A 57,671-nucleotide genomic window follows, 5' to 3' on the forward strand; every position below is an offset into this window, starting at 1 on the left:
CTGTGAAAGTGTTATGGCAAGGATGGCTTAAGTTACAAGCCATCCTGGAAGGCTACGATTTAGCAAAATCTCTTGAGTCAGACTTGTGATCAAGAGACAGCTTTTTAAGTGGCTTTATTGTTTTTAATTTTTGTGAATTTACGAATAAGGAAGGCTCACTTGTACGTTTAAGCCGCCCTCTATTTTGTTATGTAAACTTATATGCCCCTGGTGCGCTTCTGCTATTTCTCTGCATAAGGCTAGCCCTAAACCACTCCCCGTACTTTTTGTAGAATAAAAGGGCACTAAAGCATTTGCCATTACTTGCTCGCTCATTCCTTTGCCGCAGTCGCTCACATTTATAACACAAGCTTGGGGTACAAATTCGACCTGAATATGTATTTCATTGGAGTTGGAGCCTGACTCGTGTGAATTTTTTAATAGGTTTATGAGCAGCTGCTCGAGTTGGGCTTGATCAGCTTGTAATTCATTGTGTGAATTTTTTATTTCGTAGCTAAATTGCCAGTGATTTTTTAAATTATTGAGTGTGTTTTGCCAGTTAATCCGTGTTTTTTGTGGCTGAGGTAATTTAGCAAACTTGCCATAGCCTTGTACAAATTCAGTTAAATGACTAATTCGCTCATCAATAGTTGCAAATACACGGGCAAGGCGGGGCTCATCAACTTTATTTGCGAGCAATTGTGCGCTGTGTAACATGGACGACATAGGGCCGAGTGAATTATTCAATTCGTGGCTGATAATGCGTATTACCTTTTTCCACACGGCAACTTCTTGGCGACTAAGCTCACGGGTTAATTGTTTAAATATATATAAATGATGCTTTTGGTTATTGAGTAAAAACTCCCCGGTGGCTAAATGCCAAGTTTGCGAGTCTTGATTCTCTATTTCTATATTAAAGAGGCCATCAACACCGTGCTCTATAGCTGCTATTAATTGCAGGGGCGAATTTTCGAGCAATTTACTTAGCTGCATACCTTCAAGGCGGGTTGCGCTATTAAATAAACTACGGCTAATTAAATTACTAAATACCACCGTATTATTATCATTGACCAGTAATAACGCTTGCGGCGAGCTTTGCAATACTTTATCAAGCATTAACTCGCGCTGGTAAATCCATTGTTTTTCTTGGCGAAGCTGTTTAGCGGTTTGATTATAAAGTCGGCATAGTTTTCCAAGTTCATCATTACTTTTATACGCTAGTAAGCTGGAGAGATCACCATCTTTAAAATTAAGCAACCCGGTTTCGAGCGATTGCATGCCAAGCTTTATTGGTTTGGTGAGAGCTCTTGAAAGCAAGGTGCTAAATGCAAGCGTTAGTAATATTAAAAACAGAGTGTAGTACATATCAAAACCACTAAGTGCGGCAATAATAAAAACAGGCAGCGCGCTACAAAGTGCGCAAATTAACACAACCTTTTGGCTTAGGGTAAAGTGGCTAATAATGTTTGGCATTAATAATCAATACCCATTTTTTGTAATCGACGATAAAGAGCTTGTCGGCTTAAACCAAATTCACGGGCCACTTTGGCTATAACACCTTGATGAGCGCGCATTGCGTGTTCTATTTCCTGTTTGGTCGGTTCTGCTTTTGCTTCTTGTTGAGCAGTAACCGATGACGAAAGTGCAAAGTCATCGACTGTAAGCGCACCTGTTGGTTTTAGCACCGCTACACGTTTACAAGCATTTTCTAGCTCTCGAACGTTACCTGGCCATTTATAATGTTGAAGTGCTTGCTCTGTGTTTATAGTCAGCTCTCGGTGAGGTAAAAAATGGCTAATAAGTGCTAAAACATCATCTTGCCTTTCGCTAAGGGCAGGCACATTGAGTTCAATTACATTAAGGCGATAATATAAGTCTTCCCTAAATCGACCTTGTTCAATTGCTTGTAGTAAGTTTTCGTTAGTAGCCGATATTACTCGCACATTTACTTTTTGTGTTTGTGTTGAGCCTAAACGTTCAAACTCGCCGGTTTGTACTACGCGTAGTAATTTTATTTGTCCTGAGAGTGGTAAATTACCAATTTCATCTAAAAATAACGTACCGCCATCAGCTGCTTCAAATCGACCAATACGTTGTTTAGTTATCCCCGTGTATGCGCCAGCTTCAGCGCCAAAAAGTTCGGCTTCTATAAGTTCTTGTGGTAGTGCGCCTGCGTTTACCTTAATAAAAGGTTGCGATACAAGTGGGGAGTTTTTTTGAATGATATGCGCAATGCACTCTTTACCACTTCCATTAGGGCCTGTAATTAATGCAGATATATCAGATTTAGCTACTTGTAGCGCCATAGTGACCAGTCGTTCCATAGCCGTGCTTTTAAATATTAGCCCGGCAAGGTCTGCGCTTTTAAATGCACCTTCACGCTCTTGTTGATGGCGATTATGTGTCGCCACTATTTTTTTAGCACTGCCTAGCTCTATTAAGTTACTGATACAAACTAGTAGTTTTGCATCATCCCAGGGTTTTGGTAAGTAATCGGCAGCACCGGCTTTTACAAGCTCAATAGCGGTAGCAAGTTCGGTCCAGGCTGTAATAAGTATAATAGGGAGGTGTGGGTTTATTTCTCGTAGTTCATAAAACAACGTTTTACCTTCTTCGCCAGAGGTTGTGTCGCTGGTAAAGTTCATGTCTTGAATTACAAGCTCAATTCGCTGATAGCGAACTATTTGCAGAGCATCAAACGGGTTTGTTGCAGTCACTACCGAAAAGTCGTGGATCTCGAGCAACAATGAAAGTGCATCGAGTACTGCTTGGTTATCATCAACAATGAGTATTTTATGAGTCATAGGTTATTTTTATAATTTTTTAATGGCTACACTGCCTTACTAATCAGTGTAGCATAGTGATTTTTACATGATTTAGTAACCTAAACTCTGGATAATAAATCTACCTCAAGCGGATTCTAGGTTAAATTGTGCGAGTTGCGATACTGGGCGAAATATTAGCAGCGCGTTTAGCCGGCCCTAATACCGCAAGTAAGCTCATTAATAATACGACAATGGCGGTAACGGCTATATAGCTTGGCGGTAGTGCGGCTACAGAAAAATACTGCATTAACATTTTCCCAAGTAGTATTGCTGTTACCACACCTAAGGCTAAACCTAGGCTACAAATTAATGCATTTTCTACTAAAAAGTAGCTAACAATAGCTGACTTTCTTGCACCAAGTGCTCTGCGTGTGCCAATTTGCTTAGTACGTTTGCTAATATTAAATAAGGTTAAGCCAAAAATACCGAGAGCGGTTATAAGCACTAAAATAGTGATTAATACTATGAGCATGCGCATCATGAGGCGGTCTTTAGCGGTATACTCATTTTTTAACTCATCAAGTCCTTTAATGTTATTAATAACGCGTTTGCTGTAATTTTCGAGCATGGCATTTTCTATTTCTTTCATTACAGCTGCTCGCTGACCAGGCTCTGTACGAACGGCAACTTGTGCATAACTTGCTGCTTTAATATAAGGAATAAACGCAAGATTATCGGGTTTACTGTCTTTGAGCCACGGGCCTTTCATGTTTCCGATCACGCCAATAACTTTAAGTGGTAGGTCACCAAAATAAACTATTTTTCCTAAACCATCTCCATCAGGGTAGAGCTCATCAAGTAAGGCTTTAGTGACTATAGTGACGTTGGTGCGCTTTTGTGTAATTTCGTTTGTAACTAGCACTTCATCTTCGGTAAAGTTTCGCCCTGCAATTAAGTTAACGCCGTAGGTATTAATTGCGTGGTCATCTATAAAAAAATAAGCAGTTCTTACACTTAGGCCTTCTTGTGGAGCGGGTTGTAAATTAAAGCTCGAAGCGCTGCCACTGCCTGATAGCGGGATACTACTGCTTAATGCGGCATCAACTACGCCTGGCATTTTTCTAAGCATGCTTTCATCAAGCTCAAACTGCTGGCTTAAGTTAATATCAGTACCAAAGGTCATTACATTAAACTTAAATATATCTTGCTCAGGGTAGCCCGTTTCTTGATTTAAATAGCTAATTCTGTCTTGAATGATAAATGCAGCATTACTGACTATAGCTGTGGTAATTGCAATTTGAATTAGCAGTAATACAGCGCCCACCTTTGAGCGGCATAAGGCGTTAAATATAGGTTTTATTTCTAACATTGTTAAATTCCTTATTGGCTCTTAAGATAAATAGCAGGATTGGTTTTACACACTAACCAAGCTGGGTACAAACCAGCCAAAATGCAGGTTGTAATTGCAATCAATGGGGCGCTCAATAGCATGGTCAAATCCATTGTTGCTAAGTTTTCATAGTAGTCGTAGCTTTGCACTACGCCCATTAAGCCAAGTTGTGCTAGTACAATTCCTAGCATGCCACCTATAAAGCCAAGCATGGCGACCTCAACTAAGTGCTGTAAAAATATTTGCCTTTTACTAGCGCCTAATGCGCGTCTTACACCTACTTCTGGCGCTCTGCGTAAAAACTTGGCTAAAAGTAAACCTAAAATATTGGCTAAGCAGACACCTAAGAACATAAAGCTCAGGCCCACTAAAATTTTATTGTCTTCGGTGACGACGTTGTTGTATTGCATCCATTGGTTTACATCGCGAAGTTTATACTCAAGTTCTTTACGATTAAATCGACCACGTTTTTGTTGTTCTTGCATATAGGCTAATAAGTAATTTTGATAGGCTTGTTTTTGTTCAAGCGTATTTAGCTCTACCCAAAACTGGATCCATACTTGCTCAGATTGCAGTTTATCTGCAAAGGTTGGTGTGTTTTCGTGTTTCCATCCATTGCTATTGCCCCAACTTACGAGCTCTTTTGCCTTTATTAAGCTAAAGGGCATAAATAATTCTTCTACTTGATTAAATGCACCGTTATTTAAATCATAATATTTAATATTGAGAGGCCAATGGTTAATAACACCAACTACTTGATAGCTTGCATCATCTAAGTAAATCAGTTCTCCGACGGAGTTTTGTCCTGCAAATAGTTTATCGTTTATCTCTTGGGTAATAACAACCACAGGTGCGGCTGAGTTTTCTTGCTCTTTGCTCCAAGCCCCTCCGTATAGAAATGACAAATTAAACATGCTAAAAAAGTCAGGCGTTGTCATGCGAGCATTACCTATAAAAGGTTTTATTTTGTCGGAGTCTAAATAAACTGAAAAGCCGGTACGCATCATAGCCACTTTTTTCTCTGACGTGGGTGCGTTTAATAAGTTCTCTGCATCTTGATAGGTCAATTGCAGTGGCATGTTATCTTCTGTCCACCACGTACTACCATCGTCCATTGTTTGTAATTGCACACTGTAAAGTTGGCTGCTTTTTTCTGGAATAGGATCGGCCGACATCATGTGATAAACACTAAGGCTGGTCATTGTTATGCCTATACCTATCGCAATGGCAAGTACCATTAAAAAGCTAACCAATGGGGTGCGCTTGAAGCTGCGCCAACTTAAATCTAAATAATGAATAAACATTAGTTAAACCCCCGATGCTGTTTTTATAGTTTGCGCGCCCTGATAAAGCGTAAAGTCGGCAAGTTGTCCATCAACTACTTGAATATTACGCGGAGCACGGCGGGCTAATTCGCTATCATGAGTTACCATTACAATAGTGGCACCGTCGCGATTGATTTGTTCAAGTAACTCCATAACTTGGCGAGCCATTAAGCTGTCAAGGTTACCTGTTGGCTCATCGGCAAGTAAAAAACGAGGTTCACCAGCAAGCGCACGGGCTATTGCCACACGTTGTTGCTGGCCACCAGAGAGTTGTTGAGGTAAGTGTTTAGCGCGAGATGCTAAACCAACTTGTTCAAGGCATTGCTCAATTCGACGTTTTCGCTCATTTGCTTTAATCCCTCTGTAGCGAAGAGGAACTTCTATGTTTTCATATAAATTTAAATCGGGGATCAAATTAAAGCCTTGGAATATAAAGCCAATTTTTTGATTACGTAAATCAGCACGTTGGTTATCGTTTAGGCTGCCAACATTAACGCCATCCAGCAGGTATTCACCTTCGTTAAAAGGCTCGAGCATACCTGCAATATTTAAAAAGGTTGTTTTTCCTGAGCCGCTAGGACCAGTAACAGCAATAAATTCGCCTTCGTTTACTTGCAGATTAAAATCTCGAAGCGCATGGGTTTGTACCATTTCTGTTTGGTATACTTTACTTACATTGTTCATTTGTAACATCGTTGTTCCTAATTATTTTTAGCGTTGGTTGAGAACGTCTGTTTAATTTAATAAAATCGTGTTGGCTTGCTTAAAGTCGCTGTAGCTTGAAATAATAATTTCATCGTTTTCTTTTAGTCCACTTAAAAGCTCAACCGCATTAATGCTGGTGGCGCCTATTGTAATAGGTATACGCTTTGCGATATTGCCATCGACTTTATAAGCTATAATTCCGCCTTGCTGCATAAATGCACCACGCTTTACTTGCATTACACCTTCTCGGTTGTCGAGTAAAATACGTGCAGTTAAGCGTTGGTTCTGACGAATGTTGTTAGTAACACCTCTAAACCGGACGCGTGCTGTTACTTCACGATTATTAACTTCTGGTGATATGGCGGATAAATTCCCCATCACTGTTTCATTGCCTAACTTAAGCTCTACTTCCATACCGAGCCCTAATTCGTTTGCGTAACTTTCAGGAACTTGGAGTTCGGCTTCAAAATTACTTAAGTCGACGAGAGTCATAAGAGGTTGGCTTTGCGTCACTGCGGCTTTTTGTTGCACTAATAGGTTACCCACGATCCCTGTAACGGTAGCCTTAATAGATAGGTTGCTTACTTTTCGGATTAAGTCATCAACAATAAGTTGTTGGCGGGTCACATCACTTTTAGCAGCTTGTAGTTCAAAAGCGAGCGTGTCTTTGGCAAGCAATACCTCTTGCTGCGCATGCTTATAGGAGAGCTTAGCTCGGGATAAATCATCAACTGCTTTTTCTAGATCAATTTGGCTAATTAAGTGCTTTTGTATTGATAACTGTGCGCGACGATTTTCGCGCTCAGCGGCGTTAAGCTCAACCTCTGCCATATCGAGTGTTTTATTTAAAGTGAGTGTTTGGCGTCTTGCTTGCAAATGCTGCCTTTGCTGCTCGCCTTCAAGTCTTTTAAGTACAGACTCCTGTTGCTTTAATTCATTAGTTAACTCAGGGCTTTGCAGCAGGGCAAGTGTGTTGCCTTGCTTTACTGTATCGCCGGCCTTTACTTTTAAATCTATAAATCCCCGTTCTGGACTGTAGATTTTAGGAGCATTAGCAGCAACAATTTTACCACTGGCGGCAATATCTCGAATGAGCGCTTTAACATGTACTTTTGCAATCTGTACTTTTGAGCGGCTAATAGAGCTTTTAGCGCTATGGCTCGTTAAAAAAATATAAGCAATTGCAGAGACCACAATGAAAACAATCGCAGTGATTATCGCGTATTTTTTATAGCTTATAGGTGCCTTTACTTGTATGTCTTGTGCGCTGGTATCTTTAATCATTTAATTTCCCCTAAATTGCTTTTATGTATTTTTCGCACAGCAGTAATAAAGCTGCTGTGCAAATAGCGGCAATAGGAGAGAGTAAAAATAAGCTTAGAGTAAACATAGTAATTCCAATTAGCGATTATATATAAAGCTATACGATTAATATGCCAACTATTATCTTATTGATATTTAAGTGATTTTATTTTTTTGTTATTGAAATTCATGTCCGCGGACAGTTTATGTGTCCGCATCGGACATAGTTTTAAATAAAAATTCACTATTAACGTACAAAAAATGACATGAACTTTCATAACTATACTAATGAGCAGCAATAATCGGGGATGTTAAGCCATTAAAGTAATGAAATAGCATAAAACTATCTAAATGTTAACTGAATAGCCCCTCTAGTGCTGAATACTTATTCACTTTCGGTTGCCTTTACGTTTACGTAAGCTGGCACGCTGAATGCTTGTGTTTTTTACAATATGTTAAACTTGACACCAGTGTCATGAAAAAATAGTGGTTAAAATAACGCTAAATGTTAAAAATAATGATAAAAAGAAATCTTGCTATGAAGTGAGAAATATTCAAGAATGTGAATATGTATTCAAAGTGCTATTGACTCTATTTAAGATAGAGGCTAGTTTTGTCCGTCTGTTAGCAAATCGTCGAGCAGTTCATCCACGCTAACAGTGCAGCAAGGGGAGGGGTCTATGTTATACGACTCAAAGTTAGAAAAAGAAAATTGTGGCTTTGGCTTAATAGCTCAAGTTAATGGTCAAGCTAGTCATAGGCTTATTCGTACTGCTATTACGGGGCTTGATCGCATGCAGCACCGTGGTGGTATATCTGCCGATGGTAAAACAGGTGATGGCTGTGGTTTATTATTACAAAAACCAGATAGCTTTTTCCGTGCTATTGCTAGTGAACATAACTGGCACTTAGGCAAAAACTACGCAGTGGGTATGATATTTTTAAATTCAGACCCTGTTTTAGCGCAAGCTGCAAAACAAATACTTAGCGAAGAATTAGAAAAAGAAACGTTAAATATTTTAGGTTGGCGCGTTGTGCCAACCGACCCATCAATGCTCGGTCCTATTGCTGTACAGCAATTACCAGGTTTTGAACAAATTTTTGTTAGCGCGCCAGAAGGTTGGCGTTCTAAAGACTTAGAGCGTCGCTTATATGTAGCACGCCGCCGCGCTGAAAAGCGCATTGTTGATGACGAAGCTTTCTATATCGCAAGTCTATCTGGTTTGGTAACTATCTATAAAGGCTTAATGATGCCTGCAGATTTACCAAATTTTTACCTAGATTTAGCTGATATTCGTATGACGAGTGCGATTTGTGTTTTCCATCAGCGCTTTTCTACTAATACTCAGCCGCGTTGGCCTTTAGCTCAACCTTTCCGCTATTTAGCACACAATGGTGAAATTAATACTATTGAAGGTAACCGCCAGTGGGCACGCGCACGTTCATATAAGTTTGCGTCACCACTTATTCCTGATTTACAAAGCGCAGCGCCGTTTGTAAACGAAACCGGCTCTGATTCATCAAGCCTAGATAATATGCTTGAGCTATTTTTAGCTGGTGGCATGGATTTATTCCGCGCTATGCGTATGCTCGTACCACCTGCATGGCAGAAAAACCGTGCAATGGACGACGATTTACGTGCATTTTACGATTTTAACTCTATGCATATGGAACCATGGGATGGCCCGGCAGGTATTGTAATGTCTGATGGTCGTTTTGCGGCTTGTAACCTTGACCGTAATGGACTTCGCCCAGCGCGTTATGTAATTACACAAGATGGCTTTATTACGCTTGCATCAGAAGTGGGTATTTGGGATTACACTGCCGATGAAGTAGTTGAAAAAGGCCGTGTTGGTCCAGGTGAATTATTAGTTATTGATACTAAGCTTGGCAAAATTTGGCACTCAGATGAAATCGATCAAGATTTAAAGTCTCGCCATCCTTACAAGTCATGGCTTGAAGAGAACGTTAAACGTTTAGTCCCATTTGAAGAGCTGACTGAGCAAGACGCGGGTAATCGCTCATTTGATGACGAAACGCTAGCTAAATATCAAAAAATGTTTGGTTATACCAACGAAGAGCTTGATAGCGTTATTCGTGTAATGGGTGAAAACGGCCAAGAAGCAACCGGCTCAATGGGTGATGACACGCCATTTGCAGTGCTTAGTGAAGGGCATCGTTCGCTTTATGATTACTTCCGCCAAAAATTTGCGCAAGTAACAAACCCACCTATCGATCCACTGCGTGAAAATCATGTAATGTCACTTGCGACATGTATTGGTAGTGAGCAAAACGTATTTAACGAAACAACAGGCCACGCTAAGCGCCTACAGTTTGATACGCCAATTTTAATGTACGCAGACATGCAGCAGCTATTAAATGCTGATGAAGCGCATTACAGCTACTGTAAAATTGATATTACCTACACAGTTGAAGAAGGTTTAGAAAATGCGGTAACGCGTATTTGTGACCAAGCACAAGAAAAAGCAGCCGCTGGTTGTATCATGCTTATTTTAACTGACCGTAACTTTAATGAAGCAAATTTGCCGATTCCAGCAGCTATGGCTGTAGGTGCGGTACAAAAACGATTAGTTGATAACAATCTTCGCTGTGAATCAAACATTATCATTGAAACCGGTAGCGTGCGTGATGCGCATCAGTTTGCTGTGTTATTAGGCTTTGGTGCTACGGCAATTTATCCATACCTTGCGTATGAATCGTTAGTTGCGATGAGCGACAGCAAAATTATTAATAAGTCGTATTGCGAAGTAACTCTTGCTTACCGTAAAGCCATTAACAAGGGCTTATACAAAATCATGTCTAAAATGGGCATAAGTACGGTTGCGTCATATCGCTGCTCAATGTTGTTTGAAGCGGTTGGTTTATCTGACGCTATTGTACAAATGTGCTTTAAAGGTGTGGCAAGTCGCATACAGGGCGCATGCTTTACCGACTTTGATGACGATCAGCAAGGCTTACACAAACTCGCTCTAAGTAAGCGTAAATTATTAAGCCACGGCGGCTTGTTTAAGTACGTACATGGCGGCGAGTATCATGCTTATAATCCTGATGTAATCCAAACCCTGCAAAAAGCAGTTCGTTCTGGTGAATATAGTGATTACAGTGAATATGCAAAACTTGTTAATACGCGTCCTATTGCCACTTTACGTGACATGCTTGCGCTTAAAATTCCAGAGCAAGGCATTAGCATCGATGATGTAGAGCCTGCAGAAAACCTATACAAGCGTTTCGATTCAGCAGCAATGAGTATTGGTGCATTATCGCCAGAAGCGCATGAGGCTCTAGCAATTGCAATGAACCGCTTAGGCGGTTGTTCAAACTCTGGTGAAGGCGGCGAAGATAAGCTGCGTTATGGTACCGAGAAAAACTCGCGTATTAAACAAGTTGCTTCAGGTCGATTTGGCGTAACGCCGCATTATTTACGCAGTGCTGACGTTATTCAAATTAAAGTAGCGCAAGGTGCAAAACCAGGCGAAGGCGGTCAATTACCGGGTGAAAAAGTAACTCCATACATTGCTAAACTTCGTTATTCTGTTCCAGGTGTTACGTTAATTTCGCCACCACCACATCACGATATTTATTCAATTGAAGATTTAGCGCAGCTAATTTTCGATTTGAAACAAGTAAACCCTAAAGCGCTAATTTCTGTAAAACTGGTTTCAGAACCAGGCGTAGGAACCATTGCAACGGGTGTTGCTAAAGCGTATGCCGATTTAATTACTATTTCTGGCTATGATGGTGGTACAGGCGCAAGCCCACTTACTTCAGTTAAATATGCAGGTAGCCCATGGGAGCTAGGACTTGCAGAAACGCAGCAAGCCCTTGTTGAAAATGGACTGCGTCATCGTATTCGCTTGCAAACAGATGGTGGCTTAAAAACGGGTTTAGATATAATTAAAGCGGCAATTTTAGGTGCAGAAAGTTTTGGCTTTGGTACCGGCCCAATGGTTGCGCTTGGTTGTAAATACTTACGAATTTGCCATTTAAACAACTGTGCGACCGGTGTTGCAACACAAGACGAAACACTTCGTCAAAAGCATTACCACGGCTTACCAGAAATGGCGATGAACTACTTTAAGTTTATAGCGCAAGAAGCACGTGAAATCATGGCAAGCTTGGGTGTTGTAAACTTAACTGATTTAATCGGTCGTTTAGATTTGCTTGAAGCAATTGAAGGCAAAACAGCAAAACAGAAGAAAATTGATTTATCTTCAGTAATTGCTCAGCCTAATAACCCAACTGGCGAAACGCTTTATTGTAGTGCGCCTAATAGCTCACATTATTTAGGAAAACTTAATGAGAGCCTACTTGCTAAGGCGCAAGACGCAATTGATGCTTCAAGCGGTATTTCACTAGTAAGTCGTATTTGTAATACGGACAGATCGGTAGGTGCAATGCTTTCTGGCTATATTGCTGATAAATATGGCAACCAAGGTATGGCGGCAGATCCTGTAGCAATTGAGCTACATGGTACTGCGGGTCAATCATTTGGTGTTTGGAATGCCGGTGGCCTTGAAATGACACTGGTTGGCGATGCAAACGATTACGTAGGTAAAGGCATGGCGGGTGGCAAGTTAGTTATTCGTCCGCCACTTGGCTCGTCGTTCGAAAGTCACAAAGCCACAATTGCAGGCAACACATGTTTATACGGTGCAACAGGCGGCAAACTGTTTGCTGCAGGTTGTGCAGGCGAGCGCTTTGCAGTTCGTAACTCAGGTGTGCAAGCGGTTGTTGAAGGTGTAGGTGACAACTGTTGTGAATACATGACGGGCGGCGTTGTATGTGTACTGGGCAATGTAGGCGTTAACTTTGGTGCGGGTATGACAGGTGGTTTTGCTTATATTTTAGATGAGCGAAATGATTTTGAAAAACGCATTAATCCAGAGCTTGTCGAAATAGTAACACTAGACGAATTAACGTCGCATCAAGAACATTTACGCGGCTTAATTGCTGAGCATTTAGAGCTTACGGGTTCGTGCAGAGCAGAAAGTATTTTGGCTAACTTTGAATTGTACTTACCTATGTTCAAATTAGTAAAACCAATATCAAGTGACGTAAAAAGTTTACTCGGGCATCGCGCTCGCAGTAGTGCCGAACTACGTGTTCAGGCGCAATAAGGGGGCAGTATGAGCGAAAATGTATATCAATTTATAGACGTGCAGCGTGTAGACCCACGCAAAAAACCAATCTCGTCACGTAAAAAATCTTTCGTAGAAATTTACGAACCCTTTTCAGAGAATCAGGTTAACTCACAAGCTGACCGTTGTTTAGATTGTGGTAACCCATACTGTGAGTGGAAATGTCCAGTACATAACTACATTCCACAATGGCTAAAGTTAATACGCACAGGCCGTATTATAGAGGCGGCAGAGCTTTCTCATCGTACAAATAGCTTACCAGAGGTTTGTGGGCGTGTTTGCCCACAAGACCGCTTGTGTGAAGGCTCGTGTACGCTCGATGAAGAGTTTGGTGCGGTTACAATTGGTAATATTGAAAAATACATTACTGATGAGGCATTTAAAATGGGCTGGAAGCCTGATATGTCTTATGTAACATGGACTGACAAAAAAGTAGCCATTATTGGTGCGGGCCCTGCAGGTTTAGGGTGTGCTGATATTTTAGTGCGTAACGGTGTTAAACCAGTGGTGTTTGATCGTCACCCAGAAATAGGTGGACTACTCACATTTGGTATTCCTTCTTTTAAACTTGAAAAATCAGTAATGCAAAAGCGCCGTGAAATTTTCACTGAAATGGGCGTAGAATTTAAGTTAAATGTTGAAGTAGGTGTTGATATTACACTTGACCAAATTTTAGCTGATTACGACGCTGTGTTTTTAGGGGTTGGTACGTATCAGAGTATGCGTGCAGGTCTTGAAAATGAAGATGCAGCGGGTGTTCACGATGCATTGCCGTTTTTGATTGGTAACACGAACCGTGTAATGGGCTACGACGAGACAAAACAACCGTGTATTGATATGGCTAATCAAAAAGTAGTTGTACTTGGCGGTGGTGATACAGCGATGGACTGTGTGCGTACGTCTATTCGACAAAATGCTGCAAAAGTAACGTGTGCTTATCGTCGTGATAAAGAAAATATGCCAGGCTCTAAACGTGAAGTTAAAAACGCGAAAGAAGAAGGCGTTATATTTACGTATAACGTTCAGCCTAAAGGCATTGTACTGAACGATAAAGGTAAAGTGACCGGCGTTAAAATGGTTAAAACTAAATTAGGTGAACCTGACGCAAAAGGCAGAAGCCGTGCTGAAGAAGTACCTGGTTCAGAACATGTTATTGAAGCTGATCAAGTTATTATGGCGTTTGGTTTCCAGCCTCACAAAATGGATTGGTTAGAAAAATACGATGTAGAAATAAACAACTGGGGCGGTATTAACGCACCAGAACAAGGTGAGTTTACACATCAAACTACTAACCCTAAAATATTTGCTGGTGGCGACATTGTACGTGGTTCAGATTTAGTGGTAACTGCTATTTTTGAAGGACGTAACGCTGCAGAAGGTATTATGGATTACTTAAAAGTTTAATTTTTCGTGTTAAAATAACGATATTTAAAGCAAGCCAAGTGGCTTGCTTTTTTATTTTTTTTATCCAAATGTAATGTCAACATAATTAGTGACAAATGGGGCTATATTTATACCACCTTTTGTATGGCTTTCTTGAACAACACCTTTTGTTAGTAACTTCATGTAGAAACCTTATATAGTAACTTTCAAAGAAACTGCTTTGCCATTATGGGTTGTTCTTTATAAGCCAAATGCGATTTCTTTAGGTATCTACTAAGCGGCTTTCAGGACTCGTTTCATATATATAAACGTTATCGACACTTCTTTCTTCTATGTCGTTTATATACTCTAATACCAATTCGCTTAATTAAGTGATCTATTTTGAGATAACAAAATTATGTCGATAATGAGGCTAAAGTTTCGCTACTTAGGTGTTCTCGGCAATTACCTCTACATTGCTTTGTATTCATGCAGTCGTATCTCGAAAGTTTTAACGCAGTTAGCGCCAAGTTCAATCCTTGAAATTGATTGAGTATTATCGCGGATTTGTATAGTGCGTGTATTTTTTGTAGCGGCACTTTTATTGATTAATGTGTTGTTGACTCGGTCCAGGCACAATTCATAGAATAGTTACTACCATCTTTAACTGTGCAGGTTTATATTATTTTTTGACTACCAGTCAGTTCGATTATTGCAGGAATAAAAGGGCGTACTTATATAATTTAGCAAATGGTATTAGTGCCAAGCAATTTAATATCGTAAAAATGTACTTACCTGAGATAAATGCAAGAGGCTAAAAATATGTGCACAATTGTCAGTGCTAATTACTAACCTTAATAGTTGATTTAAATATAAAGTAGGTTCATTATTGCACGCTGTTTACGGTTTGCTTACTTTATATCTATAAGTTTGCTTTTATACATTAATAAATAAATAGAAATTATGTACGAATATTCAAACAATTTAGAAAGGAAGCTCATTGTTCGGTTCTTTTCCTCAATAGGCTTTATAGCAACGTTTTCGATGGCTAGCTTAGCATTTATTAACAGCAGCTATTTATTAGCATTTACTTTGGTTGTTTCTTCGTTTGTTTACTTATCGGCGTTTAATATAGGCAGAGGTGTAGAGAAGTCTGCAACTGTAGTTTTATATAACCTGTATGCATTGATGTTTTATCTGGTACTTACAGGAGGAGCACAAGGTACAGGGCCTATATGGATATTTATAGTTTCTCCTGTTACTTATTCAATTCGAGGGCTTAAACGAGGGACGTTTGATATTGTTTTATTTTTATCGGCAATTGTTCTCGGTTTCTATTGCGCTGATACATTTAATATATATGACTACAATCCTGAGCAGTTTCCAGTCAGAATCATACTCGCTTTTATAATTGTTGCATCGCTGAGTGGTTATTACGAATTTTCAAGAGAAAAATACAGCAGTAAATTAATTGCTTTAAGCCAAAAAAATGAATTTTTAGCAACTATAGATCCACTCACTAATCTGCCAAACCGTCGTTTCACTATGAATAAGCTTATAGCTTTTAAAAATGAGCTTAAAAATAATAATATTCCGTTTGTAATATTATTAGCTGATGTAGATAACTTTAAAAAAATTAATGATCAATTCGGCCATGATTTTGGCGATGAAGCTCTTATCCATTTAGCCAAAACATTTGAAAATAATATTCCGCAAAATGCGATTGCTTCACGTTGGGGCGGTGAGGAGTTTTTAATTGTGATTCCAAATGTAACCGTTGATGATGGCGAGCTCGTTGCAGAAAAAATCCATAATGCCCTTAAAGCTTCAGCTGTAAGCTTATTTTCAGATAGTGTAAATATAACGCTAAGCATTGGCATCACAGCTGCAAACGCTGAACGCTCAATTGACCTAGATATTAAGCATGCTGATGAACTACTTTATAAAGCAAAAGAGCAAGGTAAAAACAGAACGTGCTCTTTTTAAATGTTTATTTACTTTAATCCATTGAAAACGAATCAAGGGATGGCCTTATTTTAGCCTTTCTACGTTTTAAGCTCATGTAGCATATTACAATACACGCAATCTGCATTGTAATTAAAACCCAATAACTAACACCTAAATCACTTAGTCCATTTATTTTTTCGCTAGTAAAGTAATAGGCCACAACGATTAGTTGAAAAACTAAAAAACTATTTAAAAACTTAAATAAACGTTGTTTAAAACAAGTATGTTTATATTTACTAAATATAATTAAACAGGTGCTTAGTACTAATAACAACCAACTTAAAATTATACAAAAATCAACTAAAGTACTGTGCATTATTTAATCCTTGAAGACGTTATTTACTAACACATTAGGCGTGAGCCATTATTAGTTCTTTAGCATTTGCTTTAGCTGTTTTGCTTATGTTATCGCCGCCAAGTAAACGGGCTATTTCATTAATACGGCCATCTTTATTTAAAGGCAGCATATGAGTAAACGTTTCGCCTTGTGCTATTTCTTTAGCTACAAAAAATTGCTGATGTGCACTACTGGCAACTTGCGGTAAATGAGTAACACAAATTACTTGAGTTGATTTACCTAATTGGCGTAATAACTTACCTACAGCAGATGCCGTTGGGCCAGAAATACCTACATCAACTTCATCAAAAATAAGCGTTGGGGTTGTTACTTTTTGGGCAATAATTACCTGTATAGCAAGACTTATACGAGAAAGCTCACCACCTGATGCTACTTTAGCTAATGGTTGAAGTGGTTGTCCCGGATTAGTTGATACTAAAAACGAGACATTATCAAAGCCTAGGCTGTTTGGTGTACGATTACTCTCTTGAGTTAAGGCTATTTCAAAAACACCGTTTTCCATTGATAAGTTAGCCATGCTTTCACTTATTAGTGTGTTAAGTGTATTAGCATACTCGCAGCGGCTTTTACTTAATTCATCAGCAGTTTGCTTGTAACTAAGTAACGCGCTTTCTATTTCTGACTCAAGCTGCTCCAGACGATTACTATTATTACTTATTGACTCAAGTTCTTGAGCAATCGATTGATGAAACTCAACTAACTGCTGTGGTTTTATATGATGCTTACGCGCTAAATCCATCGCTCCACTTAGCCTATTTTCTACTTCAACTAAGCGTGCCGGGTCTAAATCTGCTTGCTCAGTGTAATTGCGCACTTCGCGGCTTGCTTCTTCAACTTGTACAGCGGCTTCGCTAAGCATAGCAGCTACGCTTGCTAAACTTTCGTCATATTGAGCCAGTTCGGTAAATTGTTGAGCGCTGTGCTGTAGTAATGAGCAAGCGTTTTGCTCATCACTTTCATATAAGTGTTGTAACTCACGTTGGCACGATTCTAATATTGTTTGGCTATTGCTTAGTTTGTAATGCTCAGCCTCAATTAAATCAAACTCATTTTCTTGTAATGCAAATTCATCAAGCTCAGCAACTTGATACTCTAACAATTGTTTTTGCGCTGCTTGTTGCTGCTGTTGTTGTTCTAAGTGTTTAAATTCTTTTTGTAAGTTAGCAAACTGTTTATAGTTTTTATTTACTGAGTTTACTAAGTGGTGATGCCCTGCATAGGCATCTAAAAGCTGTAACTGATGCTCAGCTTTTAATAAATATTGGTGGGCATGTTGTCCATGAATAGATATTAAATATTGACCAAGTTCTTTTAATTGTGATGCGGTAACTGCACTACCATTAATATAGCTTTTACTACGGCCATTTTTACAAACAACACGACGTAATAAGCACTCGTTGTCAGAAGTGCTTAGCATATGTTGCTCTAAAAATGCTTGAGCAAGCGGTAGATCTGTTAAGTCAAATTGTGCACATACTTCTGCTTTATCAGAGCTTGGGCGAACTGCTGATGCTTCAGCGCGCTCACCTAAGCATAGCGATAAGGCATCAATAGCAATAGATTTACCAGCACCTGTCTCACCTGTGATCGCAGTCATACCGCTGCGCCATTCTGTGCTTAAATTACTTACGATTGCAAAATTTTTAACTTCTAAACCAATTAACATACTGTTTATCCATCCAGTCAATTAACTGTTAATTTATACAGTGTTTTGGTTTTTTGCAAATTAATTTTTTATTATTTAAGCAACACTTACATCTTGAGTAAACTGTGTATCGGAAGTTTGGGAAGATGCATCAATTTGATCATCAACAATATCAGTAGGTTGTATACTCTCTTCGGTTTTAAGCAGAGCAATGAGGGGAGGTAATGTATTAATATAAAAACTCTTATTGTATAAAATGCCTTGCTGGGGCAACTCAGATACAAAGTACTGTATATTATCAATCAATGGTTGAATTATATTTGTTTGATTGATTTTAATTAACTCGTTGGACAACGTATTAATTAGTAGGTCGGCGGTATCTTCAAGCTGTTGCAAGTTCTCGTCTGTATGTGATTGAACAACAAAAAAATTATTTACAATAGCTTGAATGCGAGGAACGTATTTTGGGCGAATTATTTTAGCATCAAGTAGATCATTAAGCTTTGCTTTAAGGCGCGTATTTACATGCGAAACACGTTCATTAAATAGCTTTTTTCTAGCTTCTATCGCTTTTTTACGGTTACTCTCAATTTTGAGGTAACTGTATAAAAGTGTAATTAATAGCAGTAAAGCAAAGAATACTACATAAGTCATTGCTACTCGTTCCTAAATTAGTTGATTATTATTTTAAGTCGCCATTTTGCTTTATAGTACTAAATTTGGCAATAAAATTAGTACAAACGACTACCCCAATTCAGTTTTGTACGTAAAACGTTGTAGTAAGAGTAATTTTTTGGATGAATTAAGCGCAATTGTTTATCGGCTTTTTTAATTACTACCTCATCGCCGGGTAATACGGCTAGCACTACGTGGCTGTCGCAGCTTACCTGTAGGCTATCTGTATTTTCTAGGCTTAGCTTTAAACGAACTTCATTATCGGCATCTACCACTAAAGGTCTGCTAGATAAGGTATGAGGAAACATAGGTACTAACGATATAGCATTTAGTTCTGGCGTTAATATTGGACCGCCACCTGAAAGTGAATACGCCGTAGAGCCTGTCGGGGTTGATACTATTAAACCATCGGAGCGCTGAGAAAACACAAAGTCATTATTTATAAAAGCTTCAAATTCAATCATGTGCGCTACTTTATCGGCATGAAGTACCGCTTCGTTAACGGCTGAGTTTGCACTTTTTAATTCGTTGTGGCGATATACTTCTACTTCTAATAAAAAACGTTTTTCTTCAAGATACTCACCACTGAGTACTTGCTCTAAGCTCGCTTCAAACCCTTCGGGGTTTAAATCAGTTAAAAAGCCAAGGTTGCCTCTATTTACACCAATTACAGCAATGTTAAAGCGCGCAAGTACGCGAGCTGCGCCAAGCATGTTACCGTCACCGCCTACAACAATGGCTAAATCGGCTTGTTCACCTAAGTCGACTAACTTAACAAGTTTGTCATGCGGAATATCGTCTAACTGACTCCCTGTGCGTTTTTCTACTATTACCTCAAAGCCAAGCGCAAGTAAAAAGGTATGTAAACGCTGCAGAGTAGCCGCTGCTCCCGGATGATTAGGTTTGCCAATTAGGCCTATGGTGTTAAAAGGAGAGTCCATAATGTACGCACAAAGAGATTTAATAATTGTAGAGTAACTCAAAACAGAAGTGTTTGAAAATACAGATTATAGCAATATTATAAACCATCAGTTTTATTCACTGTGAGTTAGCCGCACGACTTGAAAAAGAACTAAACGCCCCGATATCTCTTTCATGCAACAAGATGTAGATACCATGAAACTAAACCCACGAGATCAGCAAATTTTTTCAGCTGTTATGAACATGTACTGTAATGGTGAAGGCTTGCCTGTTCCATCAACAAAAATTGCCAAGCTCAAAGGCATGGCTGTGTGTTCGGCTACGGTTCGTAATGCTATGGCTCGCTTAGAAAAAGTGGGCTTATTGTATTCACCTCATACATCCGCAGGGCGAGTGCCGACAAATGAAGGGTTTGATTATTGGTTTGACGAATTTTTTGTGCTTGCTGATATTGCTAATTATTGGCAACCACAGCAGTCACAACTCGTTGAGCTAGCGCATGGTTTGAGCCAAAAATACCAAGTATGTTGTTGTGTTGGTTTACCTCAAGCCAGTTCACAGCAAGTGTTTAGAGTAGAAGTGCTTGATTTTGATTCTACCGACTGGCTTATTTTATTAATAGATAGGGCAGGGCAGAGTCACAATATTTGTATTGATAAACCTCATGATTCGTCAGACTCTGTTCGTTATCAATTTGCCACTTGGTTGAACACTGTATTTAGCCAACAAACCTTAATGGAAGGTTTGTACCGTATGCAAGCTATGGCAAATACAGCGCCTCGAAATTGTCATGATTCGCTTAATCAATGGACGCGACAACTAAGCCAAAAATTAGGCTCAGATAATAGTATTGTTGTTGGTGAAAATTACCTCTACAAACAAATAGACTGCGAACAAAGTTTAAATATTGGTGTTTCGTTTTTAAATTATGTAGAAGATAAGCTTGCTTTTAAAAATGGTGTATCGGTACTTAATAGCGAAAAATTACCTTTTACTGAGTGCGATGAATTAATTGTAATAAGCGTGCCGTACTTTAAAAATCAAGAATATCAAAGCCGTTTTTGTATAATTTGTCCTAAATCAGCGCAGATTGAAGAAATAATTCAAGAATTTAAATTAATTGAGGTATCTAACTCTTGAATCTTTTTATTCAATCCCCATAATTACCGCAGTTGTAAAGAATTGGAGCACGTATTTTATGTCTGAGCAGACACAAAACCCTGAGCAAGAAGTAGAATTAAACGAAGAAATTTCTAAAATGCAGGCTGATGTAGAAGCAGCAGTAGAAGCCGCTGATCAGCATGCAGAACAAGAACAAAGCCCTGAAGCAGAAATTGCGATGTTATATGCAGAGCTTGAAGCTGCAAAGCAAACAATTGCTGATCAAAAAGACGGTGTTGTTCGTGCCGCAGCAGATGTAGATAATATTCGTCGTCGTGCAGCACAAGATGTAGAAAAAGCGCATAAATTTGCACTAGAAAAATTTGCTAACGAATTACTACCTGTAATTGATAACCTTGAACGTGCTATTGAATTTTCTGATAAAGAAAATGAGACACTAAAGCCGTTGCTTGAAGGTATCGATATGACGGTTAAGAGCTTTAATGACGCTGTTTCTAAATTTGGTGTTGAAATTGTAAACCCACAAGGTGAGCAGTTTAATCCAGATTTTCATCAAGCAATGTCAATTCAACCAAGTAACGATGTAACACCTAATACAGTACTTGCTGTTATGCAAAAAGGTTACACATTGAATGGTCGTTTATTACGCCCTGCAATGGTTATGGTTTCTAAAGCTGCAGACGCTTAATTAATTTAAGGTTATTAGCTTTGATAAAAATGCCTCATATTGAGGCATTTTTTTTGTCTTTTTTATAGTGAATTAGCTGTACGAGCATAGTGAGTAACACAGCACTAAACATTAAACTTGAAAATGGTACTGCGCTTTTTGCATGCATAATGGCGAGTAACGGGCCAACTAATGCACCACTACCAAAACGAAGTGTGCCAATTACGGCCGTTGCTGTACCTGTGTTTCTTTCAAACTTCATTAATATTAGCGAATCAGCATTACTTGCAGTGACACCTAAACTCATCATTAATGGCGCAATAGCAGCCACAATATAATAAAGTGATAAGTGCAATAAGCTAAATGTTAACAGCGCAAGCCCCGATACAAACCCACATACAAGCCCAATATAGAGCATTTTTCGAGAGCCCAGCCTTGGTACAATTCGCGTATTTAAAAAGTTACCAAACATAAGCGCCATTACATTAAACGCAAATAACACACCAAATAACTGTTCTGACACTTTATATAAATCTAAATAAATAAAAGGCACTGAGGTTAAAAAGCAAAAAAAGCCGAACGATACAAACATAGAACTGAGTATGTCGGCACGGGCATCTTTATTACTTAGCACTGTTTTATAGCTATCAAAAAATAACGCGAGGCCTTTTTTCTCATTTTTATGAATAGGTATATCGATTAAATACACTTGTACAAACGCCAATATTAAAAAGCTATATCCAGCAAGTACTAAAAATATACTCGACCAAACAGAAAAGCCTAAAATAAATGAGCCAACAGAGGGAGCTACTAACGGTGCTACCATCATAATCATTGATACATACGACATTCCTTTAGCCGTATTTTGCTGATAAATATGACGAATAATACCCGGTACGACTACGGTTGCCGCAGCTCCTGTAAATGCTTGCACCGCTCTAAGTGTCCAAAACGCATGGATTTCGGTTGTAAATGCGAGTGCAAGTGAGCTTGCGCCAAATAGGGTTAAGCCAATACGTGCGAGCTTACGGCGGCCAATTTGATCGGCAATAGGGCCAAAAAATAACATCCCCAATGAATAACCCGCTAAGTAAATACTCAACGATATTTGTACATTTGGCATATTAGTTTGTAAATCGCTTGCAATTACCAGCATGGCGGGCAAATACATATCAATAGCCAAAGGAGTAATCGCCACGATACTGGCTAATAAAGGCAATAAAATACGGGTATTAAAAGACGAGGCTGAGGCGTCCATGTGTAAACTCAACAATCACTAAAAACAAGGGCTATAGTGTAACAGGGCATTGTATTTGGATAAACTTAGTTTGCCTGCTAAGTTTATCGTCTCATCGTATCTTTTTAATATAAAGGTATATAAAGCAAATATTTTAAATTGGTACTGTGTTTGCTATTCTACAAGCAATAAAAAATTCATTACTTAAGAGAATTATCATGAAAAAACTAGTACTTGCAGTATTAGCGACAGCCGTTTTAGTCGGTTGCAAAACGTCACCAACAGGACGCACTCAAATAGCGCTTTACTCAGATCAACAAATGAGTGAAATGGGCACTGCTAGTTTTGCAGATATGAAAAAAAGCCAACCAATTAATAAAGATGCAAAAACAAATGCATATGTAAATTGCATTGCTGAAAAAGTAGTGGCTGTATTACCAAAAGAATACGCGTCGCAAAATTGGGAAGTAGTTGTATTTGAAGATGAATCTGCTAATGCATTTGCACTACCTGGTGGTTACATTGGGGTGCATACGGGCTTATTAAAAATAGCCACCAATCAAGACCAACTAGCAACAGTGCTAGGGCACGAAGTAGGGCACGTAATTGCTGAGCATTCTAATGAACGTGTTTCACAAAGCTCTATTTTAGATACCGGTATGCAACTTGGTAGTGCAGCACTTGAAATGGGTAACATTCAATACCGTAATGAAATTATGCAGGGTCTAGGCTTAGGCGCACAGTATGGTGTTGTTTTGCCATTTAGCCGTTCGCACGAGTCAGAAGCTGATGAAATTGGCTTAGATTTAATGGCTGAAGCAGGCTTTAATCCACAAGAATCAGTAACCCTTTGGCAAAATATGAGTGCAGCAGGTAGTGGTACAACACCTGAGTTTTTATCAACTCACCCAGCGCCAAGCAGTCGTATTAAAGACTTACAAGCACAAATGAGTAAAGCACTTAGTGAGCAAAGTACAGCTAAAGCACAGGGTAAAAACCCACAATGTAAGTTGTAATACCAACCTGCATAAATCTTTGATCAATTTAACGAATTAAATTGCACTATAACGTCGTTAAAAATTTTTTATTTAGAACAACTAGATACAAAAATTTTTGCCTAGTTCTAGCGTAATTTTCTTAACGTTAAATAGACCCCATATATAAGCAGATTGGTATAATTTAGTTTAATTACTAAATAAAAACCCCTGTGAGTAATTACTTACAGGGGTTTTTATATTCAGCACTCACTTCTATTTAGTTGTAAGCGCCTTTTGTAATACATTTTTAAAGCGTTCAAAATCTTCAATGTGCGGCAGGTGCCCTAAGTTATCTAGTTCGAATAATTGTGCGTCAGGAATAAGTGTTGCAGCGTGTTTGCCTAATTTATCGTATCGACCAAGCTCGTAATCAACATCCTCTTTTTTCCAGTTACGGCCTGGACCGGTTCTATCGCGTGTACCAATAATTAATTTAACTGGCACAGTTAAATCTTTAAATTCGGTTATTACAGGTTGAGTGAAAATCATATCGTATGTTTTTGCATTCACCCATGCCATTTGTTCTTTATCTGGGCCTTGTATTTGCCCTGTTATAAAGTCAGTTAAGGCTGAATATGTTGTATTCCACTTACCATCGTAGTAATTTTTTTGCTGATAACGTTTAACGCCTTCCGGTGTTTTTGAAAGCTCGTTTTTATAGAAAAAATTAGTATCTTTGTAATCAACATACTGCAAGTAGTTTTCAAGCCCAATAGGGTTTAATAAAATTAGCTTTTTAGTGGCGTTTGGGTACATTAATGCAAAACGACTCGCTAGCATCCCACCCATAGAGTGCCCAAGTACAATCGACTCTTTAATATTAAGAGAATCTATTAACGCGTGAGTATGATGAGCAAGCGTCGCAAACGAATACTGGTAATTAGTTGGCTTAGACGACTTGCCAAAACCAATTTGATCAGGAATTAATACCCCATAGCCTAAAGATTGTAGGTATTGCGCAGTGGTAGTCCAGTAGTCAGCATTAAAATTTTTGCCATGCATAAGTGTAACAACAGGCATATCGGCTTTAGTTGGCTTTAAGTAAATATAAGCCATTTTTAGTGATTGCTTTTGCGACTCAAGTGCAAAGTAATTTACTTTAAAATCATACTGGTAATTACTTAAAAGTGCATCATAAGAAAGGGCGGATGTATCTTGAGAAGTGCCAGCTAAGGCATTATTGGTTAGCAACAATAAAGTAGAAAAACAAATCACTTTAATCGACGACATTCTGTAACTCCTGTTAAAGGCGAGCGCTTGGCTTAAAAGTTGGCTTAAAAAGAAGTACAACAATAACTAAGTATTTAAACCTGTTCAATTGAATGTTTTAGGTTAACCAAAAAAGCGGAGCTAAAAGTATAGCTCCGCTTAAAATTCATATTATTTAAAATGGATACGAGGTGTTTAAAAAGTCCACTCAACATGTATTTGCGGAACCGATTCAGTAACTTCAGTACCTAGTTTATTGTGCCAGTACTGAAGCTCCATACCCAGCAGTAAGGTGTTTTCTTTCATTTGCATGGCATGGCCCATATCCCACACTAAAATAGGCTGTGCGAGTATCCAAGCTTCTACATCGTTGCCAAATTCATCTTCACGCTCTGCGATGTATTCAGCGTGGCCTTTAAAGCTAAACTTTTGCGAGCCAATAGTAAAAGGGTATTCAAACGCTACATCAAGCATCCAGCTATTTGTTTCAATAGGTGCGCCGCCTTTAGCCACACCTTCACTGTCATCAATGTAGGCAGTTACTAAAGTTTGAAAAAAGTTAAACCCAGGTACATCCCAGCTTAATTTTACACCTGGTAGATACTTCATTACTTTTGCATCACCAGCAGCGTTAATACCGCCCGTTAAGCCAACATCTAATAATGCGCCAGAGCCAATTTGCTTACCAGTAATGGCAGACAAGCTAACGGTTGAGTACCACTCCCCATAAAAGTCACTATCTTGGTAGCCATCAGTTGTATCGTCTTTACTGTAATCAATAAAAAAGAAGTTATCGCCGTAGTCATAACCAGAGGCATGTTGGATTGAATACACAGTAGTATCAGACTCTTGCTTAGAAAATGGATTTTTTTGGCTACCATTATTTATATGTACTGCTGTACTGCTCCAATTGGCAGCAAAAGCAGATGATGATAAAGCAAGAGAAGTAAGGGTAATAAAAGGGAGTAATTTTTTAAATTTCATAACTGTTTAATAACTATAATTTTAGTGACACGCGGAAGCGAAGATTATAGCAGAAGAGATTGATTTGTTGATCGCTAATTTAACACATGTTGCAGCCTACTTAATAAGCTGCAACATGCACTAAATCAATTTATTATGCTTTATTACGACGTAAACAAATAATAGCAATTGCAGTAAAGGCTAAAATAAAGCAGTAATAAGAAGACGTTGATACTTCCCACGGACTAATTTTAAAGGTTGCACCTAACAATAGTGCTTGAGCGCCATAAGGCAGTGAGCCTTGCGTTACACAAGCAAATATATCAAGCAAACTTGCAGAGCGTTTACCGGTTATTTCACCGTCGTCAGCAAGCTTTTTAGCAATAGGACCAGCAACAATAATAGATACGGTGTTATTAGCAATACACATATTACTTGTCATAACGAGTGCTGCAATACCTAATTGGTCGGCCACTTTACGGTGCCATTTAGCAATGATTTTAGTAATTGCTTGAATTTTTTGAGCAATGTAATCAAGGCCACCATTAATACGAATGAATTCAGATAAGCCACCAATAAACATTGATAGTAAAAATATTTCCTGCATATCGGTAAAGCCTTTGTAAATATCTTTTACAAAGCTTGCGCCTTCATAGCTTCCTGTAAAGCCCATTAATGCAGCAAAAATAATACCGCTAAACAACACTACAAATACGTTTAGGCCAGCAACTGCTAACACTAAAATAAAGGCATACGGAAGTACTAACCAAATATCGTAATCCTTGGTTTCAACAACTTGCGCTGCGGGTGTTAAATAAAACAACAAGCCAATAGTTAGTATTGCAGCAGGGACTGCAATTTTAAGATTTTCTTTAAACTTATCTTTCATTTCACAGCCCTGTGTACGTGTGGCTGCAATAGTCGTGTCTGAAATAATTGATAAGTTATCGCCAAACATAGCGCCTGATACAATCGTACCTGCCATTAATGCTGGATCTATACCTGTTTTAATAGACACCGCATAAGCAATAGGGCCAATAGCACCAATAGTACCCATTGACGTTCCCATAGCTGTAGATACAACAGCAGCAATTAAAAATAATCCTGGGAGCAACAAAGCGGGAGGAATAAGTGATAAACCTGCATTTACTACCGCGTCAACACCGCCGGTTGCACTAGCCACGGCTGAAAACGCACCTGCAAGTAAGTAGATTAAACACATGGTTATAATATTATTGTGCCCAGCACCTTTAATAAAGGTCTCAACGCATTCGTTTACCGTGCCTTTGTTTAAAATAAACGCAAGCATAATGGCGGGTAGTATAGCTACTGGAGCAGGAAGTTGATAAAAAGCGTAATCAACCCCTTGCGATTGCAAGTACAAACCAGAGCCTAAAAATAGTGCTACAAAGGTCAGTAGGGGAAGTAAAGAAAGTATAGCTTTGTTTTTATTAAATGATGGCTGCATCATATTCCTCGTAAACAGTTTAGTAATACAACAGCCAAAAACTCCTCTTTTAGCTGAATTTAGCGAGTCACTCTTATTTTATTAATTAAGAAGACCGCAGCGCCCGCAAGCCAAAGACCAAATCGACGCGAAAGAGAAGTTTAAATGTATAGATGGCTAAAGTAAACTGGTATTGTTATTATTATTAAATTAAAAGGTCACCTGACTATTGCATGACTTTTAGATAATATCTACAAAGTAACGCTATTTTCAGCGATTAATATTTGTCCAACTGCATAAAAATGCCCAAGCGCGTATTTGCAATGCTTCGGATATATACTCAGATTAGTAAAAAATGGATTTAAATTAAATTAGGTAAAAACAATGACTACAAATCGAATAGGCGTTTTTGGTGCTAATGGCAGAATGGGCTTAGCTCTATTAGAAGCAGCGACAATTAAAGAGCAAACACAACTTACAGGTGCATACGTTCGTGGTAGTTCATCGTTATTAGGCATTAATGTAAATCAAGTAAATAGCGCAGCCGACAACAGTGTTAGCTTTAGCGAAGAAACCACAATAGATAATGTAGATGTTTTAATCGACTTTACGCTTCCTGCAGGTATGAAAAATCATTTAAAAACCGCTGTAGCACAAAAAATTCCTATGGTTATTGGTACAACGGGTTTAACAACCGAGGATATGGTGCTACTACACGATGCAGCCAAACATATTCCAATTGTATTTGCCCGAAACTACAGTGTTGGCGTAAATGTACTATTAAACCTAGTACAAACAGCGGCAACTAAGTTTGGTGACGACTTAGATATCGAAATATTTGAAGCGCATCATCGTCATAAAATAGATGCACCATCAGGCACAGCACTCGCCATTGGTGAATCAATTGCACAAGCTAAAGGCTGGGATCACGACGAAGTTGCTGTATACAACCGCAGCCAAGTGGAAACAGCTAAATCGCAAAATGAGATTGGTTATTCGGTACTAAGAGGGGGCGATATAGTAGGTGAACACACTGCATACTTCGCTACAATGGGCGAAAGGCTTGAATTAACCCATAAAGCAAGTTCAAGAATGACGTTCGCTCTAGGTGCTGTAAGGGCTGCAAGCTGGTTGAGAAACAAACCTGCAGGACTTTATGATATGCAAGATGTGCTAGATCTTAAGTAGTTTAGTTACTTTTTTAACTGTTTGGGTCTAATTTCACCTACAGTGACTTGTTTGTAACAATTTACTAAAAAGTGTTAGACCTAAATAGCAACTTCATGTAATATGCAGCCAATTTGCCAAAAATTACTAAATGCGTGTTTCCAATTATACCCAAATGGCTAGTAAATCCTGGGTTTCAGTGGGAATAAAAATAGTTTTAGGCAAGAAAAAATGATTGAAGGTTTAGCGTTTTATATCGGCATCATTTAAGACTGCGTAAAACTATTTAAGCTCACGAAAATCTAGTTTTGACGATCCCTCTGGGTATTGGCGGGGTGTTAAGCAATTGCTTACTCCCGTTTTTTACTGTTAGGAGGTTTAACTTGACTAAATCCGCTCTGTTAGTCCTAGAAGACGGCACAGTGTTTCGCGGTACTGCAATCGGCGCTGACGGCATGTCAGTCGGTGAAGTAGTATTCAATACGTCTATGACTGGTTATCAAGAAATTTTGACTGATCCATCATACGCGGAACAAATCGTAACTTTGACGTACCCACATATCGGTAATACGGGTACCAACAGCGAAGACGAAGAAGCGAATCAAATTTGGGCTAAAGGCCTAGTGATCCGTGATTTGCCACTGCTAGCAAGTAATTTTCGTAACGAGCAATCGTTAGATGATTACTTAAAAGAACGTAATATTTTAGGTATTGCGGACATCGACACCAGAAAGTTAACTCGAATTTTGCGTGATAAAGGCGCACAAAACGGGTGTATTATTGCTGGCGACGAGCTAGACGAAAGTAAAGCGCTACAAGCCGCGCAAGCCTTCCCAGGCTTAAAAGGTATGGATTTAGCAAAAGTTGTCTCAACCAAGGAAAATTTTGAGTGGCGCGAATCAAGCTGGACATTAGGCGAAGGATTTAAAACTCTTGATGCTGCTGATGAAAAGTTTCATGTTGTTGCCTACGACTTCGGTGTAAAGCGTAATATTTTACGTATGCTTGTAGACCGTGGTTGTAAACTTACAGTAGTACCAGCGCAAACCTCTGCCGCTGACGTACTGGCTTTAAACCCTGATGGTATCTTCCTATCTAATGGCCCTGGCGATCCTGAGCCATGTACTTACGCTATTGATGCAATTAAAACCTTTTTAGAAACCGACACACCAATTTTTGGTATCTGTTTAGGTCATCAGTTATTAGCCCTTGCCTCAGGTGCTAAAACAGAAAAAATGAAATTTGGCCACCACGGCGCTAACCACCCAGTTAAAGACCTAGACCGCGATGTAGTTATGATCACAGCTCAAAACCATGGTTTTGCTGCGCAAGAGTCAAGCCTGCCAAGTACGCTTCGTGCCACGCACAAATCGTTATTTGACGGAACGCTTCAAGGTATTCATCGTACAGATAAACCTGCGTTTAGCTTCCAGGGTCACCCTGAAGCAAGCCCTGGTCCGCACGATGCAGCCCCATTATTTGACCACTTCATCGATTTGATGCAAGCGCGTAAACACTAATTTAACTGGAGTAATAATGCCAAAACGTACCGACATAAAAAGCATTCTTATCTTAGGCGCAGGCCCAATTGTAATTGGTCAAGCTTGTGAATTTGACTACTCTGGTGCTCAAGCGTGTAAAGCACTTAGAGAAGAAGGCTACAGAGTTATATTAGTTAACTCAAACCCTGCAACTATCATGACCGACCCTGATATGGCCGATGCAACATACATCGAACCAATTCACTGGGAAGTGGTAGAAAAAATTATTGAAAAAGAAAAGCCAGATGCAGTACTGCCTACAATGGGTGGTCAAACGGCATTAAACTGTGCGCTTGAACTAGACAAGCACGGTGTATTGGCTAAACATGGTGTTGAACTAATTGGTGCAACGGCTGATGCAATCGACAAAGCAGAAAACCGTGAACGCTTTGACGTAGCAATGAAAAATATTGGTCTTGAATGTCCTCGTGCTGAGATTGCTCACTCTATGGATGAAGCCAAAGACATCATAACGCGCATTGGTTTACCATGTATTATCAGGCCTTCTTTTACTATGGGCGGCACCGGTGGCGGTGTAGCGTATAACTTAGAAGAGTTTGAAGAAATTTGTGAACGTGGCTTAGATTTATCGCCAACGAACGAATTACTAATTGATGAATCACTGATTGGTTGGAAAGAGTACGAAACAGAAGTTGTACGTGATAAAAACGACAACTGTATTATTGTTTGTACCATTGAAAACTTTGACCCTATGGGTGTTCACACTGGCGATTCAATCACCGTTGCACCAGCGCAAACGCTAACCGACAAAGAATACCAAATTATGCGTAACGCCTCTATGGCAGTATTACGTGAAATTGGTGTAGAAACTGGCGGTTCTAACGTGCAGTTTGGTATTAATCCTGAAGATGGCCGTATGGTTATCATTGAGATGAACCCACGTGTATCACGTTCATCTGCATTAGCATCAAAAGCAACGGGTTTCCCAATTGCTAAAATTGCAGCAAAACTAGCAGTAGGTTATACGCTTGACGAGCTTCAAAACGACATTACTGGTGGCAAAACTCCCGCGTCTTTTGAGCCTTCAATCGATTACGTTGTTACAAAAATTCCTCGCTTTAACTTTGAAAAATTTGCCGGTGCAAACGACCGTTTAACTACGCAAATGAAATCAGTTGGCGAAGTAATGGCAATTGGTCGTAATCAACAAGAGTCACTACACAAAGCATTACGCGGTCTTGAAGTAGGCGCTACAGGTTTTAACCCAATAGTTGCGCTTGATGACCCTAAAGCAAAAGAAAAAATCATCCGCGAACTACGCGAGCCAGGCGCTGAGCGTATTTGGTACATTGCCGATGCAATGCGCCATGGCATGAGCGTTGATGATGTCTACGAGCTGACTAAAGTTAACCGCTGGTTCTTAGTACAAATAGAAGACATTTTAAAAGACGAAGCAAAAATAGCGAAAGTAGGCATGGCGGGTTTAAATGCTGACTTCCTACGTAAACTTAAACGTAAAGGCTTTGCAGATCCGCGTATAGCAGAAATTGCAGGTGTATCTGAAGCTGAAATTCGTAAAAAACGTCATTTATTAAACATCGTGCCAGTATACAAACGTGTTGATACGTGCGCTGCAGAATTTAGCTCAGACACTGCTTACATGTACTCAACTTACGATGAAGAGTGTGAAGCTAACCCAACAGATCGTGATAAAATCATGGTTATTGGTGGTGGTCCAAACCGTATCGGTCAAGGTATTGAGTTTGATTACTGTTGTGTACATGCCTCGCTTGCGCTTCGCGAAGACGGTTACGAAACTATTATGGTTAACTGTAACCCTGAAACGGTATCTACCGATTACGATACATCTGACAGGTTATACTTTGAACCAATTACGCTTGAAGACGTACTCGAAATCGTACGTGTTGAAAAGCCAAAAGGCGTTATCGTACAGTATGGTGGTCAAACACCACTTAAACTAGCGCGTGAGCTTGAAGCGAATGGTGTACCAGTGATTGGTACTTCACCTGATGCGATTGACCGTGCAGAAGACCGCGAACGTTTCCAACAACTTGTTGAGCGTTTAAACTTACTTCAGCCAGAAAATGCAACAGTAACTTCAACCGAAGAAGCCTTACTTAAATCAGTTGAAATTGGCTTTCCATTAGTTGTACGCCCGTCGTACGTACTAGGTGGTCGTGCAATGGAAATTGTATACGACGAAGATGATTTACGTCGCTACATGACCGAAGCTGTACAAGCATCAAACGAAGCACCTGTATTACTGGACCGTTTCTTAGATAACGCGATTGAAGTTGACGTTGACGCAATTTGTGACGGCGAGCAAGTAATTATCGGCGGTATTATGGAGCACATTGAGCAAGCGGGTGTTCACTCGGGTGACTCAGCCTGTTCATTACCAGCACATTCTTTATCACAAGAAGTGCAAGATGTAATGCGCAAGCAAGTAACCGACATGGCGCTTGAACTTGGTGTTGTTGGCTTGATGAATACACAGTTTGCAGTTAAAGAAGACAAAGTGTACTTAATCGAAGTTAACCCGCGTGCTGCACGTACTGTACCGTTTGTATCAAAAGCAACCGGTGTGGCGCTTGCAAAAGTAGCTGCACGTTGTATGGCTGGGCAGTCTTTAGCGAGCCAAGGTATTACTAAAGAAGTGATCCCTCCTTACTACAGCGTTAAAGAAGTTGTTTTACCATTTGCTAAGTTTCAGGGTGTGGATCCAATCCGTGGTCCTGAGATGCGTTCAACAGGTGAAGTGATGGGTGTTGGTGATACTTTCGCCGAAGCATTCGCAAAAGCACAATTAGGTGCAAGCAACACTTTACCACGCGGTGGTCGCGCGCTATTATCTGTTCGTAATAGCGATAAGCCACGTATTGTTGAATTAGCCAAAATCATGACCGACTTAGGTTTTGAACTTGACGCAACTGGTGGCACGGCACAAGCTCTTGAAGAAGCTGGCATTGAAGTACGACGTGTAAACAAAGTATATGAAGGCCGCCCGCATATTCTTGATTATATCAAGAATAAAGAGTACAGCTATATCGTTAATACCACCGAAGGTCGCCAAGCGATCGAAGATTCGAAGGTGTTACGTCGTGGTGCATTGCAAAATAAAACCAACTATACGACAACCTTGAACGCGGCATTCGCTAACTGTACTGCTAATAAAGCAGATGACCGCAGCAAAGTGACGTCAGTTCAAGAGCTACATCTGCGATTGAACTAAGGAAATGTGCCAAGGCCAACTAGGGCCTTGGTGTTAAGTGAGAAAAGTATGCAATCAATTCCGATGACAGTTCGTGGCGCAGATTTACTGCGTAAAGAGCTTAACGAATTAAAAACAGTTACCCGTCCTAAAATCGTAAGTGATATTGCGGTTGCACGTGAACATGGTGACTTAAAAGAAAACGCTGAATACCACGCTGCGCGTGAGCAACAGGGTTTTTGTGAAGGGCGTATTCAAGAAATTGAAGCTAAACTTTCAAATGTTCAAATTATCGACGTAACTAAAATGCCAAATACCGGTAGAGTTATTTTTGGCACTACGGTAACTATTGTAAATATAGAAACCGATGCTGAAGTAAAATACCGTATTGTGGGCGATGACGAAGCAAATATTAAAAACAACTTAATATCTGTTAACTCACCGATTGCACGTGGCTTAATTGGTAAACAAATGGACGACGCAGTGTCTATTCAAACGCCAAAAGGTATTGTTGAGTTCGAAATCATTGAAGTTGAGTATCTTTAACGCATAACTCACTTTAACGTTTTTAAATAAAAACCGATGTAATTACATCGGTTTTTTTATGTCTGTAATTTAACCTTTAATGGTAGGCGTGTTTGTACAGTATTCATATTCTATAAATATGGTCTATGTTGGTATAGTAGGTACTTATATCAATTTACTAAAAACATGAGCATTTAGCGCATCAAATAACTCGCTGATTTAATGTAATTGGTATTAACGTATTCTCTAAAAAGGAAAATATATGCCTAATATACTTTACCCAGCGCCTTTAAAAGTAGGATCAAAAATAGCAATTTGTTCACTTTCATCAGGCCTTAAAGAAAAGTACCATGCACGGTTAGACATTGTTATTAATGGATTAAAACATCGAGGGTATGATGTTGTTGAAGGAGAGTTTTTACGTCAAAGCAAACCGCATGGACAGCTTAACGCTAAAGCGCATGCTCAGCAGTTAATGGGTTTTTTATTAGATGATGAGATAGATGCAATTATGCCTCCATTTGGTGGCGAGCTTGCAATGGAAATACTGCCCCTACTTGATTTTAATGCAATTAAAGAAGCAAAGCCTAAATGGTTAGTTGGGTTCTCTGATGTAAGCACCATTGCATGCGCACTCACGGCAAAATGCCAATGGGCAACACTACACAGCGCTAATCTTATGCAGTTACATCCTGACGAAAAAAGTCCTTATTGCCTGCAAATATTTGAAACACTAAGTTATGAAGCAGGTAGCAAATTTGAGCAAGCCCCATCATCGCATTATCAAAAAAATAGACCTGATTACGTACAAAACCCAAATGCATTGTTTGAACACACAGAAGTTACTCAGTGGCAGTGTTTAAATTACTTTGATGCACGCACTATTGAAATGTCGGGTCGCTTATTTGGTGGCTGTTTAGATACAGTCGGCTTATTACTCGACTCTCCATTTTTGGCACTACATGAATTTAAAAAACACAGTGCACCCGAAGGGCTTATTTTATACCTAGAAAACTCAGAGTTGACGCCAACAACCGTTGCACGGTTTTTACTTTCATTAAAATTAGCAGGTATATTTGACGATATAAACGGTATTATTATTGGTCGCAGCGTGATCACTCAAGGTCAAGATGCTTCTTTTGATTACCGTCACGCGCTTGATGTTGCACTAGGTGGGTGTTTATTTCCTGTGATTATTGATGCCGATATTGGTCATGCTCCACCTAACTTAAATTTAGTAAACGGCGCTACTTGTACAATCACCGCTGACATAAATGAAGGTAAAGTAGTCAAAGCCTCATTAAATACCGAGCTTTGTTAGAAGTTTATTCACTTACCTTTGATAAGTAATTAAGTTAAAGGGTATAATAAGCCCGCTTTTATAGCGCTTTAGCTATAAAAGTACATTCTCAGGGCGGGGCGAAATTCCCCACCGGCGGTATGTCTAATGTTATTTATAACTTAGACGAGCCCGCGAGCGCTTTATTTAACCTAGGTTAAGTAAAGGTCAAGCAGATCTGGTGAGATGCCAGAGCCGACGGTTACAGTCCGGATGAAAGAGAATATGGCTTATTATACTAATACCAATTTTATTAAAGACACGATCATTGTATCGCGTTAAGTGAGCTATTTTTTAGCGCTATAATAGGTTACTAATTTAATGCCGTTGGTATAACAGTGTGCGCTGCTTTTTGCTGCGTGCTTTTTGTTATTTTATTTAAGCTATTTTGGTAGTGATCGTTTTAAATTTAAAGCGATATATTACTGATCCTTTCACAGTCCTGAATCTATTATTTTTTTATTTGGAATATAATGATGATTCAGTCTCTACTTACTCAATTCGGCGAAAGCCATATCCGCGTACAAAGCGCAATTGCTGCACTACAGCAAGGGCAAGGCGTACTTGTTGTTGATGATGAAAACCGTGAAAATGAAGGCGACTTTGTATTTTCAGCTGAGCATTTAACGACTTATCAAATGGCCGAAATGATCCGCGAAGGCAGCGGTATTGTTTGCTTATGCATGGGGGAGGAGCGCATTAAACAGCTCGACTTACCGCAAATGGTAACCCACAACACCAGTCAAAATAACACCGCTTATACAGTCACTATTGAAGCTAAGCATGGCGTTACAACAGGCGTGTCTGCTGCTGATAGAGTAACTACTATAAAAGCAGCGACAGGCGATAACGCTAAACCAAGTGATTTATCGCGCCCTGGGCATGTATTTGGTTTAAAAGCACAAACGGGCGGAGTATTAGTTCGTCGTGGTCATACCGAAGCATCCGTTGATTTAATGCAGCTTGCCGGCTTAAAACCATTTGGCGTAATTTGCGAACTAACAAATCCAGATGGTTCAATGGCGCGCTTACCTGAGGTGAGTGATTATGCTAATAAACATAATATGACTGTGGTTTCTATTGAAGATTTAGTGCAATACATTCAGGCTGCGCAGCTTCAAGTAAGTTAAACTGCTTTAAAGCAAAAAACCACTTATTTAAATAAGTGGTTTTTTAATATTGTTATCATTTAAGTTTATAACGTATTACTTATAAAACCTGAATAACTTGCTCTTTTGCTAAGCGAGATTTAGGTAATTTAGCATTATAATCCTCAGCGCTATCGTGATAGCCAAGTACTAATGCCACGTCGCATACGTAACCATCAAGTTCTTTTTCAAAAACTTCGCCAATCAGCTCGGCATCTACGCCTTCCATTGGAGTAGAGTCAACACCTAAGCGTGCAGCTGCATGCATAGTGTTACCCAGCGCTATGTAAGTTTGCGCTTTAGTCCACGTTGCGTTATTGCCTTGCTCATCGGTATTCATATCAACAAACGCGAAAGCACCGAATGATTGTTCGCGATTTTCTGCTTTAGTACGACCGTTTTTAATGTCTGCATCAATTACTTGTGCGTAATCGTCACGTGTATATTTAGGGTTGTAAGCAAATAAAATAACGTGCGACGCTGTTTTAATATGAGGCTGATTAAATTGAAACTTATTAGCAAAGGTAGTATGCATACGTTCTTTTGCTTCATCAGATTCAATTACAACAAACTTCCAAGGCTGCGAGTTAATTGATGAAGGAGAAAGACGCATAGCTTCATATACTACGTCTAGGTCATCTTGAGGAATACGCTTAGTTGTGTAACGTTTAGTTGTGTAGCGTTTTTCTAAATCACTAATAATTGGGTGAGTCATTATTTTTCCAAATAAATAAATTGAGCGAGTTGTTATTAATTGGTTTGAATTTAAATAATTCAATAGTGACCAATCAGTTTTAAATAAGAATATTTTACGGATTTGATAATAGCGCTTGCTTTGCATTTAATAAACATCATAATCATTGAAACATTATCAAATATATATAGATAATATGAACATAGAAGATTTAAAACTTATTCTAAAAGTAGCTGAATTTAGAAGTATTACGCTTGCTGCTGCTAAGTTAGATATGCGCACAGCAACTGCGAGCGCGGTAATTAAGCGTGTTGAGTTAGCACTGGGCAGTGAACTGTTTGTACGTACTACACGTCATTTAAGATTATCAGCTGCTGGGGAGCGCTATATACCTCAGTGCGAACAAGCTTTAGCAATACTTGAGCAAGCTAAGTATAACCTTAAAGGTGAGCATGACGAAATTGAAGGCGAATTACGTGTTGCTCTTTCATCCGATTTGGGGCGAAATTTAGTTATCCCATGGATTGATGAGCTGATGGATAATTATCCTAAGTTAAGCCTCCGAGCGCATATAAGTGACAGTAATATTGATTTTTATCGTGATTCAGTTGATATAGCACTTCGTTATGGCTCGCCAAGTGACGCTAGCGTTTACGGTTTTAAAATTTGCAACGTACCGCGCTTATTATGTGCAACTCAAGAATATTTATTACAAAATGGCTCTCCTGAACATCCAGACGACTTAGCTAATCACCAAGGCTTATTTTATCAACTGCAAGATATTATAAATAACACGTGGGAATTCACCGATGGCGAGACAAAATATAAAGTTAAAATGGATGGTCGGCGCGCGTCTAACGATGGTGACCTAGTGAGGCGATGGTGTGTTGCGGGTAAAGGCTTAGCAGTAAAGTCAGCACTCGATATAGCCGATGATTTACTCAATGATAGGGTGGTTACTGCTTTGCCAGGTTATCAACACACTAATGGCGAATTATGGCTTATTTGCCCAAGTAGGCAGTCAATAACGCCTGCGGTACGTTTACTACGTGATGCATGCAGAGCAAAATCCCAAGCTATTCTGCAGCAGTTGGTAAATAAAGGAATTATTGATAAAAGCGTACTGAGCTAATTAAGGAAAGATTATTTACTTCCCTAGGCCTTAGATATGCTTTGGCGTGTAACTGAATTAAATTAAAAATAAAAAGGAATAAATATGAAATTTAATAAATATATAATCATTTTGATGGCGGTCTTACTTGCTTCTTGTAGTTCGTTTGTGAGTAACAATACAGGTAAAAATACGCAATCTAGTAGCTTAATGGACTTCTTATATCCTGATCAACAAAGCCGCTCTACCTATAAACCTGAAATACCTGTTTTAAAACTCCCTGTTACCGTCGGAATTGCATTTGTACCTTCTAAAAACTGGCAGCCAGACGGGTTAGAGACCCAAAACCAAGTCGAACTGCTCGAAAAAGTAAAAAAGTCATTTTTACAATATGATTATATTGACCGCATTGAAGTTATACCAAGCACCTATTTAAAGGGTGGTGAAGGTTTTGCAACACTCGAGCAAGTCGGGAGGCTTTACGATGTAGATGTAATGGCACTGGTTTCTTATGATCAAGTTACACAATCTTATGAAAATAATGCCGCCTTACTTTATTGGACGATAGTGGGTATGTACGTTATTCCGGGGAATGAAAATACAATTCAAACCTTTGTTGATACGGCCGTTTTTGACATTAAAAGTAGAAAAATGCTGTTTAGAGCGCCTGGTATAAGCAAGCTTGAAAAAAGAACAACCGCAATAGGTATTGATGAAACGTTATCTGAAAAGTCGGCAGAAGGTTTTAATCTCGCTGTTACAGATATGACCGCTAATTTAGATGCAGAGCTAGCAAGGTTTAAAACACGTGTTAAAGAAGAGAAAATAGCAAAAGTCGAAAATAAAGATGGCTCTAGCAGCGGTGGCTCTTTGAGTATTTATTTGCTCGTTTTGTTGTCGTTATTAGTTATGCGTAGCAAAAAAGTTTAAAGCAAAAATAACTAAGCACTTTTTAATAATGCCACCTACTTTGAGCAGGTGGCATTATTTTTTATTCGCTAACTTAGCTTAACTTTTTATCAAAAAACTCAATAGTACGCTGCCATGCAAGCTCAGCATTGTCTTTATCATAACGACCTGTAGAGTCGTTATGAAAACCATGATTTGCCCCTTTATACATATGCATAGTGTATTCAACGTTATTGGCTTTTAAGTCTTGCTCGTACTGTGGCCAAGACGCGTTTACACGTTTATCTAGCTCGCCCAATTGAATCATTAATGGTGCTTTAATATTTTTACGTAAACTTTCGCTGGCTGGAGTGCCGTAAAAAGGCACGCCGGCGCTGAGTAAGTTGCTATCTACTGCGGCTAAGTAATTAACAATGTAGCCACCAAAGCAAAAACCAACAGCGCCTAATTTACCGTTACTGTTAGCATGCGATTTTAAAAAATGTGCAGCGGCAACAAAATCGTTTTGAATTTTAGCGCGATCCATTGTTTTTTGCATAGCACGACCCTCATCGTCGTTACCAGGATAGCCACCTAGTGGAAACAACGCATCGGGTGCAAACGCAATAAAGCCGACTTTAGCTAAGCGCCTTGCTACATCTTTTACGTACGGGTTTAATCCACGGTTTTCGTGTACCACTAGCACAACAGGGAGCTTACCTTCTATATTTTTAGGGGTTACTAAGTAACCTTTGCCTTTACCATATCCGTCTGGCGAATCGAATTCTTCGTACGTTGCCGTAATATCGTCATCATTAAACGAGACTTGCTCAGCAAACGCGTAATTAGGTAATAGCGCTGATGTAAGTACAGCCATCGAAAAACCAAGTGCAGCTAAACCACCGAGTTTTTTCATAAACGTACGGCGGTCCATTAAACCGTGTGCGTATTCGTCATACCAATCAAAGGCTTCTTGCGGGATGTGATTTGATTGTGAGGTATTCATGGCTGCTCCTTAATTTTATTATGTTTATTTATTATTTAAATACCATAACGTATTCGAAATGAAAAACGAGCAATATTTCTTTCAATTATTAGGACTGTTGCCAAAGTTATCCATCAAGCAAGGCAAGGAGCACATTTCTTTGTTGTGTGGATATTAAAGAAACCATTTCAAGGTGATTTAAATCTTTTACCTCATAAATGCTCACTTTTGGATTATTAAGAGTAAGCAACCTATTATATGGACTCACTTTGTCTGCATTACTTGAAAAGATGTAAGTTTGCCTTGCATGAGGGGTCTTATTTAGATTACTTAATATGTCGAGTTTATTAAGAGGTACTTTACTTTTTTCAATTACCTTAGCCGCGACTTCGTTTATATAATCATCACCTAACAGTTTGCTATAAACAGGGTATGATAACTTAGCAATTGTTCTTAGTGCGGCTTCAAAATTAATCATTGGAGCAAAAAGTATATGCTTATTAATATTGAGTTTGGTTGTGAGGTCGATGCTTGCAACTGCACCCATTGAGTAACTAAGCAATGAAATGTCGGTGTATTGGTGTTCATTTATATATTTTACTAATAAATCAAGGGAGTTTAAGCCATACTTAAATTCATCGTATTGATTACTTGCAGGCATCACTATTACATTCTTTCCAGTGATATGGCTAAGCCATCGGGCTTGCATGGTATAAACCAAACTATTTACGCCATATCCCGGAAAAATAATTAAAAGCCCATCGTTTGACTTACTCGGTAAGTTATCAGCATTGAGTTGATATTCAAAAGTATCGTCTTCAGTGCTTCCTCTACTAATTAAAGTTAATGTTAACGTATTGCCACTTAGTAGATAATTATCAATATCCTTAGGTGAAATAACCCTAAAATCAAGACAATCTATTTCGCTGCTACAGTAATGGGTTTGTGCTCCAGATAAAGCGATAGAGCTCTCAAATTCTTTAGGGAGAACTTTCCCCGGAGGCTTAGTTATTTGATAAGCAATATAGCTCTGGCAACCACTTAAAAAAATAACTAAAGAAATAATCAGTATGTATAAGCGCATTAAAGTCCCTTTAATTTTCAGCTAAAATTTTTATTGATTAATTAATGCCTGATATCCCTTCATCTACGCCGATTAAAAAGTCGAGCCCTACAAACGCAAACGATATTGCAACGGCGCCTAATAGCATTAAGTTGCGGTTATTCTTTTTGTAGCCAATTGTGGTTAGTACAGCAAATACGATAAATAAAATAAGTTGAAGTGTGCCCATCATTATTCCTTTTGAGGGTTATATTTATAGAGTCAAAATATCAGTAAGATAAAGACTTGGCAAATAGGTGAATATCATTTTTAAGATAAAAATAAAAAGCTCGGCATATAGTATGCCGAGCTTTTTTGGTTGGGATGTTACTTAATTTAGCTATTAGTAGGCGCTGGTTGGGCATCTAATAGTGGTGGCTTGCCACGCATTTTACGTACTAATCGTTTAGCATCTTCTAGTGCAACATACTGGCACGGTATAAGTATCAGTGTAATTACTGTGGCAAATAACACACCAAAAGCAAGTGATACAGCCATCGGGATAACAATTTTAGCTTGTAAACTCGTTTCAAAAATAATTGGCATTACACCAATAAAGGTAGTGATTGAGGTGAGTAATATTGCTCTAAAGCGACGAGCACCGGCTTGCATTACAGCATCCTTAATCGAAACACCTTCAGCGCGGGCTTTGTTTACAAAATCAACCATAACGAGGGAATCATTTACGACCACACCCGCTACAGCAATAATGCCAAACATCGATAAGCTACTCATGGTCATACCTAAAATCATATGGCCAAACATAGCGCCCACTACACCAAACGGAATAACCGACATTATAATAAGTGGCTGCGAGTAAGAGCGAAGTGGAATCGCTAATAAAGCAAATATAATCATCATTGATATACCAAAGTCACGAAGCTGTTCTGAAGCGCTATCCATCTCTTCTTGAATGCGCCCAGCTACATCACTTGTAACGCCAGGGTAGCTTTTAAGTAATGTTGGTAAGTATTCATCACGAATTTCTTCTGCAATTGCAAATGGTTCGGCTTGGTCGGTATTTACCGCAGCCCATACGTTTACAGTACGTTTAGAGTTTTCGCGGCGAATACGGTTTACACCGTCAACCAGCTTAACTTCGGCTACTTCACTTAGCGGTACTTCAGCGCCAGTAGGCGTGATAATACGCACACTTGCTATGTCACTAATTGAGTTACGTTCGTCTTCTGGATAGCGGATCATAACTTTAATTTCTTCGCCTTCACGCAATATTCGCTGCGCTTCTAAGCCGTAGTAACTAAAGCTAACTTGCGATGCGACATCAGCAAGCGTTAAACCCATGCTGTAAGCGAGTGGTTTTAAATCAAGTTGCACTTCGTCGGTAGCGCTTTGCATTGAATCGTTTACGTCGCCAACGCCTTCCATTGTTTGTAATTTGGCTTTTAATTTACCAGCCACTTCTTTTAGTTCGTCAGCATTTTTGCCTTCAAGTTTAAAGCTAACGTCGCCATCATCTCGACCGCCATTCATTATACTGTCTTGAATGGTCATGGTTTTAATGCCTGGTAGGGCGGGCATTTGCTCACGCCATAATGCACTTAGGGCAAAGGTGTCGATAGGGCGTAAATCAGGCTCTACCAAAATGGCCATAATATTTGCTTCAGTTCGTCCGCGCAGGCTTACCGATAAATCGCGGATCATCGGTTTACCGTATTGCTCTTGTAATTGCTGATCGACCTTTAACAACACGCTTTCTATTTTACGTGCGGTTTCAAGCGTTGCTTGCTCAGATGAGGCAAGGTTCATCTCTATATCAATACGCGGAAAGTCGTGCGGTATTTTAGGGTTTGGTACAAACTTAACTAAACCACCTGCAAACATACCTGCGCTTACAATAAGCAAACACATAAAGCCAACAATTACGGTATAGCGGTAGTGAATACAGCGGCTAACAAAAGGAAGGTAGTAGTTATTCACAAAGCCTTTTAAACCACTATCAATTACCATACGTAAGCGATGTAATGGATTTTTAGGATTTGGTTTACGCGGATTCATTGCTGCAATATGCGCAGGTAAAATTAGTTTTGATTCAATGAGTGAAAAAATCAAACATAAAATAATAACGCCACCAATTGCCTTAGAAAAAGCAGCGCCAGGGCCAGTTGCGAGTGTTTGTGGTAAAAATGCCGCAATAGTTGTTAGTACACCAAAGGTTGCTGGCATCGCAACACGTTTTACACCGCGTACTACGTTATCAAGTGTGTGGCCGTATTTTTCTATTTCGGCACTGGCTGACTCGCCCACAACAATGGCGTCATCAACAACAATTCCGAGCACAAGTATAAAGGCAAAAAGAGAGGCTAAATTAATTGTTACGTCTAAAAAGCCAATGGGCATAAACAAAAAGGCGCCAAGAAAAGACACCGGTAAACCCATCATTACCCAAAATGCTAAGCGTAGTGGTAAAAATAGTGCCAGCACTATCATTACTAACAAGCCACCCCAAATCATGTTATCGACCATCATATCGAGTCGACCTTCAAGGTAGTAAGTTAAATCAACAATAGGAGATAGCTTAACACCTGCAGGTAAAAGTGGCTCTTTAGCCGCCATGTAGCTTTTAAGGACTTTTGCTACATCGGTAATATCTTGATCTTTTGATGCATTAACTTCAAACGAGAGTGAGTTTTTACCATTATATTTAGAATACTGTAGGCCTTCTTCAAAGCCGTCGTTAATGGTTGCTACATCGCCTAAATAAATTTGTGCGCCATCAGCAAGGGTAATAAGGGGGAGTTTTTCAAACTCAAAACCACGGTAGGCTTGTTTTTCAACACGCATCGAAATATAACCGTTTTCAGATCGTATTTGCCCCGCCGACATATTTGCCGAAAAATTTTGCACCGCACCTGCAATATCTCTAAATGTTAAGCCATATTCGCGCAGTTTATCTGGGCTTACTTCTATACCAATTTCGTACTCTAAACCGCCGTTAAAATTAACCAGGTTAACGTGAGGCAGCGCTTGTAACTCATCTTTTATATCGTTGCCAAGCTCTTTTAACTGGTAGTTACTCATGTCGCCATAAAGCGCGAGTATCATTACCTCTTGCTCAAACTTATCGCGGCGAACAACAGGGCGCTCCATTCCCGCAGGAAAGGTGTTTATTGAATCAACTTGTACTTTAATTTCATCAAGTACTTCTTGTGGATTGTATTGTTCTTCTATTTCAATCCACGCTTGTGAAAAACCACGATTAGAGTAGGTAATTAGGCGTTTAATGCCTTCAAGACCTTCAAGGTTTTCTTCAACTTTAATCGTAATTCCTTCTTCAACCTCTTGCGGGGCAGCCCCAGGATAAACTGCTTGTACGCTTATCCAGTTGCTTTCAAATTGTGGGAACATTTGTTTGCGAATGGTCATCGCCATTAAAAGACCGCCCACTAATATAAATATCATTAGCAGGTTGGCAGCAACGGGATTGCGGGCAAACCATGCTATTAACCCTGTTTCACGAGTGTTCATGGCTATTCCTCTTTCAGCGCAAGTTGAGTAATGTCAGTTTTATTAGGCGCAATATCTTCAATTTTTACTGCCATACCTTCAGTTGGATACTCAAGCGCTGAGGTAATAATTTGCTCGCCGTTTTTTAAGCCTTGGCTGGCTATAATCATACCGTTTTGTTCGCGTATAATATTGAGAGTTTTAAACGATAATGTTAAATCGTCATTTAAAATTACAATTTTATTATCTTTAACTAAGTGGTGCGCAACAATAATTGCGTTATCAAGCGGGCGACCTTCAATGGTAGCATTAATGTACGAACCAAAACGAAGAGGGCGCGTTTTATCGCCGTAAGGTGTTGCCAGTTGTGCTACCAAATAGCTCATGCGGCTTGTTTGATCAACCACACCTTCGGTGCGAATTACTTTGGCTTGCCACATTGTTTGCTTACCCGCGTATTCTGCGTTAAATGTAACATTTGAGCCTACGCCGCCATTTTTTAAATATTGCAGTTCTTGGTCGGCAACGGGTAAACGTACCTCTGCAACTGAGGTTGCACTCAATGCACCAAAACTATTACCTGGGTTTACTACTGAACCCAAGCTAATTGTGCGTTCATTAATAATGGCATCGTATGGGGCTTTAATATAAGTACGTTCAAGATTGCGGCTAGCACGTTTAACACTTGCTTGAGCAGAGCGGTAACGCGCTAGTTTTTCGGCCAGTTGTGGTTTACGTAAATAAAGTTCTGAGGCAATAGCTTCGCTTGAGTCCGATTTAATACGCTCCCATTCAGCTTTTGCTACATGTGCTTGTGCGCGTTCTATTTCAAGTGCTGAGCTTGCTTGTGCTAAACCTGCTTGCGCTTCAATAAAGTCTGCCTCGTAATCATTTGCATCAATTCGTGCTAAAATATCGCCTTGCTTTACAAACGCGCCTTCAACAAATTGATCTGATACTGAAATAACTTGCCCACTAACTTGTGCTATCAGCTCGGTACGGTCCTTTGGTTTAACAATGCCGTACGATTTAACATCGAGCGTTATAGAATCTAAAAGTATGCTTTGTGTTGCAACTAAAGGGCGTAAATCTTGCTCTGGCTTTTCTTCGGGTGGTTTTTTCATTGCCATAAAGGCGAAAGCTAAAGCAATACCGCCTGCTAAAACAGCAATTGGGAGTATTATTTGTTTTGTAGTAGCCACAAGGCATTCCTTCATAATTGGTGGTGACAGAGCAATAATACGCAATAAAGTGTTTACAAGGCGTTTTAAGATGTAACAAAGCATTACATATGTACATTACAACTCAACATGCGGCTAATTACGTTCCTAAAAAGGGATTAAAGTAAGTGTGTTTTATTCAGAGGATATTATGAAAACCGAATCGATGAGTTGCAGGCTAGGCTGCGGCGCATGTTGTATCGCGCCAAGTATTAGTTCGCCTATTCCAGGTATGCCAAATGGTAAAAAGGCCGGAGAGCGCTGTATTCAGCTGGACGAACGTAATTTATGTAAGTTATTTGGTGATTCAAGCCGACCTAAAGTATGCAGTGATTTTAGCGCCACGCTTGATGTGTGCGGGTCAACAAATGCACAAGCTTTAGCACTTATTACAGAGCTTGAAGAGCTAACTTAATCCTCGTTTTTAATACACATCTATTTACAATATATTATTAATAAAAATCTTCACAAGGTTATTAAAAGCAGTCGTTAATTTATTTAATGGCGAAATATTAGACATATTTAATTTTGTTGCTAATATAGGAAATTGTAAGATACTTTTTATAAATCTCATTTATAGGTGATTTCGTTCAATCTTAATTTTTAAAAGGAAAGAAAAATGAAAAATTTAATTACAGCATTTACATTAGGTGTGACTTTATTAGGTTGTTCAAACTTACCCATTAAAACCGATATTAAAGAAGACCATTTTAGACTCGAAAACTTTAAAAGAGAGCAGGGAGTAGATCTAGAATATGTCCACTTGATGTGCTTTAACAAAAAACCTACACAATGGGCTGAACCAAAGCAGTATATCAGTGGTGAGCATGATTTATGGGTAAAGGCGAGTGTTTCAAACCCTGATGTTTTAAATAGTCAAAAAGAAGCTTTTGTTAATTTTAACGTTAATTTAGATTCTGATAAAAGCTACATGCTAAATAGAAAAAGGGAAGGGGATAAAATATCAATCTGGATACAAGAAGTTGAAACCGGTACGGTTGTTTCGCAGGTTCTTACAGATGAGCTTAGTCGCCCTTTACAAATTGATAATGAACTAAGAAAAAGACAATGTCGTTCTGGTTCAATATAAGCTGAGTAATCAAAGCTCTTAATATTTAGTATGCCGTTTATTTTTTGCTAAATATTTATTCAAAGACCTGTTTTAAATAAGCAGGTCTTTGAATGTGATAGCTCAATTCTACCAACTATACGTTGCGCTTAACGTATATTGCTCACCTCGCCCTGGTGTACCAGGTATCTCTTCAAACGATTCACCCCATAAGTTATCTGCTGCTAAAGTAATAAATAAGTTTTTTAGCATTGGCGGCGTAATTTTTAACGTTAAATGAGTAAATAAAGCATCGTCGTCACTACCGCGCAGCGCATTTTCGTGCTGTTTGCGCCACTCGTTATCTATTCTAAACTGCAATATATCAGTAGGATTCCAAACTGCGCCGAGTGTTAGGCGGTGATCAGGAAAGTTTAATGCGTAAAAACTAGCATCAATATCTGCCGCACCGTAATTTTCTGATTTATGAAGGTAGGTGTAACTCGCTACAATTTCGGTTGTTTCAAAGTGTTTAGTTGCTAAGAACTCAATGCCCGTCGTATTTATATCTACAGGGTTTGCAAAGCGCGCAGAGCTTGAATCAAAATTAAACGTCCAATCGGTTAAGTTGTCATCTTTGCGATAAAAAATAGCCGAATTAAGTTGCCAAGTTTGCTCATCAACTAATAAACCCAGCTCTAGGCTTTTAGTCGTTTCGCGCTCAAGGGTGTAATTACTTCTAAATAACCCGCCTGAATCACTTCCGCCAATGGCGGTATAGCCTGCCACTTGGCTTGCCTCTGCGTACGATAAATAAAACGTGCGCTCAAAACCTTTGCTGTTTTGTGTATTAAGCGTTATATCACCAATAAGTGACAGTTCAGAGTCGTCTCTGTTTGTATCGTCAAACGCAGCACCTAAACGAAATGTAAGTTGTTTATTATCCTCAAGCGCCATTTTGTATTCAGGCAATACGCTTAATTTATAATACTTACGTGAGGTAAAGTTGTTTTCAAGCGTGGTAGATTCAATTGAGTCGTCAATAAACTGTGCTGAATAATTTATAGCAAATACATCGCTTTGAGCATGATGCCCCGATAGCGCTAACGACTTAACTTCACTTTTGTGAAACGCTTCAAAAGCGCTTGGATTTTCGCGAGAGTAAATATAATGATCGTCGTGTGTGCGGTAATAAGCCGACACTTCAAAGTTACTATCCTGCGCATAACTTTGCTTATGGTTTAGCATTAATAAGCGGGTTTCTAGCTCTTCTGTTTCGTTAACGCCAAATGGAGTGTACAAATTTGGCCAACCAAAAAACTTATCTTGTGAGCCAAAAAACAAATCTGTTTGAGAATCAGCGCCAGCTAATTGAACGCGACCCGATGCACGCGTAAAGTCGTGATCGCCGTTATCAATTGTGCCATCGCTTTGTGAGTGAGAAATCTCGCCTTCAAAACCAAGCTTCCAATCCTTTGCGCCTTCAAGGGGCATACTTACACCTGCATGTAAGCTTTGTAAGTTAAAATCGTTTGTGCCAGTACCTACCGATACACTGCCGCCCGTGCTAATTGGTTTCCAGCCAAATGATACAGTGCCTACAGAGCTATTAGCACCATTAAGCGCATTGTCTGCGCCTGTTAAAATATAAGGGCCGGTAAGCATTTGCGGTGCAATAGGAATTTCAGCAAAGTAATGGCCAGATTGTGGGTCAAGTAAAGTAGCACTGCCAACCCTAAAGCCGGTATTTTCAAAAATACCACCACGTATAGTTACATCGGCTTGCGCTTCAGCCATATTACGTGATTGCAAATCAACACGTGGGTCATACTCTAAATTAGATACTGGAGAGTCAAATGTACCTACAGGTAATGTGTTTGCAGTGGGCGATGCCTCAACCGTTATTTTTTCGATTGCCGGTAATGTTTCAGTTTTATCAGTTACAGCTTCGCCGTAGGCAAAACTGCTCGCGCTGCATAGCAGTGCTGGGAGTATAAAGTGCGGTGACCATTTCATGTTGTGTGTCTCATTTTTTTATATGCAATTACGGTAACAATTAAATTCAGAACACACTTTTAAGGCGTGATAAAATAATTCAATTAAACAACTGCGATTTTGGCGCGATTGTACATTAATTCATTAAAAACTGCATTTGATTATCATTTGCAACGTTAATGCATCTAACAAATTTGGTCACATTTATTATGAATATAAAACAGCAAGATACTATTTACTTTGCAGGTGGCTGCCTGTGGGGCGTGCAAGAGTTTTTAAAGCACTTACCTGGTGTAATAAGTACTGAAGCAGGGCGGGCTAATGGAAAAAACAATAATACACAAGGTGAATACGACGGTTATGCTGAGTGTGTAAAAGTAATATTTAGTACAAAAGCGGTTAGCTTAAACGAGCTGTTTGGCTTCTTTTTTGAGATTATTGATCCGTATAGCGTTAACAAACAAGGGGATGACGTAGGCCCTAAATATCGCACTGCCATTTATAGCAAAAGCCAAGATCATTTAAAGGTCGCTAGCAATTATATAAGCCAGCGAAATGATGCTGATAAAATTGTGGTAGGGGTAGAGCTGCTAACTAACTACGTGCCAAGCGATCCTGAGCATCAAGACCGCTTAACTAATCATCCTGATGACTATTGCCACATACCGCTTGAGTTACTGCATAAGTATAAATCGTAACTTTAACGCGGTGTTTTTGTAGACGTGCAGCTTGCTGACGTGACGAGCGTAGCTCGTAATTACTTTATTTTAAAAGTTCCAAAAATACACACCCACAAAAAAGCTCACGTACTGTGAGCTCTTTTAAAACTTAATTATAGCTAATTTTAACTTACTGCTGCTTTTGCGGCGGGAAGTTACTTAAAATTTCGCTCACTGTTTTATTAATTGATGTTTCACGTTGTTCTGGCGATTGGTTTTTCTTTAATCGACCTTCTTTCGCGCCGCGCCATACTAGCTGGTTAGATTCGCGGTCTACAATATCAATAATTAACGTACCAACTTCGTATTCACGCGCAGTTGTATCGCGTTGAAAACCAGTACCCCAATAACCCCAATGCGGGCGGTAGTTTATATTGAAGTTGTCTACTTCAAGCTCTTTGTCTACCGATGCATGATAGTTAACAAGTACATCAGCTTGCGCTGCATCAACTAAGCTCATACCTAATGTTTGGCTCAGCTCTGCGTTAACGGCAGTGCGAACACGCTTTTCCATCAGGCCATTAATTTGATAGTTATTTGTGTCTTTAGTTAGGCTGGCGTTTTCTACCCAAGCAAATGTTTTAAAATTACTAAAGTTAGCTGATTTATCGTAATCCCAATCTGGGGTTTGTGTACAGGCTGTAAGAAGTGCTAGCGCTGCAACAATAAGTATATTTTTCATTACGTTTGCTCCAATAAAATGCATTAATTTAAAATAACACACATAGTTTAAATGTGTATTATTTAAACGTCCTAAATATTAGTCTAATTGTCAGGGCGTGTTGACCTTTCGTGGTTGAATTTGCAGCAGTATGTTTGGTATTTGGGCAAGGCAGAGCCTATGTAGTGTGGTTATTCCCCATAAATAGGTGATAACGCAGCATAAATGCCAAACATGCGCTGCCCGAAGGGTTCTGCCTAAGGGCAATTAACTCTTTGTTGCTCGGTTTTTACTTAGCCCACTAGGTTACAAACCTCACGCCGCGATTAAATTGCCCCTAAATTGAACAAATTTCAATCCACAAAGGTCAACACGCCCTAAGGCTGAACGACTAATTAACCTCTGTTAATTAGTCATCAGTAAAAGTTTAATGTTCAACTTCAATCCAATCTTTTTCATCTACCCAGTTTTGTGCACCGTCTTTTACCGAGCGAATAGGCACAATGTAGTCACAACTTATTTGTGGCTTAACTGAAGCAAATATAGGCACAAAACCAAAGCTTAGTGCGGTTTCTATGATTGCTTTTTGATTTTGTGGGTCAATGTCGGCCGCTTCATCTATGTAAATAGGTATACGGTATAGGTTTTGTTCCTGGTCACTTAATAAGTAACGAATAAACAACATGCCACACAATAACTTAATCGTAATACGTGTGCCGTTTGAACCCGCCGAATCTATTTTTTCAAAGTGTTCTGTTTCACCTGCGCGGTTAACCACTTCAAATCGAATATCAAATAAATCGGTAAGCGTTAAACCCGCTTTATCTGAGGCGAGTTTAATTAAGTGATCTTTCGCTTCGTTTACCGCACTTTCGCTGTACGGTTCTTGGCTCAGTAAATCAAGTGTGTCACCTTGCTCAAACTGATGCGACGTGCTGATAATGGTATCTATACTATCAACCAGCATTTTGCGCGGTATGACGTTAATTTTAAACGCTTGCAGATTTGAAATACGGTGCTGGCTTATGCCTTTATTAAAGCTGTTCATTTCGCGGCGAAGTCGGTCTAAATCTTCTCGCAAGCCTTTAATGGTCGCAGCCACTTCGGTAAGCGCAACGCGTGCTTGGCGTTCAACCGCATCGCGTTCGTTATCAATATTATGAAAGGCGCTTATTAGCTTTTGGTACTTAGTATATTCGTCGTTTTCGTTGTCGAATTTAGTAATACCCGCGTTATATACATGCAAATAGGTGTTGCGCACGTTTATGTCAAAATTACGCAGCTCTTGGCAGTCTTTATTAAAATGATGAACAAGATCGCTTAAGTTATCAAAGTCGACTGTAATATCAATCATGTATGGAGTTACTTTACCGCTGTATAAATCAAGCGTGTGATCAATTCGCTCGCTCTTAACTTGGCGTAAGCGCTCAGTTTGGCGATTAATTTGCTCTTGTTTCGATTTAATTAACGAGCGGCGATCGGCAATTGAGCCACTATTTTTTTGAATATCTTGCAGGTAGTCGTCAACTTGTTCGCGCTCAGCTAATAACTGCTCTTTTAGCATGGCTTGCGCTTCAACCGACTGCTGCATTATATCAAACTGTTCTAAGCGTTTTAGGGCGCTCTCTGCGCTCATAAGCTCATCGTATAGCGCGTCTTTTTCTTTTTGCTTGTCGGCAACGTTTGCTGCAACATCGCGCTGTTGCTTAAACTCTTTAAGTGAATGCTCAAGTGCACTGAGCTGAGCGGTTAATTGCTCTTTGTTTTCGCCGCTTTGCATTTGCACAGGCGAGAGCTTTTTAAGCTTAATGCTCGCACCTGGCAGAGTTAGTACACCGCCTTTAACGTTTTCGCTAAGTAGCGATAAAAATTCACCAAACGCATCTTCGTCATCAATGGTTATATCGCCATTAGTGGTGGTCGCAAATGAGAGAATATCAGGGTTTAAAATCCGCGATATTTCTTCTACTTCTTTTAACGAGAGATCTTCGCGCATACGGGTAAACAAATTAAACTCAAGGTTTTTAAGTTGCAGCTTTAAGCTCTTAATTTGTTTTTGTGTTTCGCTAATGCGGTAGTCAAGCGTGTGTAGGCTTTGCCCTTGTGCGCTGGTTATAGAGTGCGAAAGCGACTCGTAATCTTGCTTTAACTGAGTCAGGCTGGTTTTAAGGGTGGCTTTATTTACCAGTTCAAATTCGCTTTTAAGCGCATCGTAATCTAAAAACCACTGCTCAATTTGTGTTTGTCTGCGCTCTATGTCGCGCGATTGCTGTACGTATAGGCTTTGCTTTTGCTCAAACTCGTGTTTTTCGTGCTCTATATCTTCAAGCGCTATACCCAGCTCATTAAGTTGCGACTCTTGATAGGTATCAAAATCAATCAGTGCTTGGTCAATTTTAGGTGCATACGCCGCTAATTTACCTTTAAGCACGGTTTGGTTTTCAAGCATTGATTCAAGCGCGGCTATTGGCTCTTGCATTGACTCAAGGGCTTTTAGTTCGCGTTTTGAGCGATTTACTTTATCAAACGAGCGGCGCCATACTTCATAAAAGTCGACCTTAGAGTTCGACATATGGCGTTCAAACACGCGTAGCATAAAGCGTTTTACGTCGCTTGCGCCTAATTTGTGTAAGTTAAGAATACGTCTAAATATTTCTTTATAAATAGAAGAGTCTTGCACATTATTAAGCGGGATCATTTTTAGGTTTATGTCGCCGTCAAAAGGCGTTGCGCCGCCAGTCAATAGCGCGTTGAGCTCTTGTGCTTTAAGCTCAATAGGATTGTAATTAAGCGATTTTAAATGGTTGAACAGCTTGGTAAATTTAATAATAGTTTTACCTTGCGTGTACTGCTCTAAATCAAGCTTTCCTTGATAACAAAAGTACTGATGCGCGTAACCGGCAATTTTACCAAGTCCCGCAACGCCTATTACTACCGAGCCATGAGGCAAGTTAGCTTCTAGTAAAATGTACGACTGATCGGATGAAAAATAAAACTTTCGGGTTTCATCTAAATCGTGTCCGTCCCATTCTGTTAAGCGTAAATCGTTAATAAGTGGAAACTGCAGGGCGTTAATAACCGAGCTTTTACCTGTGTTATTTGGCGCGCAAATAGAGCTGCTTTTATCAAGCGGGATCACACATTTTGCATAGCCTGCGGTGTTAAGTAGGGCGAGTTTACTTAGTCCGTATAGATTTTTCATTCCTCGTCCTCTGTAATATAGGTTTCTTCGTTTACTTCCATGAGTGCATCTATGTAGCGGTGAATTGGCGCTTGTAGCATAAAGCCGCCTTCTACTTCACGGGCTAAACCTAAGCGCACCATGCGCAGGTATACGTCTTTACGCAGGTCCGATCCCGAAAATATCTCAAGCTGATCAAACAAATGTTTGTTAATTTGCACCAGCGTTTGCATAAGTTCTAAATCGTTTACGTCGTCAAACAATGCGCGCATTGGGTCTTTACCCGTATTGGCGTAGTGTTCAATTAAAATGTAAATAGTGAGCGCGATAGCGCGAGATATCTTGCCCATATTTGGTGTGCTTTCGTCGCTACCAAAATAATAAAATCCACGGCTGTCGCGTTTTAAATCGTTACCTAGGGCTGTAAATAGGGCGGTGTAGTCTTCTATGTGTTGGTCAAGCTCTTGCCACATTACGTTGTCTTGCTCGCAAATGTGATAACCCGCTACTAATTTTTTATTAATGGTTTGTAGATGGGTTAGCTCGTCTAAGTTTATGTGTGTCATGGTTTATTTACCTGCCTTTGAATCTGGCTGAGGCTCTGAATTAAATGGATATAAAGAAAAGTGCTGACCGGCAATTTTTACGCGGGCTTTTTCATCGCTTTGAATTATTTTAATATCGCTGTCGCTGACTAATTTTTGATACAAAAATAGCATTTCGTCGGCATCGAGATTTGGGTAGCTTTCGTCTAAAAATTGCAGCAAGGGCTGCGGTTTTTTGCGTTTTTTATTAAAGCGCTTAGCAAAGCTGGTTTTAACATCGTTGTAGTCAGGAATATTAGGCGTAACAAATGCAGGCACGTCTTGCTGGTCAGGCAATTGGTATTCTTCGTGTTCAAATTCAACCAAGCTTGCCATGTAAGCCACAATATGGCGTTGCTGACCAAGCGAATATCGCTGTGCGTCGCTTACAAAATGTGGCTGCACAGCACTTAGCATGTTGTCTACGCCATTTTTACGCACAAGCCCAAGTACTTTGGCTGCTTGGCGAGTAATTAAGTTATTACGGCGTAACTCTTCGCGCAGCGGCATAAGCATATCGGCACTTTTACGTAAGCTTTCTCGGCCCACTAAATGCATTTCTAATATGCGTGTACGTAATTGCTCCAGCATGCGTTTGTCGTTGTAGGCTTTACCTGAGCGCTCAATGTGCAGTATTTGTTTACTTATTTGCTCTTCAATGAGGGTAAAACATGCATGAAACTCACCACGAATATCAACCATTTCAAGCATTGGCTCTATGTATTCGTCAAAGGCTTCTATTACCGCTTTATAACGCTTTTGCAGCGATTGCACCGCATTATTAGATTTAGCTTGTTCAACAATATTTAAAATGGCGTTTTCGTTGTGCGCATAGAGCTTCATTATTTTACGCACCCGATCATCCATAATACGGCTATAGCGGCGTAAATCGTCAAAGTCTTCTATTTCGCCAGCGTTATCTAGGCGATTACCTAAACGTGCAAGGTCGTCGACTAATACGCTAATTTCTTGCGCTAAGCCTAAATGTTCTTCTTGCAGTAAAAACGTAGCAAAGTCGGCAATAGCACGATTTATTTCAAGCTGCGATGATTTAGCCAGTGGAATTAAAATATCTTGGTTTAACAAACGATTTGTTTCTTTATAAATACGCTCGTTTGACCAAGTAGGCTGTTTTTGTTTAATGGCGTTTTGTACGTCTTTCAGGCTAAAGTCAGCCATTTTAAAACGTTTAAATAATAGCTCTAGTACACCCCAATGTTCAGTTATGGTGTTTAGTAGCTTTTTAGCTGGGATCATAAGAGGTTACAACATCCTAGTATTTTATTATTGAGTTCTTTTAGAAGACTCATTATTACGTATTTTTAATTAACCTTGTCTGTATATAGTATTCGTTTTTAAGACCATTTAATAATAGTTTTTGCATAGAGGCAGTGCTAAAATTCGCGCCGAAAATAGGCACATGAAATGGAATGTTATTTGTGTGTTCTTTAAAACTATATCAAAGGTTGTTTAACTACCATGGTTTCCTCGATTATTCTAACCCTGATAGCGATTGCATTTTTACTGATCGTTATAGAAGATATAATCCATGTTAATAAAGCTAAAACCACGCTGTTTTTTGGTACGCTTTGCTGGATTCTTCTTTTTATATACCCTCTACACGGGCAAAGCCCCGATACGATTCAACACCTTTTAAATGAAAATATTTTAGAAATCGCCTCGTTATGGCTATTTTTAATGGCTGCGATGACCTTTGTAGCGTATTTAAATTCAAAGGGGTTTATAGAAAATATTGTGCACCGTGTTATGCCAAAAAGTATTAGCGAAAAAAAGCTCATGTTTTTGGTGGGTGGTTTTGCATTTTTGTTTTCGTCGATTTCAGACAACGTAACAGCTACGCTTATATCGCTCGCGGTTGTTATGTCGTTAAAACTTGAACCTAAAAAGCTCATTAAATACGCCACGCTTATTGTGTTTGGGGTTAACTCAGGTGGGGTATCGCTAATAACAGGTGACGTAACCACACTGATGATATTTTTAGACGGCAAAGTAACCATTGCTCATTTATTACTACTTATAGCGCCAGCTCTTGCAAGCGTTATGTTGCTAGCCGCGTTACTATCTATCGGTATGAAAGGGCGTGTTGAGTTTGCTGGTGCAGGTAAAACCCGCATCGAAAAAACCGACATTACCATTGCTGTTATATTTTTATCTACCGTAGTGAGCACACTTATGCTGAGTGTAGTTTACAGCGTACCGCCTTTACTCACCTTTTTGTTTGGCTTATCAGTGATGTTTTTAGTCGCGCAATTTTTAATGCGCAAAAAAGACATTAACAAAGACATAATCGACTTTGTTCGCGATATAGAATACGACACATTATTGTTTTTTGTAGGTGTACTTTTACTTGTAGGCGCACTTAAAGAAATTGGTATGTTGAGTAAATTTACCGACCTATATACGGTAATGGCACCCGAGTACGCAAACTACTTAATGGGCATATTATCAGCAGGGGTCGATAACGTACCGCTTACTGCTGCTTTATTAAAAGCCGATATAGTAATGAGCCAACAACACTGGTTGTCGTTTACGTATGCAACGGGCGTGGGCGGTTCAATGCTTATCATTGGGTCGGCTGCGGGCATTATTGCCATGAGCAAAGTTAAAGCGCTTACCTTTATGAGCTACTTGCGTTTATCGCTGCATTTATTAATTTGCTACACCGTAGGTTATGCAGGCTCGTATTACATGGGCAGTTTTATTTGATGCATAAATTATTAAATGCTTGACAGCTAGACGTCTAAACGATAACTTTCAAAGCCCCGCTACTTAGTGGGGTTTTGTTTTATTAGCCACTGGTTAATAAAGCATTCAGAAGAGGTGCGATACTTAGGTACTTAATGTTAGGCGACGAATGCCGATGATCATTAAGGAGGGAAGTACTCGCCGAGGAAAATAATGGTACGTCGTCATTGTTTTTCGGTTTATGGGGCTGAATCCTCAAAACTGTCACCAATATAGGTGGAGAGCTTCTGGCAGTGGACTTATCTTCAAGCATTCCTTTGCCAAGTTCTTCTTGTTTTATTGCGATTTGGATATCGCGAAAGGAGACTAAATGACTACCCAATCAGCGCCACAAACAGTGCCTCAAACAGAGTTAAGCGCAAAATCAGATTACATCGTTGCCAAATTTGGCGGAACAAGTGTTGCCAACTTTGAAGCGATGAGTCGCTGTAGCGAAATTATTGTTGCAGATAAAAGCGTACGTATTGTTGCCGTGAGCGCTAGTGCCGGCGTAACTAACCACTTAGTTGCACTGTGCAAACCAAGTATTACCTCAAGTGAGCGCCAAGAGCATATAAACGGCGTGCTTGCTATTCAACACATTATTTTAGATGAGTTATCGCTAGATGCCGATTTAGCGGTTGGCTTTAACGAAACCCTAAAAGCATTTCAAACATTGGCTCAAGAGTCACTAACAACCGATCAGCAACACGACGAGCTACTTAGCTTTGGTGAGCGTTTGTCGTCTTATTTATTTGCTCAGGTGTTGCGTTTACAAGGTTTAAACGCCGATCGCTTTGATGTGCGCAAGGTGCTTAAAACCGACAGCCAATTTGGTAAAGCAACGCCTAATGTTGCAGCCACAGCGCAAGCCGCTAAAGAACATTTAATCCCGTTATTAGACGCTCAAGTAATTGTGACTCAGGGCTTTATTGGCAGTGACGAATACGGTCAAACAACAACGCTTGGACGTGGTGGTTCAGATTACAGCGCTGCACTTTTAGCTGAAGCAATTAACGCTAAAAGCGTGCATATTTGGACCGACGTAGTGGGTATTTTTAGCACCGACCCGCGTTTGTGCGCAA

At 39.5% G+C, this 57,671-nt stretch carries 43 protein-coding genes and 2 riboswitches (1 of these 45 running past the window's edge); of the genes, 19 read left to right on the forward strand and 24 right to left on the reverse strand.

Annotated features, from left to right (window positions below):
• Nucleotides 1-138: 138 nt before the first annotated feature.
• The 6 genes from I6F54_RS05100 to I6F54_RS05125 all read right to left on the reverse strand — a co-directional run bounded on the left by I6F54_RS05100 (nt 139) and on the right by I6F54_RS05125 (nt 7,448).
• On the reverse strand, nt 139-1,452 hold the full coding sequence (locus I6F54_RS05100; RefSeq protein WP_197140072.1) for a sensor histidine kinase: 1,314 nt from the start codon (nt 1,450-1,452) through the stop codon (nt 139-141).
• Complete coding sequence (locus tag I6F54_RS05105; RefSeq protein ID WP_197140074.1) at nt 1,452-2,783, reverse strand: sigma-54-dependent transcriptional regulator; 1,332 nt, start codon at nt 2,781-2,783, stop codon at nt 1,452-1,454. Before I6F54_RS05105 ends, I6F54_RS05100 begins: the two co-directional genes overlap by 1 nt.
• A gap of 121 nt (nt 2,784-2,904) precedes the next feature.
• Nucleotides 2,905-4,113: an ABC transporter permease gene (locus tag I6F54_RS05110; RefSeq protein WP_165740305.1), complete on the reverse strand. Its 1,209-nt coding sequence runs from the start codon at nt 4,111-4,113 to the stop codon at nt 2,905-2,907.
• Nucleotides 4,114-4,124: 11 nt separating this feature from the next.
• Nucleotides 4,125-5,438: an ABC transporter permease gene (locus I6F54_RS05115; RefSeq protein WP_165728234.1), complete on the reverse strand. Its 1,314-nt coding sequence runs from the start codon at nt 5,436-5,438 to the stop codon at nt 4,125-4,127.
• Between the two features lie 3 nt (nt 5,439-5,441).
• Entirely contained in the window at nt 5,442-6,152 is a 711-nt protein-coding gene (locus tag I6F54_RS05120) for an ABC transporter ATP-binding protein (protein ID WP_004335374.1), read from the reverse strand.
• A gap of 42 nt (nt 6,153-6,194) precedes the next feature.
• Nucleotides 6,195-7,448, reverse strand: coding sequence for an efflux RND transporter periplasmic adaptor subunit (locus tag I6F54_RS05125; RefSeq protein ID WP_197140082.1), 1,254 nt, complete (start codon nt 7,446-7,448; stop codon nt 6,195-6,197).
• 698 nt (nt 7,449-8,146) lie between these two features.
• Here I6F54_RS05125 and gltB point away from each other — a divergent pair.
• The 3 genes from gltB (at nt 8,147) to I6F54_RS05140 (ending at nt 15,973) form a co-directional block, all read left to right on the forward strand.
• On the forward strand, nt 8,147-12,604 hold the full coding sequence (gltB, locus tag I6F54_RS05130) for a glutamate synthase large subunit (protein ID WP_165728237.1): 4,458 nt from the start codon (nt 8,147-8,149) through the stop codon (nt 12,602-12,604).
• Nucleotides 12,605-12,613: 9 nt separating this feature from the next.
• Nucleotides 12,614-14,029: an FAD-dependent oxidoreductase gene (locus I6F54_RS05135; RefSeq protein ID WP_007584567.1), complete on the forward strand. Its 1,416-nt coding sequence runs from the start codon at nt 12,614-12,616 to the stop codon at nt 14,027-14,029.
• 921 nt (nt 14,030-14,950) lie between these two features.
• Nucleotides 14,951-15,973: a GGDEF domain-containing protein gene (locus I6F54_RS05140; RefSeq protein ID WP_240914467.1), complete on the forward strand. Its 1,023-nt coding sequence runs from the start codon at nt 14,951-14,953 to the stop codon at nt 15,971-15,973.
• Between the two features lie 371 nt (nt 15,974-16,344).
• Here the strand turns inward: I6F54_RS05140 and recN are convergent, their stop codons facing one another.
• The 3 genes from recN to nadK form a co-directional block, all read right to left on the reverse strand.
• Nucleotides 16,345-18,018, reverse strand: a complete 1,674-nt coding sequence (gene recN, locus I6F54_RS05145; RefSeq protein WP_007584560.1) for a DNA repair protein RecN — start codon at nt 18,016-18,018, stop codon at nt 16,345-16,347.
• Nucleotides 18,019-18,093: 75 nt separating this feature from the next.
• Nucleotides 18,094-18,651 (reverse strand): hypothetical protein, encoded by a 558-nt coding sequence (locus I6F54_RS05150; protein WP_007584558.1) that lies wholly within the window; start codon nt 18,649-18,651, stop codon nt 18,094-18,096.
• A 77-nt stretch (nt 18,652-18,728) separates the two neighbouring features.
• Nucleotides 18,729-19,613, reverse strand: coding sequence for an NAD(+) kinase (nadK, locus tag I6F54_RS05155; RefSeq protein ID WP_004335384.1), 885 nt, complete (start codon nt 19,611-19,613; stop codon nt 18,729-18,731).
• Nucleotides 19,614-19,767: 154 nt separating this feature from the next.
• Between nadK and I6F54_RS05160 the strand changes: the two genes are divergently transcribed.
• Together I6F54_RS05160 and grpE are read left to right on the forward strand one after the other, a co-directional pair.
• Nucleotides 19,768-20,733 (forward strand): HrcA family transcriptional regulator, encoded by a 966-nt coding sequence (locus I6F54_RS05160; protein WP_165728238.1) that lies wholly within the window; start codon nt 19,768-19,770, stop codon nt 20,731-20,733.
• A gap of 58 nt (nt 20,734-20,791) precedes the next feature.
• Nucleotides 20,792-21,403: a nucleotide exchange factor GrpE gene (gene grpE / locus I6F54_RS05165; RefSeq protein ID WP_007375833.1), complete on the forward strand. Its 612-nt coding sequence runs from the start codon at nt 20,792-20,794 to the stop codon at nt 21,401-21,403.
• Between the two features lie 34 nt (nt 21,404-21,437).
• On the opposite strand, the gene I6F54_RS05170 is transcribed toward grpE, so the two are convergent.
• On the reverse strand, nt 21,438-22,640 hold the full coding sequence (locus I6F54_RS05170; RefSeq protein ID WP_197140084.1) for a Bcr/CflA family efflux MFS transporter: 1,203 nt from the start codon (nt 22,638-22,640) through the stop codon (nt 21,438-21,440).
• Nucleotides 22,641-22,837: 197 nt separating this feature from the next.
• On the opposite strand from I6F54_RS05170, the gene I6F54_RS05175 reads away from it, so the two are divergent.
• The gene (locus I6F54_RS05175) at nt 22,838-23,635 is read left to right on the forward strand and encodes a M48 family metallopeptidase (protein WP_010553413.1); all 798 of its coding nucleotides are present in this window, start codon (nt 22,838-22,840) and stop codon (nt 23,633-23,635) included.
• Between the two features lie 234 nt (nt 23,636-23,869).
• Here the strand turns inward: I6F54_RS05175 and I6F54_RS05180 are convergent, their stop codons facing one another.
• From I6F54_RS05180 to I6F54_RS05190, 3 genes are all read right to left on the reverse strand, one after another.
• The gene (locus I6F54_RS05180; protein WP_197140086.1) at nt 23,870-24,886 is read right to left on the reverse strand and encodes an alpha/beta fold hydrolase; all 1,017 of its coding nucleotides are present in this window, start codon (nt 24,884-24,886) and stop codon (nt 23,870-23,872) included.
• Nucleotides 24,887-25,060: 174 nt separating this feature from the next.
• Nucleotides 25,061-25,849, reverse strand: coding sequence for a nucleoside-binding protein (locus I6F54_RS05185; protein WP_197140088.1), 789 nt, complete (start codon nt 25,847-25,849; stop codon nt 25,061-25,063).
• A gap of 133 nt (nt 25,850-25,982) precedes the next feature.
• The gene (locus I6F54_RS05190) at nt 25,983-27,296 is read right to left on the reverse strand and encodes a Na+/H+ antiporter NhaC family protein (protein ID WP_165728273.1); all 1,314 of its coding nucleotides are present in this window, start codon (nt 27,294-27,296) and stop codon (nt 25,983-25,985) included.
• Between the two features lie 363 nt (nt 27,297-27,659).
• Here I6F54_RS05190 and dapB point away from each other — a divergent pair, with 363 nt between their 5' ends.
• The 6 genes from dapB to ribB all read left to right on the forward strand — a co-directional run bounded on the left by dapB (nt 27,660) and on the right by ribB (nt 36,170).
• A complete protein-coding gene (gene dapB, locus I6F54_RS05195) occupies nt 27,660-28,463 on the forward strand; it encodes a 4-hydroxy-tetrahydrodipicolinate reductase (RefSeq protein WP_165741050.1) in 804 nt (267 codons plus the stop codon).
• A gap of 362 nt (nt 28,464-28,825) precedes the next feature.
• The gene (gene carA / locus I6F54_RS05200) at nt 28,826-29,962 is read left to right on the forward strand and encodes a glutamine-hydrolyzing carbamoyl-phosphate synthase small subunit (protein ID WP_197140097.1); all 1,137 of its coding nucleotides are present in this window, start codon (nt 28,826-28,828) and stop codon (nt 29,960-29,962) included.
• Between the two features lie 16 nt (nt 29,963-29,978).
• Nucleotides 29,979-33,197, forward strand: coding sequence for a carbamoyl-phosphate synthase large subunit (carB, locus tag I6F54_RS05205; protein WP_121955296.1), 3,219 nt, complete (start codon nt 29,979-29,981; stop codon nt 33,195-33,197).
• Nucleotides 33,198-33,245: 48 nt separating this feature from the next.
• The gene (greA, locus tag I6F54_RS05210; RefSeq protein WP_010553419.1) at nt 33,246-33,722 is read left to right on the forward strand and encodes a transcription elongation factor GreA; all 477 of its coding nucleotides are present in this window, start codon (nt 33,246-33,248) and stop codon (nt 33,720-33,722) included.
• Nucleotides 33,723-33,963: 241 nt separating this feature from the next.
• The gene (locus I6F54_RS05215; RefSeq protein WP_197103248.1) at nt 33,964-35,022 is read left to right on the forward strand and encodes a S66 family peptidase; all 1,059 of its coding nucleotides are present in this window, start codon (nt 33,964-33,966) and stop codon (nt 35,020-35,022) included.
• 80 nt (nt 35,023-35,102) lie between these two features.
• Nucleotides 35,103-35,269: riboswitch (FMN riboswitch) on the forward strand.
• Nucleotides 35,270-35,516: 247 nt separating this feature from the next.
• A complete protein-coding gene (gene ribB / locus I6F54_RS05220) occupies nt 35,517-36,170 on the forward strand; it encodes a 3,4-dihydroxy-2-butanone-4-phosphate synthase (RefSeq protein ID WP_197140340.1) in 654 nt (217 codons plus the stop codon).
• 79 nt (nt 36,171-36,249) lie between these two features.
• Here ribB and I6F54_RS05225 read toward each other — a convergent pair whose 3' ends face one another.
• Complete coding sequence (locus I6F54_RS05225; protein ID WP_197140099.1) at nt 36,250-36,903, reverse strand: nitroreductase family protein; 654 nt, start codon at nt 36,901-36,903, stop codon at nt 36,250-36,252.
• Nucleotides 36,904-37,078: 175 nt separating this feature from the next.
• On the opposite strand from I6F54_RS05225, the gene I6F54_RS05230 reads away from it, so the two are divergent.
• Together I6F54_RS05230 and rhlP are read left to right on the forward strand one after the other, a co-directional pair.
• Nucleotides 37,079-38,014, forward strand: a complete 936-nt coding sequence (locus I6F54_RS05230; RefSeq protein WP_165728249.1) for a LysR family transcriptional regulator — start codon at nt 37,079-37,081, stop codon at nt 38,012-38,014.
• An 84-nt stretch (nt 38,015-38,098) separates the two neighbouring features.
• Nucleotides 38,099-38,923: a rhombotarget lipoprotein gene (rhlP, locus tag I6F54_RS05235; protein ID WP_197140101.1), complete on the forward strand. Its 825-nt coding sequence runs from the start codon at nt 38,099-38,101 to the stop codon at nt 38,921-38,923.
• 73 nt (nt 38,924-38,996) lie between these two features.
• Here rhlP and I6F54_RS05240 read toward each other — a convergent pair whose 3' ends face one another.
• From I6F54_RS05240 to I6F54_RS05260, 5 genes are all read right to left on the reverse strand, one after another.
• Entirely contained in the window at nt 38,997-39,887 is an 891-nt protein-coding gene (locus I6F54_RS05240; protein ID WP_197140103.1) for a dienelactone hydrolase family protein, read from the reverse strand.
• 106 nt (nt 39,888-39,993) lie between these two features.
• Nucleotides 39,994-40,950, reverse strand: coding sequence for an alpha/beta hydrolase (locus tag I6F54_RS05245; protein WP_197140105.1), 957 nt, complete (start codon nt 40,948-40,950; stop codon nt 39,994-39,996).
• A gap of 37 nt (nt 40,951-40,987) precedes the next feature.
• A complete protein-coding gene (locus I6F54_RS05250; RefSeq protein WP_158001028.1) occupies nt 40,988-41,161 on the reverse strand; it encodes a hypothetical protein in 174 nt (57 codons plus the stop codon).
• A 143-nt stretch (nt 41,162-41,304) separates the two neighbouring features.
• Nucleotides 41,305-44,454, reverse strand: coding sequence for an efflux RND transporter permease subunit (locus tag I6F54_RS05255; RefSeq protein WP_197140107.1), 3,150 nt, complete (start codon nt 44,452-44,454; stop codon nt 41,305-41,307).
• Between the two features lie 2 nt (nt 44,455-44,456).
• Nucleotides 44,457-45,635 carry an efflux RND transporter periplasmic adaptor subunit gene (locus I6F54_RS05260; RefSeq protein ID WP_197140109.1) on the reverse strand — a complete coding sequence of 393 codons (1,179 nt, stop codon included), beginning with the start codon at nt 45,633-45,635 and terminating at the stop codon, nt 44,457-44,459.
• A gap of 169 nt (nt 45,636-45,804) precedes the next feature.
• Here I6F54_RS05260 and I6F54_RS05265 point away from each other — a divergent pair, with 169 nt between their 5' ends.
• Entirely contained in the window at nt 45,805-46,068 is a 264-nt protein-coding gene (locus I6F54_RS05265; protein ID WP_007581895.1) for a YkgJ family cysteine cluster protein, read from the forward strand.
• 204 nt (nt 46,069-46,272) lie between these two features.
• Nucleotides 46,273-46,743, forward strand: coding sequence for a hypothetical protein (locus I6F54_RS05270; RefSeq protein WP_165728254.1), 471 nt, complete (start codon nt 46,273-46,275; stop codon nt 46,741-46,743).
• Nucleotides 46,744-46,851: 108 nt separating this feature from the next.
• On the opposite strand, the gene I6F54_RS05275 is transcribed toward I6F54_RS05270, so the two are convergent.
• A complete protein-coding gene (locus I6F54_RS05275) occupies nt 46,852-48,717 on the reverse strand; it encodes a TonB-dependent receptor plug domain-containing protein (RefSeq protein ID WP_197140111.1) in 1,866 nt (621 codons plus the stop codon).
• 188 nt (nt 48,718-48,905) lie between these two features.
• On the opposite strand from I6F54_RS05275, the gene I6F54_RS05280 reads away from it, so the two are divergent.
• Nucleotides 48,906-49,394, forward strand: a complete 489-nt coding sequence (locus I6F54_RS05280; RefSeq protein ID WP_165739878.1) for a peptide-methionine (S)-S-oxide reductase — start codon at nt 48,906-48,908, stop codon at nt 49,392-49,394.
• A gap of 151 nt (nt 49,395-49,545) precedes the next feature.
• On the opposite strand, the gene I6F54_RS05285 is transcribed toward I6F54_RS05280, so the two are convergent.
• The 4 genes from I6F54_RS05285 to I6F54_RS05300 form a co-directional block, all read right to left on the reverse strand.
• Nucleotides 49,546-50,097, reverse strand: coding sequence for a DUF4136 domain-containing protein (locus I6F54_RS05285; protein WP_024607557.1), 552 nt, complete (start codon nt 50,095-50,097; stop codon nt 49,546-49,548).
• Nucleotides 50,098-50,503: 406 nt separating this feature from the next.
• Nucleotides 50,504-53,278 (reverse strand): ATPase, encoded by a 2,775-nt coding sequence (locus I6F54_RS05290; protein WP_197140113.1) that lies wholly within the window; start codon nt 53,276-53,278, stop codon nt 50,504-50,506.
• Complete coding sequence (locus I6F54_RS05295) at nt 53,275-53,823, reverse strand: condensin complex protein MksE (RefSeq protein ID WP_165728258.1); 549 nt, start codon at nt 53,821-53,823, stop codon at nt 53,275-53,277. Before I6F54_RS05295 ends, I6F54_RS05290 begins: the two co-directional genes overlap by 4 nt.
• 3 nt (nt 53,824-53,826) lie before the next feature.
• Nucleotides 53,827-55,098, reverse strand: coding sequence for a hypothetical protein (locus I6F54_RS05300; protein WP_165728259.1), 1,272 nt, complete (start codon nt 55,096-55,098; stop codon nt 53,827-53,829).
• A 222-nt stretch (nt 55,099-55,320) separates the two neighbouring features.
• Here I6F54_RS05300 and nhaD point away from each other — a divergent pair, with 222 nt between their 5' ends.
• Complete coding sequence (gene nhaD / locus I6F54_RS05305; protein ID WP_007375803.1) at nt 55,321-56,568, forward strand: sodium:proton antiporter NhaD; 1,248 nt, start codon at nt 55,321-55,323, stop codon at nt 56,566-56,568.
• A 101-nt stretch (nt 56,569-56,669) separates the two neighbouring features.
• Nucleotides 56,670-56,842, forward strand: a riboswitch (Lysine riboswitch).
• 75 nt (nt 56,843-56,917) lie between these two features.
• Nucleotides 56,918-57,671 carry the 5' portion of a lysine-sensitive aspartokinase 3 gene (gene lysC / locus I6F54_RS05310; RefSeq protein WP_165728260.1) on the forward strand. Its footprint extends 650 nt past the window's final position, so 754 of the gene's 1,404 nt are visible here — the first part of the coding sequence; it begins with the start codon at nt 56,918-56,920; its stop codon lies off the right edge, out of view.

Origin of the sequence: Pseudoalteromonas sp. SWXJZ10B (assembly GCF_015864475.1) — a bacterium.
GTDB classification, from domain to species: domain Bacteria; phylum Pseudomonadota; class Gammaproteobacteria; order Enterobacterales; family Alteromonadaceae; genus Pseudoalteromonas; species Pseudoalteromonas arctica.

Excerpts from the sequence above, each read along its gene's own strand:
- I6F54_RS05255 (WP_197140107.1), bottom strand. The coding sequence starts at position 44,454 with ATGAACACTCGTGAAACAGGGTTAATAGCATGGTTTGCCCGCAATCCC.
- greA (WP_010553419.1), top strand. The coding sequence starts at position 33,246 with ATGCAATCAATTCCGATGACAGTTCGTGGCGCAGATTTACTGCGTAAA.
- I6F54_RS05115 (WP_165728234.1), bottom strand. The coding sequence starts at position 5,438 with ATGTTTATTCATTATTTAGATTTAAGTTGGCGCAGCTTCAAGCGCACC.
- I6F54_RS05125 (WP_197140082.1), bottom strand. The coding sequence starts at position 7,448 with ATGATTAAAGATACCAGCGCACAAGACATACAAGTAAAGGCACCTATA.
- I6F54_RS05215 (WP_197103248.1), top strand. The coding sequence starts at position 33,964 with ATGCCTAATATACTTTACCCAGCGCCTTTAAAAGTAGGATCAAAAATA.
- I6F54_RS05245 (WP_197140105.1), bottom strand. The coding sequence starts at position 40,950 with ATGCGCTTATACATACTGATTATTTCTTTAGTTATTTTTTTAAGTGGT.
- recN (WP_007584560.1), bottom strand. The coding sequence starts at position 18,018 with ATGTTAATTGGTTTAGAAGTTAAAAATTTTGCAATCGTAAGTAATTTA.
- I6F54_RS05285 (WP_024607557.1), bottom strand. The coding sequence starts at position 50,097 with ATGAAAAATATACTTATTGTTGCAGCGCTAGCACTTCTTACAGCCTGT.
- I6F54_RS05230 (WP_165728249.1), top strand. The coding sequence starts at position 37,079 with ATGAACATAGAAGATTTAAAACTTATTCTAAAAGTAGCTGAATTTAGA.
- I6F54_RS05100 (WP_197140072.1), bottom strand. The coding sequence starts at position 1,452 with ATGCCAAACATTATTAGCCACTTTACCCTAAGCCAAAAGGTTGTGTTA.
- gltB (WP_165728237.1), top strand. The coding sequence starts at position 8,147 with ATGTTATACGACTCAAAGTTAGAAAAAGAAAATTGTGGCTTTGGCTTA.
- I6F54_RS05150 (WP_007584558.1), bottom strand. The coding sequence starts at position 18,651 with ATGACTTATGTAGTATTCTTTGCTTTACTGCTATTAATTACACTTTTA.
- I6F54_RS05170 (WP_197140084.1), bottom strand. The coding sequence starts at position 22,640 with ATGGACGCCTCAGCCTCGTCTTTTAATACCCGTATTTTATTGCCTTTA.
- I6F54_RS05240 (WP_197140103.1), bottom strand. The coding sequence starts at position 39,887 with ATGAATACCTCACAATCAAATCACATCCCGCAAGAAGCCTTTGATTGG.
- carB (WP_121955296.1), top strand. The coding sequence starts at position 29,979 with ATGCCAAAACGTACCGACATAAAAAGCATTCTTATCTTAGGCGCAGGC.
- grpE (WP_007375833.1), top strand. The coding sequence starts at position 20,792 with ATGTCTGAGCAGACACAAAACCCTGAGCAAGAAGTAGAATTAAACGAA.
- I6F54_RS05280 (WP_165739878.1), top strand. The coding sequence starts at position 48,906 with ATGAATATAAAACAGCAAGATACTATTTACTTTGCAGGTGGCTGCCTG.
- I6F54_RS05190 (WP_165728273.1), bottom strand. The coding sequence starts at position 27,296 with ATGCAGCCATCATTTAATAAAAACAAAGCTATACTTTCTTTACTTCCC.
- nadK (WP_004335384.1), bottom strand. The coding sequence starts at position 19,613 with ATGGACTCTCCTTTTAACACCATAGGCCTAATTGGCAAACCTAATCAT.
- I6F54_RS05180 (WP_197140086.1), bottom strand. The coding sequence starts at position 24,886 with ATGTCGTCGATTAAAGTGATTTGTTTTTCTACTTTATTGTTGCTAACC.
- I6F54_RS05275 (WP_197140111.1), bottom strand. The coding sequence starts at position 48,717 with ATGAAATGGTCACCGCACTTTATACTCCCAGCACTGCTATGCAGCGCG.
- I6F54_RS05135 (WP_007584567.1), top strand. The coding sequence starts at position 12,614 with ATGAGCGAAAATGTATATCAATTTATAGACGTGCAGCGTGTAGACCCA.
- I6F54_RS05225 (WP_197140099.1), bottom strand. The coding sequence starts at position 36,903 with ATGACTCACCCAATTATTAGTGATTTAGAAAAACGCTACACAACTAAA.
- I6F54_RS05140 (WP_240914467.1), top strand. The coding sequence starts at position 14,951 with ATGTACGAATATTCAAACAATTTAGAAAGGAAGCTCATTGTTCGGTTC.
- I6F54_RS05250 (WP_158001028.1), bottom strand. The coding sequence starts at position 41,161 with ATGATGGGCACACTTCAACTTATTTTATTTATCGTATTTGCTGTACTA.
- I6F54_RS05120 (WP_004335374.1), bottom strand. The coding sequence starts at position 6,152 with ATGTTACAAATGAACAATGTAAGTAAAGTATACCAAACAGAAATGGTA.
- I6F54_RS05270 (WP_165728254.1), top strand. The coding sequence starts at position 46,273 with ATGAAAAATTTAATTACAGCATTTACATTAGGTGTGACTTTATTAGGT.
- I6F54_RS05105 (WP_197140074.1), bottom strand. The coding sequence starts at position 2,783 with ATGACTCATAAAATACTCATTGTTGATGATAACCAAGCAGTACTCGAT.
- I6F54_RS05295 (WP_165728258.1), bottom strand. The coding sequence starts at position 53,823 with ATGACACACATAAACTTAGACGAGCTAACCCATCTACAAACCATTAAT.
- I6F54_RS05175 (WP_010553413.1), top strand. The coding sequence starts at position 22,838 with ATGAAAAAACTAGTACTTGCAGTATTAGCGACAGCCGTTTTAGTCGGT.
- I6F54_RS05185 (WP_197140088.1), bottom strand. The coding sequence starts at position 25,849 with ATGAAATTTAAAAAATTACTCCCTTTTATTACCCTTACTTCTCTTGCT.
- I6F54_RS05300 (WP_165728259.1), bottom strand. The coding sequence starts at position 55,098 with ATGATCCCAGCTAAAAAGCTACTAAACACCATAACTGAACATTGGGGT.
- dapB (WP_165741050.1), top strand. The coding sequence starts at position 27,660 with ATGACTACAAATCGAATAGGCGTTTTTGGTGCTAATGGCAGAATGGGC.
- I6F54_RS05265 (WP_007581895.1), top strand. The coding sequence starts at position 45,805 with ATGAAAACCGAATCGATGAGTTGCAGGCTAGGCTGCGGCGCATGTTGT.
- nhaD (WP_007375803.1), top strand. The coding sequence starts at position 55,321 with ATGGTTTCCTCGATTATTCTAACCCTGATAGCGATTGCATTTTTACTG.
- I6F54_RS05290 (WP_197140113.1), bottom strand. The coding sequence starts at position 53,278 with ATGAAAAATCTATACGGACTAAGTAAACTCGCCCTACTTAACACCGCA.
- I6F54_RS05110 (WP_165740305.1), bottom strand. The coding sequence starts at position 4,113 with ATGTTAGAAATAAAACCTATATTTAACGCCTTATGCCGCTCAAAGGTG.
- I6F54_RS05160 (WP_165728238.1), top strand. The coding sequence starts at position 19,768 with ATGCAACAAGATGTAGATACCATGAAACTAAACCCACGAGATCAGCAA.
- ribB (WP_197140340.1), top strand. The coding sequence starts at position 35,517 with ATGATTCAGTCTCTACTTACTCAATTCGGCGAAAGCCATATCCGCGTA.
- rhlP (WP_197140101.1), top strand. The coding sequence starts at position 38,099 with ATGAAATTTAATAAATATATAATCATTTTGATGGCGGTCTTACTTGCT.